The 57445-nt window shown below is 55.2% G+C and carries 53 protein-coding genes and 2 tRNA genes (1 of these 55 cut by a window edge); 32 read left to right on the plus strand and 23 right to left on the minus strand.

Annotated elements, in window-relative coordinates:
• From FEF65_RS08080 to rpoC, 11 genes are all read left to right on the plus strand, one after another.
• Positions 1 to 449, plus strand: a 449-nt coding sequence (locus tag FEF65_RS08080; RefSeq protein WP_338037994.1) for an EF-Tu C-terminal domain-related protein, incomplete at its 5' end; no start/stop codon positions are given.
• 69 nt (positions 450 to 518) lie between these two features.
• Entirely contained in the window at positions 519 to 674 is a 156-nt protein-coding gene (gene rpmG / locus FEF65_RS08085) for a 50S ribosomal protein L33 (protein ID WP_138239307.1), read from the plus strand.
• A gap of 5 nt (positions 675 to 679) precedes the next feature.
• A tRNA-Trp gene (locus tag FEF65_RS08090) sits at positions 680 to 755 on the plus strand.
• 36 nt (positions 756 to 791) lie between these two features.
• Positions 792 to 980 (plus strand): preprotein translocase subunit SecE, encoded by a 189-nt coding sequence (gene secE / locus FEF65_RS08095; protein ID WP_138239308.1) that lies wholly within the window; start codon positions 792 to 794, stop codon positions 978 to 980.
• On the plus strand, positions 980 to 1510 hold the full coding sequence (nusG, locus tag FEF65_RS08100) for a transcription termination/antitermination protein NusG (protein ID WP_138239309.1): 531 nt from the start codon (positions 980 to 982) through the stop codon (positions 1508 to 1510). The genes secE and nusG overlap by 1 nt, the downstream gene beginning before the upstream one ends.
• A gap of 197 nt (positions 1511 to 1707) precedes the next feature.
• Positions 1708 to 2136 carry a 50S ribosomal protein L11 gene (gene rplK / locus FEF65_RS08105; protein WP_138239310.1) on the plus strand — a complete coding sequence of 143 codons (429 nt, stop codon included), beginning with the start codon at positions 1708 to 1710 and terminating at the stop codon, positions 2134 to 2136.
• 10 nt (positions 2137 to 2146) lie between these two features.
• Entirely contained in the window at positions 2147 to 2833 is a 687-nt protein-coding gene (gene rplA / locus FEF65_RS08110; RefSeq protein WP_138239311.1) for a 50S ribosomal protein L1, read from the plus strand.
• A 210-nt stretch (positions 2834 to 3043) separates the two neighbouring features.
• Entirely contained in the window at positions 3044 to 3562 is a 519-nt protein-coding gene (gene rplJ / locus FEF65_RS08115; protein WP_138239312.1) for a 50S ribosomal protein L10, read from the plus strand.
• A gap of 46 nt (positions 3563 to 3608) precedes the next feature.
• Positions 3609 to 3986 (plus strand): 50S ribosomal protein L7/L12, encoded by a 378-nt coding sequence (rplL, locus tag FEF65_RS08120; RefSeq protein ID WP_238701262.1) that lies wholly within the window; start codon positions 3609 to 3611, stop codon positions 3984 to 3986.
• A 116-nt stretch (positions 3987 to 4102) separates the two neighbouring features.
• A complete protein-coding gene (rpoB, locus tag FEF65_RS08125; protein WP_138239313.1) occupies positions 4103 to 8197 on the plus strand; it encodes a DNA-directed RNA polymerase subunit beta in 4095 nt (1364 codons plus the stop codon).
• Positions 8198 to 8202: 5 nt separating this feature from the next.
• Positions 8203 to 12405 carry a DNA-directed RNA polymerase subunit beta' gene (rpoC, locus tag FEF65_RS08130; protein WP_138239314.1) on the plus strand — a complete coding sequence of 1401 codons (4203 nt, stop codon included), beginning with the start codon at positions 8203 to 8205 and terminating at the stop codon, positions 12403 to 12405.
• Between the two features lie 147 nt (positions 12406 to 12552).
• Here the strand turns inward: rpoC and FEF65_RS08135 are convergent, their stop codons facing one another.
• Positions 12553 to 13023 carry a hypothetical protein gene (locus FEF65_RS08135; RefSeq protein WP_161595213.1) on the minus strand — a complete coding sequence of 157 codons (471 nt, stop codon included), beginning with the start codon at positions 13021 to 13023 and terminating at the stop codon, positions 12553 to 12555.
• A gap of 155 nt (positions 13024 to 13178) precedes the next feature.
• Here FEF65_RS08135 and FEF65_RS08140 point away from each other — a divergent pair, with 155 nt between their 5' ends.
• Positions 13179 to 13385: a c-type cytochrome gene (locus FEF65_RS08140; RefSeq protein WP_238701716.1), complete on the plus strand. Its 207-nt coding sequence runs from the start codon at positions 13179 to 13181 to the stop codon at positions 13383 to 13385.
• Complete coding sequence (gene gloA, locus FEF65_RS08145) at positions 13385 to 13768, plus strand: lactoylglutathione lyase (RefSeq protein ID WP_138239317.1); 384 nt, start codon at positions 13385 to 13387, stop codon at positions 13766 to 13768. The genes FEF65_RS08140 and gloA overlap by 1 nt, the downstream gene beginning before the upstream one ends.
• A 276-nt stretch (positions 13769 to 14044) precedes the next feature.
• Here the strand turns inward: gloA and FEF65_RS08150 are convergent, their stop codons facing one another.
• Both FEF65_RS08150 and FEF65_RS08155 read right to left on the minus strand, forming a co-directional pair.
• Positions 14045 to 15862, minus strand: a complete 1818-nt coding sequence (locus tag FEF65_RS08150; protein ID WP_138239318.1) for an AMP-dependent synthetase/ligase — start codon at positions 15860 to 15862, stop codon at positions 14045 to 14047.
• A gap of 30 nt (positions 15863 to 15892) precedes the next feature.
• A complete protein-coding gene (locus tag FEF65_RS08155; RefSeq protein WP_138239319.1) occupies positions 15893 to 17086 on the minus strand; it encodes a type III PLP-dependent enzyme in 1194 nt (397 codons plus the stop codon).
• 271 nt (positions 17087 to 17357) lie between these two features.
• Here FEF65_RS08155 and FEF65_RS08160 point away from each other — a divergent pair, with 271 nt between their 5' ends.
• Positions 17358 to 18236 carry a Dyp-type peroxidase gene (locus FEF65_RS08160; RefSeq protein WP_138239320.1) on the plus strand — a complete coding sequence of 293 codons (879 nt, stop codon included), beginning with the start codon at positions 17358 to 17360 and terminating at the stop codon, positions 18234 to 18236.
• A gap of 266 nt (positions 18237 to 18502) precedes the next feature.
• Complete coding sequence (locus FEF65_RS08165; RefSeq protein ID WP_138239321.1) at positions 18503 to 20914, plus strand: Tex family protein; 2412 nt, start codon at positions 18503 to 18505, stop codon at positions 20912 to 20914.
• A gap of 93 nt (positions 20915 to 21007) precedes the next feature.
• On the opposite strand, the gene FEF65_RS08170 is transcribed toward FEF65_RS08165, so the two are convergent.
• The gene (locus FEF65_RS08170; RefSeq protein ID WP_138239322.1) at positions 21008 to 21877 is read right to left on the minus strand and encodes a DMT family transporter; all 870 of its coding nucleotides are present in this window, start codon (positions 21875 to 21877) and stop codon (positions 21008 to 21010) included.
• A 107-nt stretch (positions 21878 to 21984) separates the two neighbouring features.
• On the opposite strand from FEF65_RS08170, the gene FEF65_RS08175 reads away from it, so the two are divergent.
• The 3 genes from FEF65_RS08175 to FEF65_RS08185 all read left to right on the plus strand — a co-directional run bounded on the left by FEF65_RS08175 (position 21985) and on the right by FEF65_RS08185 (position 25471).
• A complete protein-coding gene (locus FEF65_RS08175; RefSeq protein WP_138239461.1) occupies positions 21985 to 22617 on the plus strand; it encodes a YchE family NAAT transporter in 633 nt (210 codons plus the stop codon).
• 158 nt (positions 22618 to 22775) lie between these two features.
• Positions 22776 to 24362 (plus strand): phosphoenolpyruvate carboxykinase (ATP), encoded by a 1587-nt coding sequence (pckA, locus tag FEF65_RS08180; protein WP_138239323.1) that lies wholly within the window; start codon positions 22776 to 22778, stop codon positions 24360 to 24362.
• Between the two features lie 44 nt (positions 24363 to 24406).
• A complete protein-coding gene (locus FEF65_RS08185) occupies positions 24407 to 25471 on the plus strand; it encodes a hypothetical protein (RefSeq protein WP_238701266.1) in 1065 nt (354 codons plus the stop codon).
• Positions 25472 to 25533: 62 nt separating this feature from the next.
• On the opposite strand, the gene FEF65_RS08190 is transcribed toward FEF65_RS08185, so the two are convergent.
• Both FEF65_RS08190 and FEF65_RS08195 read right to left on the minus strand, forming a co-directional pair.
• Entirely contained in the window at positions 25534 to 26352 is an 819-nt protein-coding gene (locus tag FEF65_RS08190) for a mechanosensitive ion channel family protein (protein ID WP_138239325.1), read from the minus strand.
• A 20-nt stretch (positions 26353 to 26372) separates the two neighbouring features.
• Positions 26373 to 27038: an SDR family oxidoreductase gene (locus tag FEF65_RS08195; protein WP_138239326.1), complete on the minus strand. Its 666-nt coding sequence runs from the start codon at positions 27036 to 27038 to the stop codon at positions 26373 to 26375.
• Positions 27039 to 27088: 50 nt separating this feature from the next.
• Here FEF65_RS08195 and FEF65_RS08200 point away from each other — a divergent pair, with 50 nt between their 5' ends.
• The 6 genes from FEF65_RS08200 to FEF65_RS08225 all read left to right on the plus strand — a co-directional run bounded on the left by FEF65_RS08200 (position 27089) and on the right by FEF65_RS08225 (position 31870).
• The gene (locus FEF65_RS08200) at positions 27089 to 27523 is read left to right on the plus strand and encodes a NusG domain II-containing protein (protein ID WP_138239327.1); all 435 of its coding nucleotides are present in this window, start codon (positions 27089 to 27091) and stop codon (positions 27521 to 27523) included.
• 9 nt (positions 27524 to 27532) lie between these two features.
• Positions 27533 to 28060 (plus strand): Gx transporter family protein, encoded by a 528-nt coding sequence (locus tag FEF65_RS08205; protein ID WP_238701268.1) that lies wholly within the window; start codon positions 27533 to 27535, stop codon positions 28058 to 28060.
• The gene (locus tag FEF65_RS08210) at positions 28044 to 28958 is read left to right on the plus strand and encodes a TonB C-terminal domain-containing protein (protein ID WP_138239329.1); all 915 of its coding nucleotides are present in this window, start codon (positions 28044 to 28046) and stop codon (positions 28956 to 28958) included. The genes FEF65_RS08205 and FEF65_RS08210 overlap by 17 nt, the downstream gene beginning before the upstream one ends.
• Positions 28939 to 29895, plus strand: a complete 957-nt coding sequence (locus FEF65_RS08215) for an A/G-specific adenine glycosylase (RefSeq protein WP_238701269.1) — start codon at positions 28939 to 28941, stop codon at positions 29893 to 29895. Before FEF65_RS08210 ends, FEF65_RS08215 begins: the two co-directional genes overlap by 20 nt.
• A gap of 71 nt (positions 29896 to 29966) precedes the next feature.
• Positions 29967 to 31520: a gamma-glutamyltransferase gene (gene ggt, locus FEF65_RS08220; protein ID WP_138239463.1), complete on the plus strand. Its 1554-nt coding sequence runs from the start codon at positions 29967 to 29969 to the stop codon at positions 31518 to 31520.
• Positions 31521 to 31522: 2 nt separating this feature from the next.
• On the plus strand, positions 31523 to 31870 hold the full coding sequence (locus FEF65_RS08225; RefSeq protein ID WP_138239330.1) for a VanZ family protein: 348 nt from the start codon (positions 31523 to 31525) through the stop codon (positions 31868 to 31870).
• Between the two features lie 10 nt (positions 31871 to 31880).
• On the opposite strand, the gene FEF65_RS08230 is transcribed toward FEF65_RS08225, so the two are convergent.
• A complete protein-coding gene (locus FEF65_RS08230; RefSeq protein WP_138239331.1) occupies positions 31881 to 32816 on the minus strand; it encodes a lysylphosphatidylglycerol synthase transmembrane domain-containing protein in 936 nt (311 codons plus the stop codon).
• A 102-nt stretch (positions 32817 to 32918) separates the two neighbouring features.
• Between FEF65_RS08230 and FEF65_RS08235 the strand changes: the two genes are divergently transcribed.
• Entirely contained in the window at positions 32919 to 34553 is a 1635-nt protein-coding gene (locus FEF65_RS08235) for an ArnT family glycosyltransferase (protein ID WP_138239332.1), read from the plus strand.
• A complete protein-coding gene (locus FEF65_RS08240) occupies positions 34553 to 35284 on the plus strand; it encodes a dolichyl-phosphate beta-glucosyltransferase (RefSeq protein ID WP_138239333.1) in 732 nt (243 codons plus the stop codon). The genes FEF65_RS08235 and FEF65_RS08240 overlap by 1 nt, the downstream gene beginning before the upstream one ends.
• 27 nt (positions 35285 to 35311) lie before the next feature.
• Here the strand turns inward: FEF65_RS08240 and feoB are convergent, their stop codons facing one another.
• On the minus strand, positions 35312 to 37378 hold the full coding sequence (feoB, locus tag FEF65_RS08245) for a ferrous iron transport protein B (RefSeq protein WP_138239464.1): 2067 nt from the start codon (positions 37376 to 37378) through the stop codon (positions 35312 to 35314).
• A 314-nt stretch (positions 37379 to 37692) separates the two neighbouring features.
• On the opposite strand from feoB, the gene FEF65_RS08250 reads away from it, so the two are divergent.
• The gene (locus tag FEF65_RS08250) at positions 37693 to 39087 is read left to right on the plus strand and encodes a hypothetical protein (protein ID WP_138239334.1); all 1395 of its coding nucleotides are present in this window, start codon (positions 37693 to 37695) and stop codon (positions 39085 to 39087) included.
• 390 nt (positions 39088 to 39477) lie between these two features.
• Positions 39478 to 40251 carry a hypothetical protein gene (locus FEF65_RS08255; protein WP_138239335.1) on the plus strand — a complete coding sequence of 258 codons (774 nt, stop codon included), beginning with the start codon at positions 39478 to 39480 and terminating at the stop codon, positions 40249 to 40251.
• A 48-nt stretch (positions 40252 to 40299) separates the two neighbouring features.
• Here the strand turns inward: FEF65_RS08255 and trpC are convergent, their stop codons facing one another.
• The 5 genes from trpC to trpE form a co-directional block, all read right to left on the minus strand.
• Positions 40300 to 41085 carry an indole-3-glycerol phosphate synthase TrpC gene (trpC, locus tag FEF65_RS08260; RefSeq protein WP_138239465.1) on the minus strand — a complete coding sequence of 262 codons (786 nt, stop codon included), beginning with the start codon at positions 41083 to 41085 and terminating at the stop codon, positions 40300 to 40302.
• A gap of 71 nt (positions 41086 to 41156) precedes the next feature.
• Positions 41157 to 41549 carry a GxxExxY protein gene (locus FEF65_RS08265; protein WP_138239336.1) on the minus strand — a complete coding sequence of 131 codons (393 nt, stop codon included), beginning with the start codon at positions 41547 to 41549 and terminating at the stop codon, positions 41157 to 41159.
• Between the two features lie 80 nt (positions 41550 to 41629).
• The gene (trpD, locus tag FEF65_RS08270; RefSeq protein ID WP_138239337.1) at positions 41630 to 42661 is read right to left on the minus strand and encodes an anthranilate phosphoribosyltransferase; all 1032 of its coding nucleotides are present in this window, start codon (positions 42659 to 42661) and stop codon (positions 41630 to 41632) included.
• Complete coding sequence (locus FEF65_RS08275) at positions 42658 to 43224, minus strand: anthranilate synthase component II (protein ID WP_138239338.1); 567 nt, start codon at positions 43222 to 43224, stop codon at positions 42658 to 42660. The genes trpD and FEF65_RS08275 overlap by 4 nt, the downstream gene beginning before the upstream one ends.
• Positions 43221 to 44651 (minus strand): anthranilate synthase component I, encoded by a 1431-nt coding sequence (gene trpE, locus FEF65_RS08280; protein WP_138239339.1) that lies wholly within the window; start codon positions 44649 to 44651, stop codon positions 43221 to 43223. The genes FEF65_RS08275 and trpE overlap by 4 nt, the downstream gene beginning before the upstream one ends.
• 41 nt (positions 44652 to 44692) lie before the next feature.
• Between trpE and FEF65_RS08285 the strand changes: the two genes are divergently transcribed.
• From FEF65_RS08285 to FEF65_RS08300, 4 genes are all read left to right on the plus strand, one after another.
• A tRNA-Ala gene (locus FEF65_RS08285) sits at positions 44693 to 44768 on the plus strand.
• Positions 44769 to 44973: 205 nt separating this feature from the next.
• Positions 44974 to 45636: an ABC transporter permease gene (locus FEF65_RS08290; protein ID WP_238701272.1), complete on the plus strand. Its 663-nt coding sequence runs from the start codon at positions 44974 to 44976 to the stop codon at positions 45634 to 45636.
• A 190-nt stretch (positions 45637 to 45826) separates the two neighbouring features.
• Positions 45827 to 47731, plus strand: a complete 1905-nt coding sequence (locus FEF65_RS08295) for a GspE/PulE family protein (protein ID WP_138239341.1) — start codon at positions 45827 to 45829, stop codon at positions 47729 to 47731.
• Positions 47728 to 48576: an HDOD domain-containing protein gene (locus FEF65_RS08300; RefSeq protein ID WP_138239342.1), complete on the plus strand. Its 849-nt coding sequence runs from the start codon at positions 47728 to 47730 to the stop codon at positions 48574 to 48576. The genes FEF65_RS08295 and FEF65_RS08300 overlap by 4 nt, the downstream gene beginning before the upstream one ends.
• Positions 48577 to 48661: 85 nt before the next feature.
• Here the strand turns inward: FEF65_RS08300 and FEF65_RS08305 are convergent, their stop codons facing one another.
• The 10 genes from FEF65_RS08305 to FEF65_RS08350 form a co-directional block, all read right to left on the minus strand.
• Positions 48662 to 49759 (minus strand): TolB family protein, encoded by a 1098-nt coding sequence (locus tag FEF65_RS08305; RefSeq protein WP_138239343.1) that lies wholly within the window; start codon positions 49757 to 49759, stop codon positions 48662 to 48664.
• 163 nt (positions 49760 to 49922) lie between these two features.
• The gene (locus tag FEF65_RS08310) at positions 49923 to 50375 is read right to left on the minus strand and encodes an SRPBCC family protein (protein WP_138239344.1); all 453 of its coding nucleotides are present in this window, start codon (positions 50373 to 50375) and stop codon (positions 49923 to 49925) included.
• A gap of 187 nt (positions 50376 to 50562) precedes the next feature.
• On the minus strand, positions 50563 to 51387 hold the full coding sequence (dapD, locus tag FEF65_RS08315; RefSeq protein WP_138239345.1) for a 2,3,4,5-tetrahydropyridine-2,6-dicarboxylate N-succinyltransferase: 825 nt from the start codon (positions 51385 to 51387) through the stop codon (positions 50563 to 50565).
• 363 nt (positions 51388 to 51750) lie between these two features.
• Positions 51751 to 52953, minus strand: coding sequence for an alanine racemase (locus tag FEF65_RS08320; RefSeq protein WP_138239346.1), 1203 nt, complete (start codon positions 52951 to 52953; stop codon positions 51751 to 51753).
• A gap of 2 nt (positions 52954 to 52955) precedes the next feature.
• Positions 52956 to 54152: an aminotransferase class I/II-fold pyridoxal phosphate-dependent enzyme gene (locus tag FEF65_RS08325; RefSeq protein ID WP_138239347.1), complete on the minus strand. Its 1197-nt coding sequence runs from the start codon at positions 54150 to 54152 to the stop codon at positions 52956 to 52958.
• Positions 54153 to 54159: 7 nt separating this feature from the next.
• Positions 54160 to 54579 (minus strand): hypothetical protein, encoded by a 420-nt coding sequence (locus tag FEF65_RS08330; RefSeq protein WP_138239348.1) that lies wholly within the window; start codon positions 54577 to 54579, stop codon positions 54160 to 54162.
• Positions 54572 to 55960 carry an argininosuccinate lyase gene (gene argH / locus FEF65_RS08335; protein WP_138239349.1) on the minus strand — a complete coding sequence of 463 codons (1389 nt, stop codon included), beginning with the start codon at positions 55958 to 55960 and terminating at the stop codon, positions 54572 to 54574. Before argH ends, FEF65_RS08330 begins: the two co-directional genes overlap by 8 nt.
• 98 nt (positions 55961 to 56058) lie before the next feature.
• On the minus strand, positions 56059 to 56262 hold the full coding sequence (locus tag FEF65_RS08340; protein ID WP_138239350.1) for a SlyX family protein: 204 nt from the start codon (positions 56260 to 56262) through the stop codon (positions 56059 to 56061).
• 69 nt (positions 56263 to 56331) lie between these two features.
• Entirely contained in the window at positions 56332 to 57033 is a 702-nt protein-coding gene (locus FEF65_RS08345) for a response regulator transcription factor (protein WP_138239351.1), read from the minus strand.
• 118 nt (positions 57034 to 57151) lie between these two features.
• On the minus strand, positions 57152 to 57445 hold the end of the coding sequence (locus tag FEF65_RS08350; RefSeq protein ID WP_138239352.1) for a serine/threonine protein kinase. It continues 693 nt past the right edge of the window; the window shows 294 of its 987 coding nt (coding positions 694-987); the start codon falls outside the window, past its right edge; its stop codon occupies positions 57152 to 57154.

Below are 57445 nucleotides of genomic sequence, written 5' to 3' on the forward strand. Positions count from 1 at the left end.
TTGGTGTTCGTCCGACCACCAAGACCACTTGCACCGGCGTTGAAATGTTCCGCAAGCTGCTGGACAGCGGCCAAGCAGGTGACAACGTAGGCGTTCTGCTGCGTGGTACCAAGCGTGAAGACGTTGAGCGTGGTCAGGTTCTGGCCAAGCCAGGTTCAATCACTCCGCACACCGGCTTCAAGGCTGAGGCATACATCCTGACCAAGGAAGAGGGTGGTCGTCATACCCCGTTCTTCAATGGTTACCGCCCACAGTTCTATTTCCGTACCACCGACGTGACCGGTTCCGTGTCACTGCCTGAAGGTACCGAGATGGTGATGCCTGGCGATAACATCTCTATGGATGTTGAGCTGATCACACCAATCGCAATGGATAAGGAACTGCGTTTCGCCATCCGCGAGGGTGGTCGTACGGTCGGCGCTGGCGTCGTTACCGACATTACCAAGTAAAACGTTAGAAATGCTGGCGGCGGTAGACCTGTGTGCTACCGCCGCTTTGCTGTCACTGGAGAATAGAGAATGCGAGATCTGCTAGCATTGGCGTGTGAAGAGTGCAAACGCAAGAATTACACGACCGATAAAAACAAGCGTACCATGACTGATAAGCTTGTTCTGAATAAGTACTGCAACTCCTGCCGTAAACATACACCGCATAAAGAGACAAAGATTAAATAACGAATAGGCCAGTAGTTCAATTGGTAGAGCACCGGTCTCCAAAACCGGGGGTTGGGGGTTCGAGTCCCTCCTGGCCTGCCAGTCGTAGTGTATGAAAGGGTAAATAGGAGCATAGCAATGAGTCGAGTCGCAGAAATGCGTAAGTTCATGGGTGAAGTCAAGGTTGAAGCCAAAAAAGTTACCTGGCCTGAGCGTCGGGAAACAATGCAGGCAACACTCATGGTTTTTGTGATGGTAATTTTTATTGCGCTATTTCTGTGGTTGGTTGACTCTGCTCTCAGCTGGCTCGTTCAGCAGGTGATTTGATGGCTATGCGTTGGTATGTAGTTCAGGTTTATTCCAACTTTGAAGACAAAGTTGAACAGATGATCCGTGAAAACGCAGAGCGTGCGGGTCTGACCGATATGTTCGGACAGATTCTTGTTCCGCGTGAAGAAGTGGTTGAGCTGAAGGACGGTCAGAAAGTGACCAGTCAGCGTAAATTCTTCCCGGGTTACATTCTTGTAGAAATGGAAATGAACGATGATACCTGGCATGTGGTGAAGGATACCCGTCAGGTAAGTGGTTTCCTTGGTTCCGATAATCGCCCCAAGCCAATGCCGCAGCGTGAAGTCGATGCTCTGATCCGTCAGATTGCTGAAGGTATTGAGCGTCCGAAACCAAAAGTCATGTTTGATATCGGCGATGCTGTTCGCGTCATCGATGGCCCGTTCGCTTCGTTCAATGGTGTTGTCGAAGAAGTGATGGAAGACAAGGCCAAGCTGAAAGTCAGTGTATCCATTTTCGGTCGCCCGACTCCGGTCGAGCTTGAGTACATCCAGGTCGAAAAGGGATAACAAACAAACGTGTGCAGTTGATCAGCCCGCTCAGGTTGGCTGACCAGCTGCATTGTTTTATTTCCGGAATTCATTCTGTGAAATAAACAGCTTACACAGGATGTGGAAGCACTACCGCTAAAGCGGGAGCAAGTCCGGGTTCCGGATATGCGAATAAAGGTGAATGGAAGGATTCCTGCAACCGGTTGGAGAAATCAATGGCAAAAAAACTCGTAAAAATCGTTAAATTGCAGGTGCCTGCGGGCTCTGCAAATCCGGCTCCGCCGGTCGGCCCGGCCCTCGGTCAGGCTGGTGCAAACATCATGGAGTTCTGCAAGGCCTTTAATGCCCGGACCCAGGATATGGAAAAGGGACTTACCCTCCCGGTTCTTATCAATGTCTATGCAGACCGTTCATTTGACTTCGTCATCAAGACCCCGCCTGCATCTGTACTGCTGCTGAAGAGCGCCAAGATCGCCAAGGGCAGTGCCGAGCCAAACAAGAAGAAGGTTGGCAAGGTTACCAGCGCACAGGTTCGTGAAATTGCCGAGATCAAAATGCCTGACCTCAATTGCTACGACGTGGAAGCAGCTATGCGCATCGTTGAAGGCACGGCCCGTTCAATGGGTCTGGAAGTAGAAGGCTAGGAGTCGAGAGATGGCAAAAATTACCAAACGTATGAAAGCATCCCTGCAGCACATTCCTGCCGGGGCCGTTGCAGTTGACCAGGCGATCGAAGCAGTTCTCGCCCAGCCTGCAGCAAAATTTGATGAGTCTGTAGACGTTGCGATCAAGCTCGGTGTTGACCCTCGTCACGCTGACCAGATGGTTCGTGGCTCTATTGCTCTGCCAAACGGCACCGGCAAGACCGTTCGCGTGGCTGTATTCGCAAAGGGCGCCAAGGCTGAAGAGGCTGCTGCTGCCGGTGCGGATATCGTCGGTGCAGAAGACCTTGTCGAGAAAATCCAGGATGGTTTCCTTGATTTCGACCGCGTTGTTGCTACCCCTGACATGATGGCTCAGGTAGGTCGTCTCGGACGTGTGCTGGGTCCTCGTGGCCTGATGCCAAACCCTAAGCTCGGCACCGTAACCATGGATGTCACCAAGGCTGTTACAGCGATTAAAGCCGGTCAGATCGAAGTTCGCGTTGACAAGGCTGGTGTGATTCACGCTCCTGTTGGCCGTCGTTCATTCGATGCAGCCAAGATCCGTGAGAACATCGATGCACTGATCTCTGAACTTAACCGTATGCGTCCTTCTTCTGCGAAGGGCCGTTACATGCAGCGTATGTTTATCGCTTCAACGATGGGCGCTTCTGTCCGCGTTGACGAAACCACACTGTAATATCGCTGAAAAGATTGACCGTCCCGTACGGTCATATGCCGAAAGGCATAAAAGATCGACCGCTGATTCCGAAAGGTTGAGCGGTCGTAATAACGATCCGTCCAAGACTGCTGGAGTTGTGCCGCAAGGCACAACTTAATCGGGGTAACCCGTCCCGCATAGATGGAGTGCAAGCTCACTTGCGCGGATCGAATTAGCAAGGGGGTAAATGTGAATAAAAATGACAAACAGCAAATCGTCGATGAACTTCACACTGCCTGGTCCGAATCAAATGCTGGCGTAGTTGCACACTATCGTGGCCTGACCGTACCTGAGATGAGTGATCTCAGGCGCCGGTTGCGCGATGCTGGTGTGTCTCTGCAGGTCGTCAAGAACACCTTGGCACGCCGCGCAGCAGATGGTACTGACTTTAAGGCAGCTGAAGTTTTGTTTACCGGTCCTGTAGCCATTGCATATGGCACGGAACCAGTCGGTATGGCTAAAGCCGTCACTGAATTCGCCAAGACACACAAGGCGTTTGAAGTGAAGGGCGGCATGCTCGATGGCAAACTCATTGATGTAGACGGCATCACTGCGCTGGCAACCCTGCCATCGCGTGAAGTACTGCTTGCCAAGATGCTTGGCAGCATGCAGTCGCCAGTCTCCGGATTTGTTCGCACACTGGCAGAAGTTCCTGCTTCATTTGTGCGTACATTGGCAGCTATTCGCGACCAGAAAGAAGCTGCTTAACATTTACATTATCTAATTTAATCATAAAGCAAGAGGAGCTAAAAAAATGGCAATTTCTAAAGATGAACTGATCAGTGCAATTGAGTCTATGACCGTACTGGAGCTGTCCGAGCTGGTTAAGGCTCTGGAAGAGCGTTTCGGCGTTTCTGCTGCAGCACCTGTTGCAGTAGCTGCTGGCCCTGTTGCCGCTGCTGCTGATGCAGCTGAAGAGCAGACCGAGTTCAACGTTGTTCTCGTTTCCGCTGGCGACAAGAAGATCCAGGTAATCAAGGCTGTACGTGAGACCACCGGTCTGGGCCTGAAAGAGGCTAAGGCACTGGTTGACGGCGCACCAGGCAACGTCAAGGAAGGCGTTTCCAAGGCTGAGGCAGATGACCTCAAGGCCAAGCTGGAAGAAGCAGGCGCTACCATCGAGCTGAAGTAAGCCCGACTTTGTTTCGCGCTTACGTTTAACGATCTGAGGTTGATCCCCGGTGGCTTATGTCACCGGGGATCGGCCTTTTCGCATTTTGTACAGGAAATTGTTCTTCAGGGGTTATCATGGCCAAACAAGCATCATTGAAACGAATCCGCAAGAATTTTGGTAGCATTGAGTCTCCAATCAGCATGCCAAATATGCTGCAGCTGCAGACTGAGTCCTACCACGAATTTGTAGGTTATGGTGAGGCCGTAAACGATTCCCGGCTTTCAGCCGTATTCCAGACAGTGTTTCCCGTTCGTGATTATGCTGGTAATGCTGAGCTGTCATTTGAAGGCCTGGAGTATAGCCCTCCACGTTACGATCAGGACGAATGTCGTCGCCGTGATCTGACCTTTGCCCTGCCGGTTAAGGTAAAGCTTCGCCTGAAAATTTATGAGGCTGATGGCGAGAAGCGCGCAAAGCGCAAAGTAAAAGAGGTTCGTGACCAGTCCGTCTATATGGGCGAGATTCCATATATGACCGAGTATGGTTCATTCATCATTAACGGCACCGAGCGTGCCATTGTATCCCAGATGCACCGTTCTCCGGGTGTGTTTTTCGACCATGACAAGGGTAAGACCCACTCATCCGGCAAGTTCCTGTTCAAGGCACGCGTCATTCCTTATCGTGGCTCCTGGCTTGATTTCGAATTCGACTCCAAAGACAAGGTCAACTTCCGTATCGACCTGCGTCGCAAGATGCCTGCAGGAATTCTGCTGAAGGCACTTGGCCTTTCCACTCAGGAAATTCTCGATCGTTTCTATCAGCGCCGTACCTACCGTTTCAGTGAAAACGGCATTCAGGTCAAGTTTGAGCCTGCCAAGTTCCTGGGCACCCGTGCGGTCACCACCATCAAACTGGATACCAAAACCATCGTTGTTGAAGGTAAAAAGTTTACCAACCTTGCCATCAAGCGCCTGACCGAAGCCGGTGTGGAGTGGATTGACGTACCGATGGAAAGCCTGATTGGTGAGGTTGCTGCCGAGCCGGTCATGCTCACCGGTGGTGAGATCCTGATTGACCACAATCATGAAATCACCGAAGACTCTATTTCCGAGCTGCAGGCTGCCGGTGTAACCGAGTTTGACTGCCTGCTTATCGATGCATCGATTCGTGGCCCATGGCTGGCAGATACCCTGCGTCTGGACATGGTTCAGTCCCGTGAAGAAGCTCGCGTTGAAATCTATCGTATGATGCGCCCTGGTGAGCCACCAACGGTTGAAACCGCTAAGGCTCTGTTCGAATCGCTGTTCTATGATCCAGCCCGTTACGATCTCTCCCGTGTCGGTCGTATGAAGCTGAACAGCCGACTTGGTATTACCGAGGAAGATGTACCGCTGGATGTCGGCACACTGCGCAATGAAGATATCCTGATGACGCTCGACACCCTGCTGTCACTGCGTGATGGCATCGGTGAAGTGGATGATATCGATCACCTGGGCAACCGTCGTCTTCGTTCTGTCGGTGAGCTGCTTGAAAATCAGATCCGCGTAGGTCTGGTTCGTATGGAGCGCGCGATCCGTGAGCGTCTGAGCTCTGGTGACCTGATCGAAATGATGCCTTCTGATGTGGTCAACGCCAAACCGCTGATCGCAGCAGTGAAGGAGTTCTTCGGCTCTTCCCAGTTGTCCCAGTTCATGGATCAGACCAATCCGCTGTCTGAAGTGACTCACAAGCGTCGTCTTTCAGCGCTCGGCCCGGGCGGTCTGTCACGTGAGCGTGCAGGCTTCGAAGTTCGAGACGTTCATCCGACCCATTACGGCCGTCTCTGCCCGATCGAGACCCCGGAAGGTCCGAACATTGGTCTGATTAACTCCCTGGCGACCTATGCCAAGGTAAACGACTTCGGCTTCATTGAATCTCCATACCGCAAGGTTATCGATGGCCGCGTTACGGATGATGTTGACTATCTTTCTGCCATTGATGAGAGCACTCCGGTGATTGCACAGGCGAATGCTGTGCTGGACGATCATGGCAAGTTTGTGGCTGAGCTGGTTCAGTGCCGTCAGGGCGGTGAGTTCATCATGGCCGAGCCGAATGATATCGACTACATGGACGTTTCACCGTCTCAGGTGGTCTCTGTGTGTGCCGGTCTGATTCCGTTCCTTGAGCACGATGACGCTAACCGCGCACTGATGGGCTCAAACATGCAGCGTCAGGCTGTACCTCTGCTCCGTTCCGAGAAGCCACTGGTTGGTACCGGTATGGAAGCACCACTGGCACGCGACTCCGGCGTATCTCAGGTTGCCCGTCGTGGTGGTGTGGTTGAGCGTGTTGACGGTGGTCGTATCGTTGTTCACGTCAATGAGGATGAGCAGGTAGAAGGCGAGCCGGGCGTGGATATCTATCGTCTGTTCAAGTATCGCCGCTCCAATCAGAACACCTGCTTTAACCAGCGTCCACTGGTGAAAATGGGTGAAAAAGTGGTCAAGGGCGACATCATTGCTGATGGTCCAAGCACTGACATGGGCGAGCTGGCACTTGGCCGTAACGCACTGGTCGCACTGATGCCATGGCGTGGCTACAACTTCGAGGACGCGATTGTAATCTCCGAGAAGCTTGTACGTGACGACGTTTATACCTCGATTCATATCGAAGAGTTCGAGTGCGTTTCCCGCGATACCAAGCTTGGTGCGGAAGAAATCACCCGTGATATTCCGAATGTGGGCGAAGATGCACTGCGTCACCTTGATGATTGCGGTATCGCCTATGTCGGCGCGGAAGTGAAGCAGGGCGATATTCTCGTCGGCAAGATCACTCCGAAGGGCGAGTCCCAGCTTTCTCCTGAAGAGAAGCTGCTGCGTGCGATCTTCGGTGAGAAGGCCTCCGATGTACGTGATACCTCTCTGCGCGTGAAGCCGGGCGAAGAAGGTGTGGTTGTGGATGTCCAGATCTTCACCCGTCGTGGTGATGAGAAGGATGAGCGTGCCAAGGCCATTGAGGAGACCTCAATTGAGCAGCTCTATTCCGATAAGGAAGAAGAGCGCCGCATTCTTGAGGCCAACGCTGCCAGCCGTCTGCGTGCCATGGTTGCCGGTCAGACTGCAGCCACCTTCAAGGGCATCAAGCGCGGTGAAGTGATCACTGCCGATCATGTCAAGTCACTGACCCTGCGTGATCTGACCGGTGTATCTGTTGAAGACGATACCGTGAATGAAAAGATCGCCGAGATTATCGAGTCCATGGACAAGGAGCGCTCACGTCTTGAGTCCCGCTTTGAACATAAGGTAGCCAAGGTCCGTGAAGGATCCGAGCTGAAGCCGGGTGTTATCAAGGTTGTGAAGGTGTTCGTGGCGGTGAAGCGCAAGCTGCAGCCTGGTGACAAGATGGCTGGTCGTCATGGTAACAAGGGTGTGATTTCGGTGATCGTACCGGAAGAAGATATGCCATATACCGAAGATGGTACTCCGGTGGATATCTGCCTGAACCCGCTGGGTGTACCTTCACGTATGAATATCGGCCAGATTTTCGAGATTCATATGGGCTGGGCCGGCAGTGAGCTGGGCAAACGTATCGATGAGAAGATGCGTGCTCAGGCTGCGAATGACGAGATTCGTTCATTCCTGCTCGATATTTACCAGGAAGACAAGACTGCCTGCCGTCAGATCGGTGAGATGGATGATGCCGAGATGCTTGAGCTTGCAACCAACCTCAAGGGTGGTGTGCCGATCGCAACACCTGTGTTCGATGGTGCACATGAAGATCATATTCATCGTATGCTCAAGCTGGCAGGCCTTCCTGTAAGTGGTCAGACCACGCTTTATGATGGCCGTACCGGTGAGCCTTTTGACCGTCCGGTAACTATTGGTCACATGTACATTCTGAAACTGCATCATCTGGTGGACGAAAAGATTCACGCCCGTTCAACCGGTCCTTACTCGCTGGTAACGCAGCAGCCGCTGGGTGGTAAAGCCCAGTTCGGTGGTCAGCGCTTCGGTGAAATGGAAGTGTGGGCACTGGAGGCGTATGGCGCGGCTCATACCCTGCAGGAAATGCTCACTGTGAAGTCTGACGATGTACAGGGCCGTACCAAGATGTATGAGTCGATTGTACGTGGTGATATGTCATTTGACGCAGGTATCCCTGAATCATTCAACGTAATGACCAAGGAATTGAATGCGCTGGGTATTGATCTCGCAATGGTCAAGCACTCAACTGAGAACGAAGGAGAATAAAGGTCATGCAAGAACTTCTCAAAATGTTCCAGAAACCGTCAAGCGTCGAGGATTTCGATGGCCTGAAGGTGGGACTCGCCAGTCCGGAAAAAATTCGTTCGTGGTCCTACGGCGAAGTTAAGAAGCCGGAGACCATTAACTATCGTACCTTCAAACCGGAACGTGATGGTCTTTTCTGCGCGAAAATTTTTGGTCCGATCAAGGACTATGAGTGTCTCTGCGGCAAGTATAAGCGGCTGAAGCATCGCGGCGTTGTTTGCGAAAAATGCTCCGTTGAAGTGATCCAGTCCAAGGTTCGTCGTGAGCGTATGGGCCACATCGATCTGGCGTCACCTGTTGCGCATATCTGGTTCCTGAAGAGCCTGCCGTCCCGTATCGGTCTGCTGCTCGACAAAACCCTTAAAGAGCTTGAGCGCGTTCTCTACTTTGAGTCCTATATTGTTCTGGATCCGGGCCTGACCAGTCTTGAGCAGTTCCAGATTCTGACCGAAGATGAATATATCGAGGCATTCGAAGAGTACGGCGAAGAGTTCCGTGCCGGCATGGGCGCTGAAGCCCTGCGCGAAATGCTCAAGAATATCGATCTTGAAGAAGAGCGTCAGAGTCTGCGTTCACAGATTGCTGCAACCAAGGCTGTGACCAAGCTGACCAAGCTGACCAAGCGTTTGTCGACTGTTGAAGCCATGCTGGGTTCCGGTAACCGTCCTGAGTGGATGATCATGGAAGTCATTCCTGTTCTTCCGCCTGAAATCCGTCCACTGGTACCGCTGGATGGTGGTCGTTTTGCCACGTCCGACCTGAATGATCTTTATCGCCGTGTGATTAACCGTAATAACCGTCTGAAGCGTCTGCTGGAGCTGAATGCGCCTGAAATCATTACCCGTAATGAAAAGCGTATGCTGCAGGAGTCTGTTGATGCGTTGTTCGACAACGATCGTCGCTCCAAGCCAATCACCGGTAACAACCGTCGTCCGCTGAAGTCTCTGTCCGATGTGATCAAGGGTAAGCAGGGTCGTTTCCGTCAGAACCTGCTCGGTAAGCGTGTGGATTACTCCGGTCGTTCCGTGATCGTGGTCGGTCCTGAACTCAAATTGCATCAGTGCGGCCTGCCAAAGAAGATGGCTCTCGAACTGTTCAAGCCGTTTATTTACAACAAGCTTGAGCAGCGTGGTTTGGCCAACACCATCAAGGCAGCCAAGAAGCTGGTAGAGCAGGGTATTCCTGAGGTATGGGATATTCTTGCTGAAGTGATTCATCAGCACCCGGTGATGCTCAACCGTGCACCTACGCTGCATCGTCTGGGCATTCAGGCCTTTGAACCGATCCTCGTTGAAGGCAAGGCCATTCAGCTGCACCCGCTCGTATGTACCGCATTTAACGCTGACTTCGACGGCGATCAGATGGCTGTTCACGTACCGCTGTCCATTGAGGCACAGACCGAAGCGCGCGCACTGATGATGTCGACCAACAACATCCTTTCGCCTGCAACCGGCAAGCCTGTGATTGTACCGACCCAGGATATGGTTCTGGGTATTTACTACCTGACCCGTGAGCGTCCGTTTGCCCGCGGTGAAGACATGGTCTTCTCGTCGCCGGATGAAGTGATTCGTGCGCTGGATGCCGGTGCGGTTGAGCTGCATACCCGTATCAGCTGCCGTATTCGCAGTGTGCGTGAGCATACCACGGTTGGTCGTGCAATTCTGTCAACCATCCTGCCGGCTGAGATGCCATTCTCTTGCGTGAATCGTGAATTGACCAAGAAGGATGTGGCCGGTCTGATCGAAACCTGTTACCGCACTGCCGGAAACAAGGCGACTGTACTGCTTGCCGACCGTTTGAAGGTTCTCGGTTACAGCTATGCAACCCGCTCAGGCGCCTCTTTTGCACTGTGCGATGTGGTGATTCCTGATTCCAAGGCAGAGCTGGTAGGCGCTGCCGAGGCTGAAGTTTCCAAGGTTCAGAAGCAGTATGCCGATGGCTTGATCACTGCTGGCGAGCGCTACAACAAGGTGGTCGACTTGTGGACACACACAACCGAAAAGGTTGCACGTGCCATGATGGACAACCTTGCGACCGAGACACTGGAAAGTGCTGATGGTGAGCGCAAGGAAGTGGCCAAGAGTTTCAACTCTGTCTACATGATGGCTGACTCCGGAGCTCGAGGCTCTGCCCAGCAGATCCGTCAGCTGGCCGGTATGCGTGGTCTGATGGCCAAGCCGGATGGCTCCATTATTGAAACACCCATTACCGCAAACTTCCGTGAAGGTCTGACCATTCTGCAGTACTTCATCTCGACCCATGGTGCACGTAAGGGTCTTGCTGATACCGCTCTGAAGACCGCGAACTCCGGTTATCTGACCCGCCGTCTGGTTGACGTGGCTCAGGACGCTGTTGTTCGTGAGCAGGATTGCGGCACAACCAATGGTGTTCTTTTGTCTGCACTGGTTGAAGGTGGTGAAGTAATTGAGCCGTTGACGGAGCGTGTTCTCGGCCGTGTACTGCTCGAGGCTGCCCTGGATCCGATCTCCGGTGAGGAAATTGCTCCGGCCGGCGCCATGGTGAACGAAGAGCTGACCCAGATGATTGGCGATGCCGGTGTTGAGTCCGTACGTATCCGCTCTGTTCTGACCTGTGAGTCAGAAGATGGCGTGTGTGCAAACTGCTATGGTCGCGATCTTGCCCATGGTACGCCGGTATCCATCGGTGAGGCGGTGGGTGTGATTGCCGCGCAGTCGATTGGTGAGCCTGGTACACAGCTTACCATGCGTACATTCCATGTGGGTGGTACTGCATCCCGTGCTGCTGAACAGGCTCATGTTGAAGCCAAGTTCGGTGGCCATGTTGTGCTTGAAAACGCCATCACCGTTAGCAACGCCGCTGGCGAAGATATTGTGATTAACCGTCATACTGAAGTGCTGATCAAGGATGCCAAGGGCAAGGAACTTGAGCGCCATCGTGTACCATACGGTGCACATCTGCTGATCAAGGATGGCGATGTCGTCAAGAGCAGCCACAAGCTTGTTGAGTGGGATCCATATACCATGCCGCTGATTGCAGAGGCTGATGGCTTGATTCGCTACGTGGACCTTGAAGAAGGAATCACCGTTCGTGAGCAGTCTGATGAAGTGACCGGTCTGTCCAGTCGTGTAGTGACCCAGCAGATGGATAGCCGCAGGGATGCTCTGCGTCCGCAGATTCAGCTGGTTGATCCGAAGGACCCTGAAAGCGATCCGATTGTTCTGGCCCGTACAAATACGCCTGCCCGTTACTTCCTGTCAGCCGGCGCGATTCTGAACGTGGATAACGGCGAATGTGTGAAGGCCGGTGATGTGCTTGCACGTATTCCTCGTGAAGCAGGCAAGACCAAGGATATTACCGGTGGTCTGCCTCGCGTGGTTGAGCTGTTTGAAGCACGTAAGCCGAAGCATCTGGCATTTATTGCCGGTGCTGATGGTGTGGTGTCGTTCGGTAAGGATATTCGTGGCAAGCGCCGTGTTTATATCGATCCGACCGATGGTTCAGAGCAGCTGGAATATCAGATTCCGAAGGGATCACAGATCCTCGTTCAGGAAGGTGACCGCGTACGTCGTGGTGAGCGTCTGATGGAAGGTTCTCCGGCTCCGCAGGATATTTTGAAGGTCCTGGGCGTTGAGGCACTTGCCAACTATCTGACTGATGAAATCCAGGAGGTCTACCGTCTGCAGGGCGTGAAGATCAATGACAAGCACATCGAAGTGATTGCTCGTCAGATGATGCGCAAGGTTCAGATCATCGATCCGGGTTCATCCACGTTCGTTGCCGGTGAGCAGCTGGTTCGCAAGTATGTTCTGCAGGCCAATCGCAAGCTTGAGGCAGCTGGCAAGGCGCCGGCAACCTTCGAGCCGATCCTGCTTGGTATCACCAAGTCGTCCCTGAACACCGATTCGTTCGTATCGGCCGCATCGTTCCAGGAGACAACCCGTGTGATCACCGAGGCGGCTCTGGCCGGTAAGGTGGACTGGCTGATGGGTCTGAAGGAGAACGTGATTCTTGGACGTCTTCTGCCTGCCGGTACTGGCCTTGCAGTTCGCAATGCGCCAAAACCTGCAACAGCAGCGGTTCAGGCTTCTGATCTGATAGAGGCAGCACCTGATGCTGAAATTCTCGAAGAACTCAGTCAGGTTATTGATGACCGTGTCGATGAGGGTGCGGAAGGCGAGGCTGCATAAGCACTTGTTGTGTATCTGAAAAAAGGGCTCCTGCGGGGGCCCTTTTTTTTGTGCCTGCAGCAAGTGTGGTTGTAACCACATCACTGATTGCTGTATTCTTTCTTTTGCTTACACAGGTTATTTAAAACAACAGCCCTGTTGGAGGAACTATGCAAAAGTTATTTCTGCTGTTGATAGCAGCCATGGCGATACTTTCAGCGTGTCAGGACCAGAAGGGTGCTGTGGCACCATCATCCAATGCTGTCGCGACATCTGCGGCGCCCGTACAGTCAACAGATACGGTGGCTGTGAAAAAAGTGGAAGAGAGCAGGGTAGCAGCATCGTTGCAGCAATCATTGCAACAATCGGCAATCCATACCGACACAGCTCTGGCTGAGTTGAGCGCACCAGCACCAGCACCAGCACCAGCACCAGCACCAGCACCAGCACCAGCACCAGCACCAGCACCAGCACCAGCACCAGCACCAGCACCAGCACCAGCACCAGCACCAGCTCCAGCTCCAGCTCCAGCTCCAGCTCCAGCTCCAGCTCCAGCTCCAGCTCCAGCTCCAGCTCCGGCTCCGGCTCCGGCTCCGGCTCCGGCTCCGGCTCCGGCAGCCGAACTGGCTGTACAGGCAAAAGCGAGTGCTGCGGCAGTATCCGCATCAGCGCCGACTGGGGATGCGGTGCGGGGCAAGTCTCTGGCCGCTAAATGTATGGCTTGTCATAATATGACCGCGATCAGGAAAGTAGGGCCGGGCTTGCAGGGTATCGTAGGGCGCAAGGCGGGTCAGATGGCCGATATGAAATATAGCAGCTCATTGTCCTCAGCTGACTGGAGCTGGGATGAGAAAAACCTGGCTTTGTGGCTTTGTGATTCAAAGGCCGCAATTGTAACGTTAACGGGTAATCCATCCGCATCAACCAAGATGCCTGCACAACGTGTTTGTGATGGCTCGGCGCAGGCGGATTTGATCGCCTATTTGAGGACAGTGAAATAATGCGACTTTTACACACGATGATACGGGTGACAGATCTTGAGCGCGCCATCCGCTTTTATACAGATGTGCTCGGAATGAAGCTGTTGCGCCGCAAGGAGTATCCTGAAGGGCGCTTCACGCTTGCATTTGTCGGTTATGGTGACGAATCGCAAACGGCTGTGATTGAGCTAACTTATAACTGGGATACGCATGCTTATGAAGCCGGTAATGCCTTTGGCCATATCGCTATAGGAGTAGATGATATATATGCGGTGTGTGAGCGGATGCGGCTGGCCGGAGGGCTGATTACGCGTGAGCCCGGGCCGATGAAGCATGGTACGACGGTGATTGCCTTTGTGCGCGATCCGGACGGTTATTCGATCGAGCTGATTGAAACGAAATGAGGTGAGGACTGACTGTCAGTAAATCGTTGCAGTCAGTCAGGTGATTCTCTTAGGGAAGCGCTGATTAATTAGGCGCTTCCGAGCGAGCCATGGACGGACGCCACAATCCGGCAGGATAGCCGGATTGGACGGCTCTGCCGCCGCCAGGTGAGCTGCAGGATGCGGCGAGTCAAATCAGACGCGTAAGTGCCTGATTTGTAAGCAAAGACAAAACCACGCTTTTGTCTTTGCGAACTGATTTTTGCCAGGAGGGCAATAAATCAGCATCTCCTTAGGTTATTCAGAGGATTCCTTGTGGTAAAGCGCCTCAATGGCACTCTCATAGTATTCAGATACCTTGCGTCGCCGGATCTTCATGGTGGGGGTCAGCAGTCCGGTTTCAACCGCGAACGGCTCACTGATCAGATGGATTCGACGAATTTGCTCAAACGGATTGAGGGGTTTTAAATGCTGATTGACCCTCATCTGAAGCTGTTTCTTCAGGACGGGAGAGTCACACAGGTGGCGCCAGTCTGTTTCCGGCAGCCCCTGATGATCAGACCACTCCCTGCATGCTGTTTCGTTGGCTACGATCAGCGCAACAAGATACGGGCGCTGGTCGCCATACACGACAACCTGATCAATCATGTCATCTTCCAGCAGTAACTGTTCGATTCTTTGAGGGGCGACGTTTTCTCCCCCTGATGTGACAATGATATCCTTTTTCCTGTCTGTGATGCGCAGGTAGCCATCAGAATCGAGCGTTCCGATGTCACCTGTATGCAGCCATCCATCCTGCAGCACTTCCTTGCTGGCTTTACGGTTTTTCCAGTAACCAGCCATGATATTGGCGCCACGGGCAAGAATTTCGCCATCCGCCGCAATTTTGATCTCAACCCCTTTGGCAGCCAGACCGACGCTACCTGCCCGCCTGTCCTGCATGGGGTTGACCGAGATCAGCGGTGCAGATTCGCTTAAGCCATAGCCCTCAAGCACTGGCAGCCCTATCGACTCGAAAAATTCGGTCAGTTCAACGCCGAGTGGCGCACCACCTGAAATCAGGGCCCTTAATCGTCCGCCGAAACGCTGGCGGATTTTTTCGCCTACCAGCTTGTCGAGCAGCGGTAAGAACAGTTTGGCCAGCATGCTGTTGTTCCGCTTTGCAGCAAGGTGTACATAGCTGTAAAACAGCGTTCGATGCAACAGCGGCTGATTTTTTGCGTGTGCGAGAATCCGGCTGCGTATGACTTCAAGCATGCGGGGGACAGCGATCATCAGGGTTGGTCGCGACTCCTGCATGTTTTTGGCAACGGTCTCGGGTCGCTCTGCAAATGCGACGGAGAGACCGAATGAATAGGCAAGAAAGTGGCTGCCTGTTCGCTCCAGTGCATGTGCCAGCGGTAAAAATGAGAGTAACCGGTCGCCACTACGGCCTGAATGGATATCGATGACAGCCGGTACAGATTCCAGATTGGTGATAATGTTGCCATGGCTCAACATGACGCCTTTCGGGTTGCCAGTTGTTCCGGAGGTGTACACAAGTGTGGCCAGTGTGTTCCGGTCCACTGCGGACATGCGTCTGGACAGGGCGGCATCATCAAGCTCACCACCTTCCAGGGAAACCATGGGGCTGACCATGGGGTGATGATGTTTTTCGATGCTGTATATGTGGCGAATGGCCGGGCTATGCTCGACAGCAGTGAGCAGATCCTGCATGAGTTTGCCACCGGATACGAAGGCAGCAATCGCCCCTGAATCGTTCAGTACGTAGCTGATGTCCTGCGGGCGATAGCTGCAATAGAGGGGAACGGTGATGGCGCCGACCGCAAGGATCGCGTAATCAATCACCGCCCACTCGGGCCGGTTCTCCATGAGTATGGCAATACGGTCACCCGGTTTGATGCCTGAGCGGATCAGCCCGCAAGCCAGGTAACGAACCTGGCTTGCCAGCTGGGCATAGGTGATCGAAAGGTATTGCCCGTCCTTTCTGTGCCACTGTGCCGGTTCTTCCGGAAGCTGTTTCGCTGTTTGAAACAAGGCTTCCGGAAGGCTTGATATTTGATCAATACCGGCGGCGCCAGCAGGTACGCGCTCGATCTCTGTGCTTTTCTTCATGACCGGGGTCTTTGCTGTTTTGATGCCCGACTATGCCTGATCGGTGCCTGCGCCGATGACATATTGTTTTAACGGCGGGAAGCCATTGAACTCGACCGCACTGTAACTGGTCGTGTAGGCACCGGTTGAGAACCAGTAGAGGCGATCTCCGATCTCGATGCTTAATGGCAGCTCATATTTGTGGTCTTCATACATAATGTCAGCACTGTCGCAGGTAGGGCCGGCAATGACACACTCTTCGCGCTCACCGCTTTTTTCAACGAAGATCGGGTATTTGATTGCTTCGCCGAGTGTTTCAATCAGGCCGGAGAACATGCCGACATCGGTATAGACCCAGCGATGCAGAGAGGTGGCAGTTTTACGTGAAATCAGAACGATTTCGCTGACAAGAACGCCGGCGTTGGAGCACAGTGAGCGACCGGGCTCCAGAATGATTTCAGGCATATCGTCACCGAAATCATCTTCAAGATAGTGGGTAATCTCTTTGGCATAGGTGGCAAGGTCATTGGTGCGGTTAAGGTAGTTGGCAGGGAAGCCACCGCCCATATTGATCATTTTCAGGCGGATATCGCACTCGTCCCTGAGCCAGTCAAAGATGGCTTTGACCTTGTCGATGGCGGCATCCCATGCGCCAATATCACGCTGTTGTGAGCCGACATGGAACGATACGCCGTAGGGTACCAGCCCCAGCTCTTTGGCAAGCAACAACAGTTCGACTGCCATATCCGTCTGGCAGCCGAATTTTCGCGACAGGGGCCAGTCAGCAGTGTGGCTGCCCTCAGTCAGCAGACGAATGTAAACTTTTACGCCCGGAGCCTCACGCGCGATGTTGCGCAGATCCGCCTCGGAGTCGCTGACAAACAGGCGCACGCCTTTTTCATAGAAATAGCGGATGTCCTTGCGCTTTTTGATGGTGTTGCCATAGCTGCAACGATCCGGTGAGACGCCGAGGTTCAGGACCTTGTCGAGCTCATAAATAGATGCAACGTCAAAATTGGAGCCGCGATCGCGCAACAGGCTGAGGATTTCATTGCCCGGGTTCGCCTTGATGGCATAGTAAATTTTGGCGTAGGGAAAGTTATCGGTCAGCTCATTGTAGTGATGCAGGATGATGTTGTTGTTGATGACAACAAACGGGGTTTCCTTGCCATCGGCAAAATTCTTGATGGCAGCAAAATCTTCGGAGTTGTAATAATCTTCAATGAGAACGGTATCTGATTGCATGGGATGAGGGAGGCTCCATTATCGATAGTGGCGAGGCAATATGGCCGATAGAGGAGAGTGGAAACAACAATCAGAAAGTTATGGCATTTCCCGCTACCGGTTATAAGTCCCGCATGATGAAATAATGTCGGATTAAGTCCATGAATTCTGTGCCCGGTGTGTGCTCCTGTAGCAGAAATGGTGGCGGCGGCGGACATTGGCCATTGATATCGTGCTTCAATCGCGCTTCAATCAAGGCTGTATGATGAGTGATCTGTAACCGGGAGGCTGTATGATAAATGTTCAACGGGGAATATTGGCAGATGTACCACAGGTCGGACGCCATTTGCTGTTTTCCCTGATGCCGGGTCACGATCTGAGGCCGGCATTGCAGGCAATCAGTGAGCTGGCAGATGGCGAGACTGTAGTGGTGGGGCTGGGGCAGTCGCTTGTTCTGGCCATGGGATATGATCTTGCAGAGCTTCGGGTCTTTCCACCGGTGGCCGGTCAGGGGTTCGAGGTGCCCTCAACGCCTGCAGCACTATGGTGCTGGTTGCGCGGTGATGACCGCGGGGCATTGCTGCATATCGGCAGACGAGTGGAGCATGCTCTGGCTCCTGCCTTGTGTCTGACCGACTCCGTGGATGTATTCATGTTCGATGGCGGCCGTGACCTTAGTGGCTATGAAGATGGCACCGAGAATCCTGTGGGAGAGAAGATGGCAGACGTTGCCATTGTCAGTGGTGCCGGTGCGGGCATGGATGGCTCCAGCTTTGTTGCTGTACAGCAGTGGCTGCATGATTTCTCCCGGCTTGAGAAGATGTCAGCGCTAGAGCGGGATCATGTCATTGGCCGCTATCGTGACAGCAATGAAGAGATTGATGATGCGCCCGCCTCGGCGCATGTAAAACGCACGGCCCAGGAAAGCTTTGATCCGGAAGCATTTATTCTTCGTCGCTCCATGCCCTGGTCCCGTGGCCAGCAGGGCGGACTTGTCTTTGTTGCCTTTGCGCGCTCGTTTGACCCGTTCGAGATGCTTTTGCGGCGTATGGTGGGGGCCGATGACGGGGTGGTTGACGGCCTGTTCGGTTTTACCCGTCCGCTTTCAGGTTGTTACTTCTGGTGCCCGCCCATGCACCGTGGCCGACTGGATCTGCGCGCTCTATCGTAATTATTGTATAATCATAAACTAATATTAATGATCGATTCACGGATTTCTCATGCTGAAGGTCTATTGTTCGCCATGTCCGGGGCGGATCTCCCTCCCCTCCCTCCCGATCCCCCCGGACACTAAATTCACCAGAACAGCTCAAAAGCCCCGGCTAATACCCGGGGCTTTTCTGTTGTCATTTCATTCTTGAAATCTGACTATAAACTGGCGCCGGTTTCCATTCTCATCCCGATGATATTTTTTCCATTTTTGTTTCAGGAGAACACATGCGTATTGAACAGCGTATTGCGCAGGAGCTGAGCGTGCATGAGCGGCAGGTTGCTGCCGCGATAGGTTTGCTCGATGGTGGAGCAACCGTGCCGTTTATTGCCCGCTACCGTAAAGAAGTGACGGGCAGCCTGGATGACACACAGTTGCGCCAGCTTGAGGAGCGCCTGCGCTATCTGCGTGAGCTGGAGGCCCGCCGTGCGACAATACTCAAGTCTGTCTCGGAGCAGGAGAAGCTAACTGCTGCACTGGAAAAGGCGATCAGGGGTGCGGAAACCATGGCCCGGCTGGAGGATCTCTATCTCCCATTCAAGCCGAAGCGTCGAACCAAAGCCCAGATTGCCCGTGAGGCAGGCCTTGAACCACTGGCTCTCGGTCTGCTTTCAGATCCGGCGCAGAACCCGCTGCTTGTGGCCGAACAGTTTGTTCGCAGTGAGGCGGGTATCGACAGTGCCGAGGCGGCTCTTGAGGGAGCCCGGCAGATATTGATTGAGCACTTTAGTGAGGATGCTGATCTGATCGGGCGCTTGCGTGATTACCTCAGCCGTAATGCTGTGGTTGTAAGCAGTGTGGCCAGTGGCAAGGAAGAGGAGGGGGCCAAGTTCGGCGACTACTTCTCATATAGCGAGCCGTGGAAGCGGGTGCCGTCGCATCGGGCGCTGGCTCTGTTCCGTGGTCGGAATGAGGGCATCCTCACAGTGAAAATACAGGAAAACGCTCATGCAGATGAAGGTGTCGGCCATTGTGAGTCAGTGATGGCCAGTCATTTCAGAATCGCCGATCGTGGTCGGGCTTCTGATCGCTGGTTGCTCGATAGTGTTGCCGCAGCATGGAAAACCAGGTTGTTTAAACGTCTGGAGACAGATTTGTTTGCCGAGTTAAAGCAGAAGGCGGAAACGGAAGCGATCAGGGTATTCGCCAATAACCTGCGTGACCTGATGCTGGCGGCACCGGCCGGGCAGCGTGCAACGATGGGGCTGGATCCTGGGCTGCGTACAGGTGTGAAGGTGGCCGTTGTCGATTCAACCGGCAAGGTGGTTGATACTGCAACGATCTACCCGCATGCGCCGGCAAAGCGTTGGGATGAGGCGATTGCTGCGCTGGCTGTGCTGGCCGACAAACACCGTGTTGATCTGGTGTCCATTGGTAATGGTACCGGTTCACGCGAGACCGAAACCCTGGTCAAGGAGTTGCGCGAGCGATTCCCGCAATTACAGCTGACTCAGGTCATGGTGTCCGAGGCCGGTGCATCGGTCTATTCCGCATCTGAAGTCGCTGCCAAAGAGTTTCCCAATCTGGATGTTTCACTGCGCGGTGCTGTCTCGATTGCGCGCCGCTTGCAGGACCCGCTGGCCGAGCTTGTCAAAATCGAGCCTAAATCCATTGGCGTTGGTCAGTATCAGCATGATGTCAGCCAACCCTTGCTTGCGCGTACCCTTGATGGCGTGGTGGAAGATTGCGTGAATCATGTGGGTGTGGATATCAATACCGCATCGGCAGCGTTGCTCAGCCATGTGGCCGGACTGAGTCGTGCTGTAGCGGACAATGTCATCAGCTTCCGGGATGCTCAGGGAGCATTCCGGAATCGTCAGCAGATTCTCAAGGTGCAGGGCATTGGTCCGAAAAGTTTTGAGCAGGCAGCCGGCTTCATGCGCATCCGGAAAGGTGATAATCCGCTGGATGCTTCCGGTGTGCACCCCGAAGCCTACCCGGTGGTTCAACGGGTTGTGGAGGCGACCGGCAAGCAGGTGAACGAGTTGATGGGCAACAGCGAGCTGCTGCAGACCCTGAAGGCCGAGGATTTTGCTGATGAGCGTTTCGGTGTTCTGACGGTACGTGATATTTTGCAGGAGCTGGAGAAGCCGGGACGGGATCCCCGCCCGTTGTTCCGGACGGCAAAATTCAAGTCCGGCGTGAAAGAGCTGCATGATTTGCGTCCGGGCATGATTCTTGAGGGGGTTGTAACCAATGTGGCTAACTTTGGCGCCTTTGTGGACATCGGCGTGCATCAGGATGGCCTGGTGCATATTTCCGCACTGACGACACAGTTTATCGATGATCCCCGCAAGGTTGTTAAAACGGGTGATGTGGTGCAGGTGAAGGTGCTGGAGGTGGACAGCAGGCGCAAACGGATTTCACTGACCATGCGGATGGATGATCAGCCGGGAGCGAAAACCGAAGGCGAGGCTGCGCCAGGCGGGCGGGCGCAGGAGAAGCGCCGTGATGAGAGGCCTGCTGCCGGTGAAAAGCATCAGCGCGAGCGTTCAGGCAAGGATAAACGTCGCGAAGCGCCACAGGAGAAAGCGCCGAAAACGGCAAAAGAACAGGTCAAAAAGAAGCTGGAAGAGCAGAAAAAGCCGCCGCAGGGAGCCTTGGCCGCAGCCTTTGCCAAGGCGATGGCGGATAAGTAAGGCAGGGCCCTTCTGGCGTCTGCCTGCAGCGATGAGCAGGGGATCCGTGCCCGCCATCAATGGAGCGAGCCGTTGTGGAGGTCGGATCGTTCTTTACTTGCCGGGTCTCCGTTTTGATTCAAACAGCAGCAGTCCGGCCAGTATCATGAAGGCTCCCGTTACGATTTTCCCGTTCAGCGGCTCGTCGTTAAGTATGTGACCGAGCATCAGCGCCATGACAGGTGTAATCAGGGTGATCAGGGCGACGCGTGTTGCCTGTACATGCTTGAGTACATGGTAGTAGAGGGCAAAGCCGAGCACGGAGCCGAATATGGCCAGGTATATAATTGCACCGGCTGTTTTGGCCGGAATCTCTGCCGGTAACGATGGTCCGGCGAGCAGCCAGGTCACCAGCAGCAGTGGTGCCGCGATAGCCAGTCCACCGGATGTCAGTACAATGGACGGGATGTCGGCATTGATCCGTTTGATGCCGACGGCACTGGCCGAATGAATCACGACTGACAGAAGGACGGCACAGATCCCGGCTGCAGCATGGCTGTTAATCTCAATGGCAGTGGCGAAAATTGCAGCCAGACCGGCCACGCCAAGCAGCATGCCTGTAAGTTTTCTGGCGGTCAGTGTTTCTCCCTCCAGATGGCGAAGAGCCATCAGGCTGGTAAACAGCGGTGTCATGCCAAAAAGCAGTGACACCCAGCCGGAAGGAATGTACTGCGCGGCCCAGTATACCGGCAACATTGAGCCGTATATGCCCAGCCCTGCGGCCATATAGGCCTGCAATGCAGGGTGGTTACGTTTCAGCCTGTAGCCAAACACTGCCGCGGTCAGCAGTGCCAGAATGGCTCCGATACTCATCCGGCTGGCCAGGCCAAAGATAAAGCCCGCGCCTTCACCGCTCCACAGAATGGCGAGGGGTGTTGTGCTCCATATCATTATGACGCCGATATACGCTAAAGGCACGGACATGCCACTCTCCCGGGGGACTGCTGATTTCTTCAGTAGTCGACTGTTCTGCCGATCAGCGTTGCTGACAACCCTTGCTCATTGAGTCATGAATGTTGAGTATCATGAATATGCTTGATTACGCAGAGTACATTAAGATATTCGTCAGTTTACTGGCTGTCGTCAATCCGATCGGCGCCATACCTCTGTTTATCAGCATGACGGCGGATGAAAGCAGTGCCCAGCGCCGCCAGACCATTCACATGGTTGCTGTCGGAGTCGCGGCTATATTGTTGGCGACCCTGTTTTTTGGTGATCTGCTGCTACAGTTTTTCGGCATTACCATCGATTCGTTCCGGGTAGGGAGCGGTATTCTTATTTTATTGATGGCGATAGCCATGTTGCATGCCAAAAACAGTCCGATCAGACAAACAGAGGAGGAGGCCGGCGAATCGATCGCCAAGGAGTCGGTTGCAATTGTGCCACTGGCGATGCCATTGCTGGCCGGCCCTGGCGCGATCAGTACCGTGATTCTTGCCTCGCACAAGTCCGGCGGTATTGGCCATATGCTCGCCATTGCTGTTGGGATCGTCTTGCTGAGTCTGCTGGTTTGGGGGGCTTTGCGTCTTGCACCATGGATCGGTCGCCATATCAGCTCGACAGGGATTAATATTTTTACCCGTATTATGGGATTGATTCTTGCGGCGATTGCTATTGAGATCATGGCCAATGGAATCAAGGGGTTGTTTCCGGCGCTGGCCTGAACTTTGCTGCTGCGCCAGCGTAATAGTCATATAAAAATCATGGTTGTGGCTTGTTGTTTTAATCTCAATGATTGAGGTTTGCAGCGGGGGACAAGTCCGGCGATCGAGCAGTGGGGCCTGATTGTATCGCAAGGGTTAACGTATACGGGAGAGGATACATGCCATACACAGCACAACGCATTACCGAAGAGCTGGCCATGAGCCACCTGGGGCTGAAAAATCTTGAGAGCGTGCACTGGAACCTGCCGACGCCAAGTTTGTATGAACATGCGATTCGCCGGTGTGAGGGGCATCTTGCCCATATGGGCGCGCTGGTGGTTCGTACAGGTCATTTCACCGGGCGGGCAGTGAAAGACAAGTTCATTGTTGATGAACCGGCTACGCACGACAAGGTCTGGTGGGGTGAATTCAACAAGGCGATGCCGGAAGACCAGTTTGATGCATTGCTTGATCGTGTACGTGGCTATATGGATGGTCAGCAGGTTTATGTAGAGGATTGTCTTGTCGGTGCTGACTCTCATTATGAAAAGCCGGTACGTGTGATTACCCAGGATGCTTGGCACGCGCTGTTTGCCCGTACCATGTTTGTTCGCCCGGTCGATCTCGGTCGCGAGATTACCATTACCGAGCCCGATTTTACCGTGATTCATGTGCCGCATTTCCATGCCATGCCGAGTATCGATCACACCAACTCTGAAGCGTTTGTGATTTTGCACCTTAGCCGGCGTATTGCATTGATTGGCGGGACCTCCTATGCGGGCGAGATCAAGAAATCGATTTTCACCATCATGAATTACCTGCTGCCTGAGCAGGATGTGTTGCCGATGCATGCGGCTGTGAACGTCGGCGATGATCCGGCCGATGTCGCCGTCTTTTTCGGCCTCTCCGGTACCGGTAAAACCACCCTTTCATCGGATCCGTCGCGCAAGCTGATCGGTGATGACGAGCATGGCTGGAGCCGGAATGCCGTCTTCAATTTTGAGGGTGGCTGCTATGCCAAGGTCGACCACCTGTCGGAAGAAAAGGAGCCGCTCATTCATTCGGCGACCCATCGTTTCGGCACGATTCTGGAGAATGTGCGTCTGGATATGACCACACGCCGGGTCGATTTCGATGACGTGAGCCTGACACCGAACAGCCGCGCCTCCTATCCGATTCAGGCCATTCCCAATGCCATTTATCCCGGTGTCGGCAAAGCGCCAAAGAATATTGTCATGCTGACCGCCGATGCTTTCGGTGTTTTGCCTGCCTTGTCGAGGCTCACCCCTGAACAGGCGATGTATTACTTCCTGCTTGGCTACACCGCCAAGATTCCCGGCACAGAGATTGGTGTGGCTGAACCGGTCGCCACCTTCAGCCCATGTTTTGGTGCACCGTTTATGGCTCGTCACCCGGTGATTTATGCCCGTATGCTTGGTGAAAAGATTCGCGCAGGTCATGTGAAATGCTGGTTGCTGAATACCGGCTGGAGCGGAGGCCCTTACGGCGTGGGTGAGCGCATGGATATCGGTTTGACGCGTACGTTGCTTTCGGCAGCATTGGCCGGTCATCTTGATGATATCAAGTACCAGCGCCATCCGATTTTCGGGTTGTTTATGCCGGATACACTTGATCCGATTACGACCTGGAGCGATGCGATGGAGTACAGGGTTACAGCAGAGAAGCTTGCGACCAGCTTCAAGGAGGCGTTTGCACCGTTTCAGGGTGCGGTCTCCAAAGAGGTTCTGGCCTCAGGTCCCCGTTAATGCAGATTCATTTTTCTCCCGATCAGCCAGAGGATGGAGACAGCATGCTGCCATTGCAGCGCCGTGGTTTTCAGCTTGGCTATGTAGCGGCATCCGGGCGGGCGTCCATGCCTGCCGCTGCCGCGGTGATAACGGCCTGGCGACAGGATCAGGCCATGCTGCTGCCTGCCATGGTTGATGTTGCACCATTTTCAGGCCAGATCGCCCAGGCCCATCGGTTGATGGAGCAGGTACTCGAGAACGAGGAGGCCGCCTCCTTTTTTGATGAGGAACCCTACTGCAGTCGTTTGCAGCAGTTGCCATTACTTGGCGCCTCGCTGGAGGAGCATGATCGCCAGGGCATTGAGAAGATCTATTTTGATGCTGAAGTGGACGGAGAGCTTGTAGCCGAAGGGTTGTGGTGCAAGGCGTCATGGCTCTCTTTTCATGATGAGGATGCATCGCTGCGTTTCCGTTTCTCGTTTGGTATGGAAGGTTTTGAAGATGTTGCCGCAGATCCGGTAAGTCAGCATTGGGCCGGTGAGCTGTGCGATGCACTGTTTCCGGAGTCTGCAGCCGTGACGGCGGATGAACATATCCTGCAGTTGCTGCATGGCGTGCTTGATGGTGAACCGGCATTTGTAGAGCGCATTGTCTATTTTAATGCTCCCAACGGGGGCGCCCAGATGCATCATGACGTTGAGCGCGGCCATGATGGTGTGATCTATGCACAGTTAAGTGGCTCGACGTTCTGGCTTGCTTTGGCCAAGCCATTGCTCATGGATGAGCTGGTGGCATTTGTGGCCGATCCCCGGCATGCAGAGGATCTGCGGGCTGTATTACCGGAGGAGGCCGATCGTCAGGAGCTTGCCCGGCTTTTGCAGGATCGGGCGGCTCTGTCTGCATATCTGGATGAGCCGGATCATGAGCTGGTTGAAGCAGTGATGGATCGCTGTGCCGCTTTTGTCGGTTATCTCGTCGAGCGTGGTTATGGCTATATGCTGGAGCCGGGTGATGCGCTGCTTCTGCCACAGCGCGATCTGGATACCTGTGTCTGGCATTCGGTTTATTGCCTGGGCGATGAGCCGGGTGAGGCTCTGTCGTTCGCACTGCGCCGCAAAGTGAACTGATTCTTCCCTCTGTCGGCACAACCGTGCCGGCAGAGGGAATGATGCGGATTGTTTGTCGGCAGTTATTCTGATTTAGTGATGTGCAGATCCATTTGCGGGAACGGAATGGAGATGCCAGCCTCATCAAAGGCCAGTTTCACCTTCTCATTCAAATCAAATCGTACCGCCCAGTAGTCGCCTGTGTTTACCCACGGACGGACGTTAAAGTTGACGCTCGAGTCGGCCAGCTCACCTACGGCAACCAGCGGTGCCGGTTCTTTCAGGATACGCGCATCCGCATCCATCAGCGCCAGTAGAATCTCTTTGGCTTTCTTGATGTCGGCGTCGTAACCGATGCCGAATACCATATCGATCCGGCGTGTCGGGCGGGCCGAGTTGTTGGTGATGGTGCCGCTGTAGATTGAGCCGTTGGGCACAATCATGATGCGATTGTCGCCGGTGCGAATGGTGGTGCTGAAGATGCCGATCTCCTCAACCCCTCCGGATACTCCGCCTGCTTCAATGGTATCACCGACCTTGAACGGTCGAAACACAACCAGCAGTACTCCGGAGGCGAAATTTTTCAGCGAGTCCTGTAGCGCCAGGCCCACGGCCAGTCCGGCAGCACCGATCAGGGCTACAAATGAGGTGGTATTGACGCCAAGCTGATCGAGTGCGGAGATCACAATGACCAGCAGCAGCAGTGCATTGAGAATCGAGCGCAGGAATGTGACCAGCATGAGATCCATGCCTGCCTTGCTCATCATGGTGACGACAAGCTTGAGGAGCACATCGGCAATTTTTCGGCCGACCACAAAAATTGCGAGCGCCAGGGCAATATTGATGCTCCATGGCAGGATGTAGGTATCAATCAGTTCCTGAATATGCAATGACTCGGGCATTTGACTCTCCTTTTAGGGCGTTAGTATGGAACTACCTGCCCATCAAAGGCAACGAACAGGCCCGGTGCGTATTCGCGTGCATGTGCGATGACATGACTCATGCCGGCCACCGAGGTGGTGATATCGATCAGTCCAGTCTGATGGGTCATATCAGTTTTAACCCATCCCGGGTGCAGGGTGATGACGTGCACACCGGCCGGTGCGAGATCAACCGCCATGGATTTGGATACGATCACAAGGGCTGCCTTGGCGGCCCGGTAGGCATAGGTGCCTCCACTGCTGTTATCTGCCGATGAGCCCATTTTTGAGCTGATATTGGCAATGACGGAGCCCTTTGGCATACGCTGATGCAGTCGTTTGACGACACGAAGCGGCCCAATGCAGTCGATGTTAAATACATCCAGCATGGCCGCTGAAGTGACGCCGGCAAGCGATTGCCCTCCCTTGCTGTCGCCATAAATACCGGCATTGTTGATCAACAGATCGATATGGTCGGGAAGTGCTCCCTCAGGTGGCTGGTCGCCGCCGATATCCCAGCGTAGCAGGTGCAAAGCTTCACAGGCAAGGTCGTCAAGACCGCCGCGATTGCTTCTGTAGCAGGCCCATACCTGATGTCCGGCCTGCAGATAGTGGCGGACAAATCCCAGTCCCAGACCACGGTTGGCCCCGGTAATCAATACGTGCATGAATATGGCTCCATTGGATCATAGTGGGCGGCTGCTGTTACCATTGCCGCATGGCAACCCTAACCCGTCAAAAGCCTGTGGGGCAAAGTCTCTCCGTTACCCTTAAGGGCACGCGGGCGGATCGCGTGTTGCTGGCACTGGCACTGCTGCTGATTGCGACTGCATGGTGGGTGATTCAGGCCGTCATGCTTTCAGGACCGGCTGTCGCCATGATCTATCACGGCTCCACCTTGCTGGCCAGCTATCCGCTGCCAGGGCCCGGTGAACCTGCTATTCATGTGACGGCCGGCGGTGAGCTGGGGGATAGTGAGGTGATTATTGACCAGCAGGGGGCTCGCATCAGTGCCTCTCCCTGTGTGACACAACTCTGTGTGTTGAGCGGTGCGCACCGGCATGCCGGTGATATCATCGCCTGCGTGCCCAACCACATCCTTGTGACCATTCAGGGGAGTGAAGACAGCAGCTATGATGCGATTGTTGAATAGCCTGTGTTGATGCGTCAAAAGAGACCATCGCTGCAGTCGCTGGAGTATAAGGCGCGCTGGCTGGCACTGCTGCTGCTCGCGGTCGGGTTGCATCTGTTTGAAGCGTCACTGCCGAGTCTCGGGCCATGGTTCAAACTGGGACTGGCCAATCTGGTGACGTTGCTGGTGCTTGTCTGGATGGGGCCGAGGGCGGCGGTTGCTCTGGCCGTCGGGCGGGTCCTGATCGGTGCCTTTTTTATCGGTACGCTGTTCACGCCGACGTTTCTGATCAGTATGGCCGGAGCGCTCAGTGCGGCGGTTGTCATGGTACTGGCATGGCGATGGTTGCCGGGTATCAGCCTGATCGGTATCAGCCTGCTGGCCGCGCTAACTCATATGGTGGCCCAGTTTGTTGTCGTTGAGGGGCTGTTTATTCAGCAGCCGGCTCTTTATTACGCCTTACCACCGTTGTTACTGCTATCGACGATCAGCGGCTGGCTAAATGGGGCACTGGCGTTGTATATTGTCGCCCGGCTGAACTATGAAATACAGGATTAAACCACAACAGCGCCGCCTTGGTGTTTCTCTGACCGCATCCATTGCCGTGCACGTGCTGCTGGCGGTGTTTATCGGTATGACCCAAAGTGAAAAGCCGCTGCCGAAAAAAGATGCGCCGCAGATTATGGATGTGGTGCTGCTGGATGATGAAAAAACTCCGGCGAAAAAGGCTCCTGAAAAGGCTAAAACAATCTCCAACCGGGATGCTGTAGGCGGCAGCAAGCAAGCTGAAGATACAGTGACACGCCATGCCCGTGCTCCGCTTAGCGGGGAGCAGCGACAGCAGCCTCCGGCTCCGCCACCACCGCCTAAAACGCCACCGCCACCGGTTAAGCAGCAGAGCTCCCGCATGCTGGCAAGGCGTGGAGATACGCCCGATACCCAATCCCCGCGCGAGGAGAAGCCTCGTAAGGATGAGCCGAAACAGGTGGTGGAGCAGCAGGTCAGGGAGGTGCCGCCGCTTTCCAGCCTGATGCCTTCTGCAATGGCATTGTCACAACTTTCCCGCGATTTTCAGCGTGAGCGGCTGATGAAGCAGAAGCTGAGCCGGGAGGCGGATATTCCGATTAATACCCGTCAGGCCAAATACGCCCCTTATGCCCAGTCGCTTGTCAGGGCGCTGGAGGAGCAGTGGCGTCCGGGTCAGGCCAGTTATGACAGGTATACCGATGATGCCAGACGTTCGCTGATCAAGTTGACGATTGAGCGCAATGGGGATCTGGGCGGAGTGGAAATTCTGCATCCGAGTCCAATCGCACAGATTAACGAGAGCGCTGTTGAGGCCATTCATGCGGCGGCTCCGTTCAAGGTGTTACCCACTTCGTGGGGGCTGGACCGGGTCAGTTTCTACCTGACCTTCGAGGTGGTTGAGGATCGGCTTGTCTTCCATCCGATGTGAGGCGCTGGTGGCGTGGTATGCACAACATGCCCGCGATTTGCCATGGAGGCATACCGCCGATCCGTATCATATCTGGGTTTCGGAAATCATGTTGCAGCAGACACAGGTCAAAACCGTGTTGCCGCGCTATCTGCAGTGGTTTGAGGTGTTTCCCGATGTTGCAGCACTTGCTGCGGCACCGCTTGATCAGGTACTGAAGGCCTGGGAGGGACTGGGTTACTACCGGCGGGCCCGTTTTTTGCATCAGGCGGCCACGGATGTGGTGGAGCGATTTGGCAGTCGTTTTCCGCAGGAATTTGCTGCCATGATGTCACTGCCAGGTATCGGGCGCTCCACCGCCGGGGCGATCGCCTCGTTCTGTTACGGTATGCGCACACCGGTGCTGGATGGCAATGTGAAGCGGGTACTCCGCCGCTGGCATGGCCAGCCGGAAGCAACGGACCGCTTGTTGTGGGAGCAGGCACAGCAGGCAATCGATCTTGCCGGTGATCCGGCCATATGGAATCAGGCGATGATGGAGCTGGGTGCGACCGTTTGCACCCCGACATCGCCAGACTGTCAGAGCTGTCCGGTTGCCCGTTATTGTTTGTCGGCAGACCAGCCGATGGACGCGGTGATCGTGAAAAAGAGAGCTGTGCGGGATCTGCACTGGCGGATTGATCTTTATATATGTCCGGATCGGGGGATCTGGATGACGCAGCGGGGTGAGCAGGAGATATGGGCTGGGTTGTGGACGCCACCGATTCGCGAACTTGCCAGTGAGCCGGCGGTAGCACCCTGTCTGGTACATCTGTTAACCCATCGTCGCCTGCATTTGTATGGAGAGCGCCAGACCGGCAATCCGATCACTGCCGGCCAGTGGGTGAGCGATATTTCACAGCTGGCTTTGCCAACCGGTATTCTGCGATTGCTGGCCAGGTATGGGGTTCAGCCGTGATCCGTTTCTTTTTTGTCCTGCTGCTCTGTCTGCCTCAGCTTTCTTATGCAACAGCAACAGCTCCCTCAGCCATGGTGGTGGCGGCCCAACCGCTGGCTGCACAGGCCGGAATCGAAATGCTTGCAAAGGGTGGCAATGCTTTTGATGCGGCAGCTGCGACAGCTCTGGCTCTGGGGGTTGTCGAACCCGGCTCCTCCGGTCTGGGGGGCGGAGGCTTTTTTCTGCTCTATATCGCCAAAGAGAAACGGTTTGTCATGATTGATGCCCGTGAGGCATCGCCCCGCCTGGCCGGGCATGGTGAGGTTTTTGCCGCCAGATCCAGTATCGACGGGCCACAGGCGGCAGCGGTTCCCGGTCTTGCTGCCGGCGTGGCGCGGCTGGTGACAACATATGGCAGGCTTAAGCGGAGCGAGATCACAGCGCCGGCGATTCGGCTGGCCGAGGATGGCTTTACCGTGTCGCCCCGTCTGGCATCGATGATTCAGTGGCGTCACGAAGCATTCAATGAGGCCGCCCGGGCACTGTTTTTTAAAAATGAAGGGGAGCTGATCCGGCAGCCGGCTCTGGCTGCCACACTCAGGCGTTTTGCCGCTCATGGCACGGCCGATTTTTATCGCGGTGAAACGGCATTAAGGCTGGCGCGTGATATGCAGCGTGACGGTGGCCTGATCCGGCTGGCCGATCTGGCCCGTTATCGGGCGCTTGAGCGCCAGCCGGTCACCTTTGACTATCACGGTTTTCAGGTGGTTTCTGCAGCACTGCCATCGTCGGGCGGGATGACGCTGGCCCACATCTTCGGCCAGTTGCGCGATGATCAGTTGCAGTCGCTGCCCATGGCGGATCGGGACCACCTGCTGATTGAGGCGATGAAGCGCGCATACAGGGATCGCAACCGTTATCTCGGAGATGCTGATTTTGTCACCATACCACGTGATTATCTCAAGCCGCAGCGCCTTGCCGAGCTGCGCAGCGGTATTACCATGGATCATGCAACGCCATCGCTGGATATTCAGGGTACCGGTGAGATGCTCAGTGAGGGGCAGGATACCACCCATTTTTCCGTTATTGATGGCGATGGCAATATGGTGTCGGCGACATTGTCGGTGAATTACGGCTTCGGATCCGCTTATGTGTCGCCATCTACCGGTATTCTGCTCAACGATGAAATGGATGATTTCGCCACCCGCCCCGGCAAGGGCAATGCCTACGGTCTGGTGCAGGGGCTGGCCAACAGTGTTGAGCCAGGTAAACGCATGCTCTCTTCGATGACACCGACGTTTGTGATCGGACCGGAGCGAACCCTGATTGTCGGTACGCCCGGTGGCAGCCGTATTATTTCCATGGTGTTGCTGGCAACACTCGGATTTATGCTGGATGCATCCCCGGCTGACAGCTGGGTCAATGCGCCGCGTTTTCACCACCAGTTTTTACCTGATGTGGTGCAGTTTGAGGCGGGGGCATTCTCGGATGTAGTTGCTGCCGAGCTGAAAAAACGGGGCCATGCTTTGCAACAGGTGGCGCATCCGTATGGTAATATGGAGGCGATACTTGTCGATCATAGTCGCCAGGCGTTGACCGGGATCCCGGATCGGCGCGGTGAGGGCGCAGCCCTGACAATGGAGTGATGATGCTTGAGTTGATTCGCCAGCGCTGGCTTTTGATTTGTTCACTGTTGCTGGCAGTGATTACCACACTGTCGTTGTGGCCGATGGAGAAGCTGCCTGATGTGCCCGGCAGCGATAAAATTCATCATTATATCGCTTATGGCGCCCTGATGTTGCCGCTGGCGCTACGCCGGCCGCAAGGATGGCCGTGGCTGGCTCTGCTCTTTTTTGCCTGGAGTGGTGCGATTGAGCTGATTCAGCCCTATGTGAATCGCTATGGTGAGTGGGCAGATCTGGCCGCCAATGGAGCGGGTCTGCTGAGTGGTTTGTTGCTGGCATGGCTGCTTAACCGTTTGCTGCAGCGCCGCTGACCGGCAGTCCTTATGGCTGCTGCATCGATGCCTCGATCTGCTGGCGGCCGCCCATGCGCCATAACACATACAGACCCGGCAGCGATGAAAGAGCCAGCACGATCACCCAAAGTGCAGCCATGGCTGCAGCTGCAGCCTGATCGCCACCGAAATAGGCAGCAAAGCCGACATAGCCGGCTTCACGTACGCCGAATCCATTCAGTGAGATTGGCAGCATGGCCATGACAGCAACCAGTCCCACCATGACGGCATACTCCGGCCATGCCATATGCAGGCCGACAGCCATGCCCAGCAGGACATGCGCCTGAATGATGATCAGCTGAAACACAAACGACACCGGCATGCTTTTCCACCACATCTGCCGGAACAGCGGATCTCGCAGAGGCAGTGATTTCAGCCTTTCCAGTTTTGCCGGCAGCCAGGCGGTGAAGCGTGGCAACAATGGCATGGTGATCCACATGGCACTGACCAGAGCCAGCCAGCTCCACCAGCCGGATGCAGGCACGGTGACCATGGCCATGCAGATGGTCAGTACCAGCACAAGGGCATACAGCCCGTTGACCCGGTCAAGAATAACGCTTGCAGCAGCAGTCACCCCGATGCCGGCACGCCCCTCTCCCCTGGCAAGAAGAATGCCGCGTACGACATCACCACCAATAGTGGAGGGCAGAAAGAGGCTGGCGAACATACCCAGAAAATAGAGGCGAATTTTGCGGCGGCGTGAAACCTCTATGCCGAGTCCGTGCGAAATCCACGCCCAGCGCAGGCCGCACAGGGCATAGCCGACGGCAACCAGTACGATCGCCAGCAGCAACCATAGCGGGTTAATCTCAATGATTCGGGCCCAGACATCATGCATGTCGACGGTGCGCACAATAAAAATCAGCAGGCTTGCCGTGAGTGCCATCTTGAGCAGCAACAGCAGATGGGATTTTTTTACAGTCATGCGTAAACGTAGCACAGGCCGACAGTGCAGAGAATTAATTTCATGCTGTGACGGATGCAGGCTGTGAATTGCCAAAGCTGGGCAGTCTTCTAGATTGCGGAGATGCATTCATCATCATCCAACCCGATCCCTGTCTGGCTGCTCTGGATGTGGGCGCTGCTGACTCTCGCAACGCTGGGGCTTGCACCTCTGTTTGATTATGATGAAACCATTTATGCCCAGACCGCTGTTGATATGATGCATCACGGTGAGTGGATTGTTCCCACCGCCAACGGATTACAGTTTTTCGAAAAGCCGCCGTTTACCTATTACCTGATGGACCTCTGTTTCTCTGTTTTCGGCGAGAATGCCTTTGCCGCCAGGTTGCCTTCCTCGCTGTTTACGCTGGCAACAGCCCTGTTGCTGCTGCATTTCGGGACCCGATTGCACAGCCGCCATTTCGGCCTGGCAGCTGCCGCGATATTTCTCAGCATGCTGGAGGTGGGGTTTCTGGCTCATGCCGCCATCCTTGATGCGGTACTGAACTTTTTTATTGCCGCGTGTCTGTTGAATTATGCCTTGTGGCTGCATGGCGGTGAGCGTCGGCACGCCCTCTGGACGGCTGCGATGATGGGGGCAGCCGTCAGTATCAAGGGACCGGTTGGTGCGGTTGTGCCGGTCATGGTGATCGTGGCTGAGCGTTTGCTGGTTGGCCATTTGCGGCAATTGCTGGCTGATATCCCATGGCTTACCGCACTTCCCCTGTTTTTTCTCACCGCGACGCCCTGGTACCTGATGATTCTCATCGAGCATGGACCGGGCTTTTTGTACGAGTTTATCTGGGTGCAGAATATTGGCAGGGCGATGCATCCGATGCAGGGGCATGGTGGTGGCTTGCACTACTATATCGTGGTGTTTGTCGTTTCAGTGCTGCCCTGGCTAGCTGTTCTGCCCCGGGCCACCGTGCAGGCATGGCAGCAGCGTCGGGATGATGATGTTCTGACCATGCTGAGCCGGCTGGCGATGGTTTTGATCATACTGGTGATTGTTCTTTTTACCTTTGCGCAGACCAAGCTGCCACACTATATCTCCTGCATTTATCCGGGGGTTGCCCTGCTGCTGGCGTCGGCCTGGATACGGGCTGTACCCGATGATATGGCGGCGCGGCGTATAACGCGTATGACCCTGTCGCTGCTTGTGCCTGTTGCATTGCTGCTGATCTCTGTGCCGCTGATCTACCCGTGGCTGCAGACATTGCCGCATCACCCTCGCGCCGTTGCTATTTTGGCTCAGGATATCAGCCCCTCCCTGCTGATCTCCTGTATGGGGGGATTGTTGCTGCTGGCTCTTGTCTGGTTGCTCCGTCAGGCAAGTGGTGCCCGTCTGCTGTTTGCGCTGGTGGTGACCGGTATGGCGCTGCAGTTTACCCTGCTGGTCGGGGCTGGCGGGTTCGCCGGCCGATTGATGCAGGCGCCGACGATGGCGATTGTCGACAAGGTTACGGCGATGCCGGAGGCGATGCCATTTTACAGCTATAACCTCAATGCGCCGTCCATATCATTCTATGCCGGTCGTAATTACAGGATGGAGCTGGGGGCAGAAGGGGCTGGTAACCTGAGCAGGCTGACGCCACCGTTTGCCCTGATGTTACGCAGTGAATCGCGGCCTGAGCTGCCATGGCTAAGCAGTCTGCAACCGGCCGTGGATCAGGGCGGTTACTTGCTCTATTTGGTGACATCTGGGAGAAACGGGGAGTGATGAAGCTTTCCGTAATCATTCCTGCCTACAATGAGCAGGAGCGTCTGCCGGCAACCCTTAGGGATGCCTATGCCTGGCTGCAGGCAAATTTTGATGACAGTTTTGAAATCGTGGTGGTGGATGATGGCAGCGTCGATGCCACCTCCGCAAAGGTGCGTGAGCTTGCCGCCGACATGCCGGAGCTGAGGCTTTTGCAGCAGCCGCATAATCGCGGTAAGGGAGCAGCGGTTCGCCGTGGCATGCTGGAGTCTGTCGGCACGGTTCGTCTGTTTATGGATGCTGATCATGCCACCCATATCAGTGAGGTGGTCAAGGTGATGCCCGCCATCGATGGCGGAGCTGATGTGGTGGTGGCCTCACGCCAGCATCCTGACTCCGATATTGCCCAGCATCAGTCGTGGTTGCGTGAGCATATGGGGCAGGGGTTCAACCTGTTGATGCGTGGCATGGTCGGGCTCGATATGCCCGATACGCAGTGCGGCTTCAAGGCATTTACCGCAGTGGCGGCCGATGCTGTGTTCAGCCGCCAGAAGCTTGATGGCTTCAGTTTCGATGTCGAGGCACTGTTTCTGGCGCAGGCGCTGGGGTTAAACATGGTCGAGATACCGGTTCGCTGGGTCAATGAGCCGAACTCCAGAGTGAGAATACTGGTGGATCCGATGAAAATGTTTGCCGACCTGATTCGCATCCGGCGTTTGCACCGCGCTGATCCTGCTATTCGACGGCGCTGACACTTGCCGGCAAACAGCTGCTCTCTGTCAGAACAGAGGGCTGGAAAGCGTTAACAGCATCCGCACGCAGGTTGCGGCAATCAGTGCCACCCCAATCGACAGAATAATTGAAAACAGCGCTTCCTTTCTGCCGATCACCTTCAGCATGACAGCAAAGGTGGAGACACATGGAATATAGAACAGCAGAAAGACCAGAAATGTGGTGATCTGAATGTGATCCAGCAGCGGAGTGATCTCGAATGTGCCGAGCGCCTGATAAATCATGGCCAGCGACAGCTCCTTTCGCAGCACGCCGAACAGAATCGGTACGCCCATGGCAACCGGCAGCCCCAGCATCCAGCCGGTCACTGGCGTCAGCAGCGTATTGATCCACTGGTCCATGCCGGCAAACTGCATCAGCGCCAGTATGATGCTGCCGGCAACCAGCAGTGGCGTGACAATGGTCAGTATGTCGCTCGTGCGTTGCCATGTGCCGGCGAGGAGAGGGTGCCAGCGTGGCCAGGCATAGGCGGGAATCTCCTGAATAATGCCGGGACTCAGCTCCGGATAGCGATGCGATAACAGTCGGCCCAGCAGGGCGATGATCAGCAGGTTGAGCAGAAACAGGGCAAAGACACCGGCGGCTCCCAGGTATTTGGCCCCGAGCGCCAGCACCACGGCTGAACGGGCTGAGCACGGGACAAAGGTGATCAGCAGTGATGCGATGACGCGATCACGCCCATGGCACAGGCTGCGGGTTGCGGCAATGGCGGGGACGTTACAGCCAAGTCCGAGCAGGAAGGGGACGGCCACCTTGCCATGCAGTCCGACAGCATGGAAAAAACGGTCCACGACAAAAGCGATGCGCTGCATGATGCCGGTCTCTTCCAGCAGGACGAGCATCAGTACGAGTGGCAGCATGTAGGGAATGACAATGCCGATCAGTCCGATCAGTCCGTCGGCAACAGCCCTGCCGATGATACCTGTGGCCGTTTCCGGCTGCCATGCGCTGATCCAGGTGGCTAACCGTGCCGCCGACAGGGCATCCAGGGTTGCACTGACCTCAAATACCAGAAACAGAATTGCCGCGAATACAGCCAGTGAGCCGAACAGCCCCCAGCGGGGGTGCAGAAAGAACATATCCAGTCGTTCTTCTGTGGTGGTGGCCGGGCGATGCATAATCGTTGCAACGGATTCAAACATGCTGATGGCGCGCTGGTGGCGATCTGCCTCGACCTCGGTCGCCAGCGGTCTGGAAAGTTCGCTGGCTGCAGTTTTGTGTAGCGCCTCGATGGCCGGCAGTAAGTCAGGGCAGTGGCTGGCGACCTCCCGGCCAAGATAGGGATCCTGCTCCAGCAGTTGCATCAGCAGGAAATCCGCCGGCAGGTTAAATGCTGTGCGGGTATGTTCGGCACATGCATCGGAGCCATAGAGAATGTGGCGCATCTGTTGCAGCCATGGCTGCAGTGGCAAGCCGATCGGTTGCGGCAGCGGGCAGATTGCCTGGCGCGCGGTGCTCAGAACCTGGTCAAACAGGGTGGCAAGGCCATGGCCTTTCAGTGCGACGGTCGGAATGACCGGAATGCCGAGGCGGGCTGACAGGGCCTCGACATCGATGACGACACCCTTGCGGCGGGCCTCATCCATCATATTCAGCGCAACGACAACAGGTAGGCCCAGTTCCAGCAGCTCCAGCGTCAGTTCAAGGCTGCGGCCAAGCACGCTGGCATCAATCACATGGATCAATATGTCCGGCCGTGGAAACGGGGCGGGTGGATCATGTTGCTCGTGGCGGGAAACAAGTGGCCGCTCATCGCCCCAGAGCAGATACTTCATGGCTTCCAGGTCCGCACCGGTCAGTCCGCGCAATGAGTGCAATGCCGGCAGCTCAACAAGATGCATTTCATCTGCGCCGATCTGAACCGGGCACTCTGCATAGCTTTTGTTGGTGCCGGAGAGTTTCCCCGTGCGATAGTGGGTGCTGGCGACAGCCTGGAAGATGGTGCTCTTGCCGCTGTTGTGCTGGCCGACCAGTGCCACGCGCAGGCGGCTGTCGCCGCGGTAAAGGCGGCGATGAAAGGTGAGGGGGTGAGTCGTATCGAAAACCTGCGGCATCTCAATGAAACTCGATTTTAATATAACAAAAGTCAAATGCATTTACCACAGAGTACGCAGGGTTTCGCAGAGTAAGGCATCATGTTGGTTTCGGTGTCCTTGGGGTATGCGTACTGAAATAGCTTCGAGGGTGGCATGATTCCTCATTACATAATAATTAGCGTGGACTTGTTTGTACTCCGTGTACCGCTGTGTCCTCCATGGTTTAAACAAAGATGCAAAATCAATGTGTGGCAAAAAAACACATAGCTGAGTGTGGCATGTTGACCCAGTGAGGAGGATCACACATTGTTCGCACCATCGTAGTCGCGGATGTGAGTCGCACTGAAGATTGCCTGATCGACAGTGATCAAGATACGCACCCTGACCACGAAGCTAATACTGGCTCCCTGAGCCAAATTTATATTCGAGGATATTACAACATGAAGAAGATGCTTCTTTCTGCTGCTGCTTTCGCTGTTGTTGCTGTTTCTGCTGTTGCAGTTGCACCGACCACTTCTGAGGCTATTCCGGCATTCGCTCGCCAGACCGGCGCTGCTTGCCTGAGCTGCCACTTCCAGACCTTCCCGGCTATCAACGCTTTCGGCCGTGCATTCAAGATGGGCTCTTTCACCGACGTTGGTGAGCAGGCTCTGGTTGAAGACGACAACCTCTCTATCCCTTCAGTACTGAACGCTACCGTTGTAATTCGTGGTAACTACACCAACACCGCTACCACCGGTCTGACCAGCAATGGCGCTTGGGCAGTTCCTTCCGAGACCCCAATCCTGATCGCTGGCCGTATCGGCTCCAACAGCGGTGCATTCGTTGAGTTCGCAAACGGTGGTGCTGGTGCCGCTGCTGGTGTTACCGTCGGTAACTGGCAGTTCATCAACTCCTTCGACATGGGTGGCTTCAAGATCGGTGCTGGCATGCACAACTCCGGTTTCGGCGGCTCTGCAATCATGGAAGTTTCCAACGTATTCGGTCAGCACTCCGGTAAGCTTGCTGGTGGCAACCTGTCTGCAATCAACGCAGCTGGCTTCAACGCAGCAACCATCGGTGCTGGTATGTGGGTTGGCAACGAGATGGGCAACCTGCAGCTCTCTCTGGTTGCTCCACAGGCAGCACAGGGCACCAACGTTGGCCTGAAGTTTGCACGTCTTGTTCGTGGCGTTCTGACCACCGAACTCGGCGGCTTTGACACCCTGATCGGCTTCGGCTCCGTTACCGGTACCGCTGGCCGTCCTGCAACTGTACCAGTTGGCGGCGTAGCCGGTGTTGGTCCAGTTCCTATGGACCTGCTGTTTGTTGACGTACAGGCACAGGGCGAAATCGGCGATATGTCTCTCGGTATCTACGGTGACTTCGCTAACGCCAAGGGCAAGACCTCTACCGACGCAGCTGCTGCAATTCCTAACAACTTCTACGGCGGCGCTGCTGCTGGCGGCAAGTTCGATGCATGGTCTCTGCGTGCTGAGCTGAAGCCACTGCACAACATGGGCTTCGGTATTGGCGTTGCTAACAACAAGCTGACCTCCGGCGTTGCCGGCACCATCGCTACCAAGGTTGCTACCACTCAGGTTGCAGCATTCTATGAGATCTACCAGAACTTCGAGATCAACCTGATCTATAACTCTGCCAAGACCTCTGGCGGCGGTACCGTTGCAGCTCCTGCAGTTGGCACCACCACCAACACCACCACCATCGAGTTCGAAGCTCTGATGTAAGAAGTACCTCATTCCGGTTGGAATGGGTTTAACAGAGGGAGGAGCTTCGGCTCCTCCCTTTTTTATTGTTGATTCGAGCATTTGTTGTGATACGTAATGCGCAGTGTTCTTTGCAGTAAGGGCTTTCACCGCAGAGGACGCGAAGGTACGCAAAGAAAATATATTCAGCATGGGGCAGTCTGAGCGATAAGCTGCTGAATGCGCTACGGGTATCCGGGGCCTCAAATGACGGATGCGGTTCATTTTATTTATGTCGGCATTTACTTTGCGTAACTCTGCCTCCTCTGCGGTGAAATATTTTAAGTGACTGGCTCTTTTCATGCGATTGCCCTGGCTGTCGGCTCGATTCTTATTGACCTGTCAGATTGCAGGGGGTTAAATGCTGCGCCTATGAAACGAATTTCCCTGTTGACCCTCACCTTTTGTGTAGCTCTATCACTCCCGGCATGCTCGGATATCCTGCCAAAGAAAATGGCATGGGGTGTGGATGAAGGCACTCAGGCTGCCTATGCCGATGGTGGCGATGCCGCTGCGCCAAATGCGCGCGCTCCGCTGGATGTGCCGCCTGAGCTGCGTGCCGAGCTTGAGGTGCCTGCCGCAGACAGTGTGGCAACGGTATCTGACGACAAGGTTTTGCCGGAAAATTATCGCAAGGCTGTAGCCGGAAAATATGTGGCGCTGGATGCAAAATTATATGAAGCCAATCCGGGTCAGGTATTCTCCGCCATGATTGATGCGATGACGGCTCTGAACCTGCCGGTGCAAAGTGTGGATTCTCCTTCCGGTACACTGACGACCGACTGGATTCGCAAAGGTGCCGGCAAGAGCAATGCGGTCAGCATGTTTGCCAACCTGTTTGATTTTGGCGGCGGTCCCAAAATTGTGCGCTATCGCTATGTGGTGCGTGTCATGCGGGCCATGGTCGAGGGACATGCACAGTCGCAGCTTGAAATTCGTACGATCGGCCAGGTTTATGATGGTCACAACTGGGTCAATGCCCAGCTGAAACAGAAGGTGGCTGACGATCTGTTCAGCGCCTTTGAAGAGCAACTGGCCAGTGCGCAGGCAAGAGCACCACAGCCGGCCCCTGCGGCCAACACTGTTGCTCCCGCCGCACCGATGGAAGAGCCTGTAATGGGCAGTGAAGTTCTGACAAACCAGTAAGTATTCATCAAAAAAGGGGCGCAAATGCGCCCCTTTTTCTTGAATCTCTCAGCCGATCAGTGCGGCGAGTGCCTGTCCCGGATCAGGCTGGCGCATCATTGATTCACCGATCAGGAATCCGTAGACGCCTGCATCATTCATCAGCCTGATATCTTCTCCCGTAAAGATACCCGATTCGGTAATCACCGTGCGCTCGGCACTAATGGAAGATAACAGTTCAATGGTAGTGTCCAGGCTGGTTTCAAAGGTGTGCAGGTTACGGTTGTTGATCCCCATCAGCTCAGTATCAAGCTGCATGGCTCTCTCAAGCTCGGCACGATTATGTACCTCAGGCAATACGCTTAATCCCTGCTCACGGGCACAGGCTGTCAGCTCTGCAGCAAGTACATCATCCACCATAGCCAGAATCACCAGAATGGCATCTGCTCCCATCGCTCGTGCTTCAATAATCTGATATGGGTCCAGCATGAAGTCCTTGCGCAGAATGGGAAGCTTCACCGCCTGCCGAATGCTGCTGACATAGGCATCGTCACCCTGAAAGTATTTTACATCGGTTAAAACCGACAGGCAGGTGGCGCCGCCCCGTTCATAGCTGCGGGCAATAGCGACCGGATCGAAGTCGGGCCGAATGATACCTTTCGACGGGCTGGCCTTTTTTACTTCGGCAATGACTGCATTCTGTTTGCCGGAGATCTTGCTGCTCAGGGCGCCGGCAAAGTTCAGTGGTGTGCGCGCAGCCGCAAGCGTTTGTAGTGCATCGAGCGACCGCTTCTGCTTGCAGGTGGCCACCCAGCCGCGTTTGTATTCGGCAATTTCATTCAGGATCGAGCTCATATTATTTACCGCCATGGTCGCAAAGGTTCGCAAAGGAGATGCAGAGATCGTCATTGGGATTCGTTATGTTTTCAGAGTTCATTGACCATCCGCTTGATGCCGTCCTTCAGATGGATGGCATTAAAATTAATAAGAAGGCCCAGTCGTTTGTTAGACAGCTTTAGATAAGATAGAAGCTGGGCCTCGTGAACAGGAAGAATACGCTCAGTTGTCTTTAGCTCAACAATGATGGTATCGCCTACTAGCAGGTCACTGCGATATCCGGCATCAATCCTGTGCCCGCGATACATAATCGGAAGCTCCAGTTGCCTTTCGCAAGCAATGCCTCGACTGTGTAATTCGAAATATAGGCAATGTTCATATGCGGATTCGAGCAGTCCAGGCCCAAGCGAGGAGTGTACATACATAGCGGCATCGAGAATGATGCGGCTGAGTTTGTTAATATCGTCAGTTGATTTAACCATGATTGATTAATGCAACGCAGATAGTTGAGCAGAAAAAATCATTCCCTTTGCGAACCATTGCGCTCTTTGCGGTGAAGAATTCATGCCGCAGATTGTTGTGTGAAGTCAATCAGGGCATCCAGTGTCTGCTGTACCTTGCCGCTATCAATGGCACGGGCTGCCATGGCAATCCCTTCTCCTATGCCATTGACCTTGCCTGCGACCCAGAGGGCGGCAGCGGCATTGATCAAAACAATGTCTCTGCCTGCGCCTGGCTGACCGGCAAAGATATGCTTTAAAATGGCTGCATTGGTTGTTGCATCATCGCCTGCAAGGGCTTCAGGTGTGGCGTAGGGCATGCCGAAGGCGGCAGGGTCGATTTCGAACGCGATAGGCGCTTCGCCCTGCTGTACCAGAATCGCATCGGTGATGTCGGTGGTGGTGATCTCATCAAGGCCATCGCGCCCGTGTACGACCAGTGCACGTTTGCAGCCGAGCTCGGCGAGGGCACCGGCAACGAGCTCCAGCTTCTCTTTGGCAAAGACGCCAAGGACCTGATAGTCGGCCTTTGCCGGATTGGTCAGCGGGCCAAGCAGGTTAAACAGGGTGCGAACTCCCAGTTCACGACGTACGGGGCCTGCATGGCGCATGGCCGGATGCAGTTTCTGGGCAAAAAGAAAGCCGATGCCGGTGTGATCAATGCAGTCTGCGACCTGCTCCGGCGTCAGTTCAAGGTTGACGCCGAGCGCCTCAAGGACATCGGCAGCACCCGATTTGGAAGACATGGCGCGATTGCCGTGTTTGGCAACAGGTACGCCACAGGCCGCAACAACCAGTGAAACGGCAGTCGAAATATTGAATGTTTTAGCGCCATCGCCACCGGTGCCGCAGGTGTCAATCAGGCCGGTGGCTTTGGGGGTGATGGTGGTGGCAGCTGCGCGCATCGCTCTTGCTGCACCGGCGATGATTTCCGCTGACTCGCCACGAATGGAGAGCCCCATCAGCACGGCAGCGATTTGTGCTGTTGTCGCCTCCCCCTGCATTATGGCGGAGAACACCGCTTCGGTTTCGGCGCCGCTGATCTCATGGCCGGCCTGCAGCGCCCGGATGGTCTGTAATACCGCCTGGTTCATGCGCTGGTCTCGAGAAAGTTTTTCAACATCTCATGGCCATACTCGGTCAGGATCGATTCCGGGTGGAACTGAACGCCAAAGGTCGGGTGTTCCCGGTGCCTCAGGCCCATCAGTTCCCCTTCACGGGTCCATGCTGTTTTGATCAGGCAATCAGGCAGTGGCTCCGGTACGATCAGGGAGTGATAGCGGGTGGCGGTAAACGGTGAGGGGAGCCCCTTGAACAGACCTGCTCCATCATGCTCAATGGGGCTGGTTTTTCCATGCATCAGGCGGGGGGCGCGGATCACCTCGCCTCCGAATACCGCAGACATCGACTGGTGCCCCAGGCAGACGCCAAGCAGCGGGATTTTACCGGAGAAGCGGCGAATGACCTCCATGGAGATGCCTGCCTCATGCGGCGTGCATGGGCCGGGGGAGATCAGGATATGATCGGGCGCAAGCTCGGCAATCTCATCCGGCGTAATCCGGTCGTTGCGGTGTACGAGCGGGGTTTCACCCAGCTCGCCAAGATACTGAACCAGATTGAATGTAAATGAATCGTAGTTGTCGATCACCAGAATCATGATGCTTTCCTTTGCTGTGCTTCTGCCAGTGCAACGGCGCGGAACATGGCTGTTGCCTTGTTCACGCACTCCTGATGCTCGTTTTCAGGTACGGAGTCGGCAACAATGCCGGCACCTGCCTGAATATGAACCTCGCCGTTATGAATGACGGCCGTGCGGATAGCAATCGCCGTATCCATACGCTGGCCGCCATAGCCTATGTAGCCGACGGTGCCTGCATAGGGGCCGCGTGCGACCGGCTCCAGTTCATGAATGATCTGCATGGCGCGTACTTTAGGTGCACCCGAGACGGTGCCGGCCGGAAATGTTGCCGCCAGCAGATCAATGCTGTCGATATCCTCACGCAGTGTTCCCTCAACCTGTGAGACTATATGCATGACGTGTGAGTAGCGCTCAATGACCATGGAGGAGGTCAGTTTAACCGAGCCGTACTGGCAAACCCTGCCCAGATCATTGCGGCCGAGATCCACCAGCATGACATGTTCCGCCAGCTCTTTGGCATCAGCCAGCAGTTCTGTTTCAAGTGCCATATCCTCTGCGGTTGTCTTGCCGCGTGGCCGGGTGCCGGCAATCGGGCGGACAACGGCCTTGTCCATATCGCGGCGTACCAGGATTTCAGGCGATGAGCCGACGAGAATGGTGTCGCCGATATGCAGGTAAAACAGATAAGGCGATGGATTGATGTGGCGTACTGCGCGGTAGATATCAAAAGGTGCACAGGCCAGCGGTCGCGAAAAACGCTGGGAGAGCACGACCTGAAAGATATCCCCGGCAAGAATATAGTCGCGAGCCCTGGCGACAGCCGCCTCAAAATCGGCTTGTGATGTCAGCGCTTTGGGCGGAGCTATCACCGATGTATCGGCATCAAGCCGCAGAATTGCCGCCACTTCCCCTTCAAGGCTTGACTCCATGCCATCCAGCACTGCCTCTGCAGCTTTTGCCTGATCAGCAGGCATGCGTACGCAGCAGGTGAGTGTGCCACGCAGATTGTCGAATACCATGAAGCGATCGACCAGCAGGCAGGCGGATTCGGGGGCGCCGACTGGATCGGGAAGATCGGTGGGGATATCCTCAAAGCGGGAGACCAGCTGATAGCCGAAATAGCCGACTGCACCACCGGCAAATGGCAGGTCATCTACGGCGAGAAACTGCTGCTGAATCACCTGCTGGCGTAACCATGCAAGGATATCTCCATCATAGATCTCCTCCCGTCCGTCACGGTGGCGGAGCAGGGTTTGCTGGCCGTCAGCGGTTGCGCGACAGGCAGGGCTGATGCCCAGAATGCTGTATCGGCCCCATTGCTCGCCACCCTCGGCGGATTCAAAAAGGAAGCAGTCGCCTCGTTCAACCAGCCGTGAAAATAACCCCGGCGGAGTCAGGCAATCGGCAGAGAGTGGGCGCCTGAAGAGGTGCATTTTTATATTCATGTTGACAAAGCCTCGGATGCATGGCGGAATTCGCGTCCTACGGGGCCATAGCTCAGCTGGGAGAGCGCTTGCATGGCATGCAAGAGGTCGGCGGTTCGATCCCGCCTGGCTCCACCAAACAGAGAACCGGACGCATCGCGTCCGGTTTTTTTATGCCCTGATGTGAGTGAAATATGCATGCTGCGAAGGGTATCTATTCTTCTGTGGCCGTGCTATCCCCAATATCCTGATTGCTCGATGAAGCAAAGCGTGTGCATGCGGGGGGCTGACTTCATCGCCGGGCGTGCTGTGATTGAAAGGAGTGCGTATGCCGGATGCGGGCATGACCGATATGTTGATCAGGTTATTGGCCGCCTGGTTGTTACTTGCCGGTGCGGCCCTGTGGGCCTCGCGCGAGCGACTGGGGTTATCCGGGCGCATGCTGATCGCATCTGCACGCGGCTTGTTGCAGCTGCTGGCGCTGGCATTTGTCCTGCACTGGATTTTTGATATTCGTTCACATCTTGCACAGGCGCTGCTTGTTGCCGTTTTCTGTGTGCTGGCCGCCCATAACAGTGCCGGCCATTATGACGGTCGCAGGTCGACGTGGCTGGCTGCCGCTGTGGGGCTGATTTGCGGTTGTGTGGTGACATTGCCATGGCTGGCATTCAGCGGCGCTATTGCCGATGATACCCGTACGCTGGTTCCGCTTGGCAGTATGATTGCAGCCAATGGTATGAACGCGGTTTCTATCATGTTTGAACGCTTGAAGGGCGGTGGTGTTGTCGGTGACGGCATGAAGCTGGCGATGATTCCCACCATTGATACGTTGCGGGTGGTGGGGCTTGTGCATATGCCGGGGATATTTGTCGGAATGGTGCTGGCCGGAGCTCCTGCCTTTGAGGCTGCCGTTGCCCAGCTGGTTGTGCTCTACATGATTATCGCCTCAAGCTTTACCGCCTGTCTGGTCAGTGTGCGGGTGATGGGGTATGTACAGGAGCGCTGATTCAGTCAGTGCTTCTGTGCAGGAGATGTATCGGGTTGGCTATGTCACGCTGTTGATTATTTGACGACCATGCTGACACGTTCTTTTAAAGTCGCCATTTTAATGCTCCTGAATCGCTGTTATTTCCCTGATTTTGCTGATTTGTGGTTGGCACCAATCCTGCTGAACCCTGTTATCTGCAGGAGGGATTATGGCGGACGAGCTGCGTGGTGGCAGGCCAAGTGACGAGATAGATGGGCTGAAAAAACAGCCCGGTGGTACCTTTGCAGCCATTCTGGTGGATGAGGGCGTCCTTACCGTCAGTCAGGTGAAGAAGGCCGTGCGGGTACAGACAAAGCTCGGTGCCAGCAAGCTGCTTTCGACGATTTTTGTCGAGCTGGGCATGATGACGGAGGATGAGCACCGTCGCCTTGCCTGCAAGCATGGGCGCAGCTTTCGGCTTGGCGATCTCTTTTGTGAGCTCGGCTATATTACGCTGGCTCAGCTGCAGAAGGCGGAAGAGGTTTTGCGCCAGTCGCCCGGCAAGCGTATCGGCCAGATTTTTCGTGAGCTGGGCATGGTGGATGATCGCCAGCTGGCTCAGGCTCTTTCAGAGCAGCTGCGCCTGCCACTGATTCATATCGATCTGGATATGGCAGACCGTGAGTTGTTGCATCAGTTTGCCATTAAATTTATGCGTATGCATTTGACGGTACCGTATGAAGCAAGTGGTAATCGTGTATCGATTGCCACCTCGAATCCGATCAATAATCCCGCCATTGAGGAGATTGAAAATCGCCTGCGTAAAAAGGCGGTTGTTGTCATCGCGGCCGAGAGCGCGCTGCTGTCGATGCTTAACAAACTCGAGACGGCGGATGGCAAGGGCGGCGAGCAGCATGATCAGGTCGCCGATGTGGTCGACAGTATTCTGTTGTCGGCGATTCGCGAACATGCCAGTGATATTCATATTGAGCCGATGGTCAGCCATACCCGCATCCGTATGCGCCTGGATGGTGTGCTGATTCACAAGATGGATCTGCCGCCTGATCTGGCTCACCGGGTGGTTGCACGCCTGAAAGTACTGGCCTCCATGGATATTTCCGACAGCCGGCGCCATCAGGATGGCCGCTTCAGCCGGGAGGTGGGCAATGTCAGTGCCGACTACCGTGTCTCGACCTATGTGACGGTGTATGGCGAAAACATGGTGATGCGTGTGCTGCGCAGTACCGGCGGACTGAAAAATATTGAACAGATCAGTATGAGTCGTGGTGTGCTGGAGCGATTCAAGCATGAGGCGCTGGATGTGCCGACCGGAGTGATCCTGATTACCGGGCCGACCGGCTCGGGAAAAACCTCCACACTTTATGCCTCTGTTGATTATCTCAATCGTCCGACGACCAAGATTATCACCGTGGAGGATCCTGTTGAGTATATCGTGCCGGGCATCATGCAGTGTTCGGTGGATACCACGGCCGGTCGCTCCTTTGAGCAGTCGTTAAAGGCGGTGCTGCGCCAGGATCCTGATATTATCGTGATGGGCGAGGTGCGCGATCGTTTATCGGCGCAAGTTGCTGTTCAGGCGGCTCTGACCGGCCACAAGGTGCTCACGACATTCCATACCGAGGACTCGATCGGTGGCCTGTTGCGATTGATTGATATGGGAATCGAGACCTTTCTGATCTCTTCAACCGTGGTCAGTATTCTGGCACAGCGCCTGATTCGTACGATCTGTCCGGATTGCCGGCAGGCCTATATGCCTAACAAGCGTATTGCCAACATGGTCGGGATTGATGATGCCACCCTGCGGGCGCATACCTTTTACCGGGGCACCGGTTGCGGTACCTGTTACGGGACCGGCTATCACGGCCGTACCGCATTGCATGAGTTGCTGGTGTTGAATGAACAGGTGCGTGAGGCGATTCTTGAGCGACGTACTTCGCATGAGGTGAGGCAGATCAGCTGTGACAGTACGCAGCTTCTGTCGCTGATGGAAGATGGTCTCTATAAGGTATTGCAGGGATTTACAACGATTGAGGAGGTCTACCGCATCGTGCCGCGATCAACCTCACACCGCAGTGTCGAAGAAATTTACCGATTGATGGGGCATGAAAAATGAGCGTGGACAGTTTTGAGCTGGCAAAAGAAATTCGACGTCGCTTCGAGGCCGGCGATGCGCGCCTGCCCGTGCTGCCCGAGGCGGTGATCAAGGTTCGTCAGATTGTGAATGATCAGGAAAAGGGGGCGGCTGATATTGCCCGGGTGCTTGCCAGTGATACCACCTTCTCGACCACGGTATTGCGTATTGCCAACAGTGCCCGTTTCCGGGGGACAGGGCAGGAGGTGCGCAACCTTTCGATGGCGATTCAGCGATTGGGCGGGCGCCGGACCCTGCAGTTAATGACGGCGATCTCGAGTCAGGTTCATCTGGCCGTAAAAGTACCGGAATTACAGGTTTTGTTACGTGAAAGCACCCAGCATGCACTGCTGGTGGCTGCTGCAGCCCAGCACCTTGCCCGGCTCACCGGCAGTATCGATCCGGAAGAGGGATTTATGGGCGGCATGCTGTTTGATGTCGGGGTGGCGGCCATTATTTGTGCGGTACCGGACGAAATTGCCCGCTGTAACAATGAGCAGCGTCATGAGCTGCTGGGCCAGTTACACCGCGAAATGGGCGGGCGCTTGCTGACCTACTGGGAAATGCCCGATGCCTTTATTGCTCTGGCTTCTCATCATGGTGTCGAGGCGGATGACCGGCCGCGTGAAAACCTTATTGATGTCATCGATGCCGTGCAGTTTTTGCTGGCGGGCATGGGGTATGCACCGCCGTTTGATACATTGCCTGATATGGATGTGCTGCATTATCCGCCGATGAAGCGGCTCGGCTTGAACGAGACCCATCTGGCTGCGGTGGAAGTGGAGCTGGAGGACAGCTTCCAGGAGCTGGCGGGTATATTCAGCTGACAGTGTTCGGCCGCTTTTGCCTCTTGCTGTCGTGATACAGAAGCAGATGGCGCTACGGCGGAGAAATGATCCGTAGCGCCATGATTCATTTGTCGCTGCTTGTTCCTGTTGTATCGGGCTGTTGCCAGTTGATGCTCCAGATATGAAAGCCTGCAGATGCTGATTTCAGTTGATGTTGTGCCAGTGTTGCCTTGTCAATTTTCCGGTCGGAATGAAAGTAGATGCGTCCATCGTTTCCCATCCAGGCGCCTCCATCCCGTGCCGGGTCCCTGGTCACCTGAGTCAGATTGCGCCCGTTGATATCAATGCTCCAGATATCCCATGCTCCTTTGTCGGCATGGCGTAGGTCAGGTGCTGTCCGGTCGGAGGTAAAGAGCAGCCACTGTCCGTCGGGGCTCCATGATGGCTGCACGTCGGTGCTTCTGCTGTCGGTCAGCTGAATCAGCTCTGTGCCGTCGGGATGTACGCGGAACAGGTGCATGCTGCGGCCCACCGGCATGGCAAAGGCGATCCAGTTGCCATCCGGAGAGAGGCTCGGATTCATACCCTGGCTGAGTACCTGCTCACTGCCATCGCTGTTAAAGCGGACGATTTCACTGCTGGCGTCATCGAAGGACCAGTTGTTGAAATAGTCGCGCTCTTTTGTCTGGCGGTGACTGTTCTTTTTGTCGGCCGGCTTCAGACGCACGGCGATGATGGTGCGGCCATCTTTCAGCAGCAGCGGCTGCGATATCAGGCCGGTAAGCGCCTGAATGCGGCGTTGCATACCTTCGCCATCGGCACTCTTTTCCCAAAGCCCCAGCTCGCCGGTTTTTTCTGACAGGAAACAGACCGTATGAGGATCCATCCATGTGGTTGAATCGATGGCACCCGGATCATCACTGACCACATTGGCAGGGTCACCATTTTCGCTATAGCGGCGGGATATCCATGGACCGCCCCGATGGTGGTTGCCGGTCAGGGTGAGAAGAAAACGCCCGTCGGCCGAAGGGTGCGGATACATTTCTGTTTCATTCGGCTCCAGTGTCAGCAGTGTGGCCGAATCAGCCGGCTGATCCTGTGGCCCGCCGGAGGTGGCCGGTCGGTGCTCCTGCATCCAGTCAAGAATGCTGGCGGCGCTGGCCGGAGTGGTGAACAGGGCTGATAACGCCAGCCCGATAGCGGCAGGTATACTGTATCTCATAAGTGGCTCCTGAAAAGAGGGGGGGCGTGTCAGACCGGCAGGGAGCTGGCACTGTCGCATGATACATGGTGTTTTTCAGGAGTATGTGAGCTGCATCACGCAAGATGTGCAGCCATCAAACAGAGGGGGGAGGGGTGAGCTCCCCCGCTCTGTGCGGGTTACGTTACTGCTCTGCCGATTCGAGAAGTTCTTTCAGGTTGTTGAAGTCCATTTCCAGCTCACGCTTGGCAATGTGGGCGACAACAGGGCTGGCTACCTTGAAGAAGCGACCGACTTCCACCTTCAGTACCCGTTTCACCAGGGTGCCGCCATTGTCTGTTGCCTCAAAAGCCATGCTGGCTTCCATCGGGAATGGCCCGGTGGTCGATTTTGCCGCCCAGTAGCTGCCGTCATCATTCCTTTCGGTGACCACCCAGTCCTGCTCGATGACGCGGCCAAGGAATTTTTCCTTCACATGATAGACCGTTCCTGCGGCAGGTGTGCCGGGTGTCTTTTTTTCTGACTCAAGCACCGACGATTGCCACATGGGATCATTGCTGTTGTCATCGACATAGCGGATGACGTCAGCGAGTGGTCGATTGATTTCAATACTCACTTCCAGCTTGCTTAAAGGCATACTCCCTCCTCTCTCCTCAGGTTGAGGATTTCGGCTTATCATACAGTGCCATCAGAGGCGGTTCCAGTGACGCCATCCATGCAAACAGCCCGGGTGACACAGGTCACCCGGGCTGTTTTTCTCTTGTACCGGAGGTGTTGCGATGCCTTCCCCTTGCCCTCAATGATCTGGACAGAGGGGCTTACGGTCAGAAATCGCGCAGCAGCTCGGTGATGCCTGTTTTGGAGCGGGTCTGTTCATCCACTTTCTTGACGATGACCGCGCAATAGAGGTTCGGGCCACCCGATTTGCCCGGCATGGAGCCGGATACAACAACAGAGTAGGGCGGTACTTCGCCATACATGACGGCGCCGGTTTCACGATCGATAATGCGGGTGGATTTGCCGATGTAGACGCCCATCGAGATCACCGACCCTTCGCGCACAATCACACCCTCAACGATTTCGGAGCGGGCACCGATGAAGCAGTTATCTTCGATGATGGTCGGAGTCGCCTGCAGTGGTTCAAGTACGCCGCCAATGCCAACGCCACCGGAGAGGTGTACGTTCTTGCCGATCTGGGCGCAGGAGCCGACCGTGGCCCAGGTGTCGACCATGGTGCCTTCATCCACATAGGCGCCAATATTGACGTAGGAAGGCATCAGAACCACTTTCGGAGCGATAAACGCGCCCTTACGTACCGTCGCAGGAGGAACAACGCGCATGCCCCCTTTGCGGAACATATCCTCTCCCCAACCGGCAAACTTTTGTGGAACCTTGTCGAAATAGTTGGTGCCGCCGCCGCTGATGACCTGATTGTCGTGCATCTTGAAATAAAGCAGAACGGCTTTCTTCAGCCACTCCTGGGTAACCCAGTTGCCGTTGGCATCTTTTTCGGCCACGCGAACGCCGCCGTCATCCAGCAGCTGAATGGCCTGCTCAATGGCCTCACGTGTGGCGGCATCTGCCGTTTTTAGTGTCCAGGAATCACGTGTATCCCAAGCCTGTTCAATCGCGTTCTGCAAATAGCTCATAGCCGCTCCCGTATGTTTGTTTTGCCAGCGTCTGGCGCTGATTGAATCCAGCGCTTCCTTAGCGGCCATGGATGGCTCGCTAAATCAGACACGTAAGTGTTTGATTTGTAAGTAAAGGTAAAATGACTCGGGCATCATGCTCTCGCCCTGCGGGCGGCCGTTGGCCGTCCAATCGGCTTCCTGCCTCTTTGTCACGCCTTTGCCTTTACGGACTGATTTTTGCCAGGAGGGCAATAAATCAGCATCTCCTTAAGGGTTGCCTGCTGACGTTTGATCACCATGCCCCCTTTGTGAAGTCATCAATGCTGCATAATGTGTCCGGCCTTGCAAGCCTGCCAGGTCCGGGCTCCCTGTGAACCTGATTTAGTCGAGGACGATTTCCCGAGGCCGTTCGTGGCTGAGGAATTCGAGGTTGGACATACTCAGGCCATAGGCGCCAGCCAGACCAAAGACCGCGATATCACCGACATCAGCCCTGTCGATATAGATATCATTGGCCAGTTTGTCGGCACCGGTACAGAGGGGGCCGCCAAAATAGACCTGCTCCTTCCTTACATCCTCCTGTGCAGGGAACAGCTTTTCCCTGTTCATCGGCACAATGGCCATCGGATGATTGATCGCCAGTGCAGCCGGTCGGCGGAAGTGATTGATGCCACCGGCACAGATGACCTGCTTTTTGCCGCGACTCTCCTTGATATCGAGAATCTCGCTGCAGAACCAGCCGGAGTCGGCTGCGAGATAGCGTCCCAGTTCAAGGAAAAATGTCCGTCCGGCGAAGCCGAACCGCTCGATGAGCGCTGACAGGCCATCGGCATAGGCCTGCGGGTTGAAGTCATGGCCTGATTCAAGGTAATCGATGCCGAAACCGCCACCGAAATCGATGATGTCACAGCATACATCGGGGTGCTCTTTTTCAATCTGCTGTGCCATGCCGAATACAAGTTCGCAGTTTTTCAGCAGGTCATTTACATTCAGCACGCCGGATGCGGCATAGACATGCAGCCCCCGGAAGTTCAGGTGCTTCAGGGCGAGAATCTGTGGCAATGCATCGGCCAGCTTCTCTTCATCAATGCCGAATTTCTTCGAGCCGCCGGAAAAGGTGGTCTGGGCATCATGAATGTCAAAGTCGGCATTGATGCGCAGCAATATATCCTGGCGTTTGCCGAGGGATTCGCAGATGGCATTCAGGCGCCAGGCCTCGGTCAGGGACTCGATATGAATGGTGCGAATGCCGCGCGAGGCGCCCCAGTGCAGTTCTTCGGGGGATTTGCCCGGCCCGGTATAGATCAGGCGGCTGGCATCAAAACCTGCGGCAACGGCCTTTTCCGCTTCACCAAGGCTGGCGATCTCAATACCTTTTGCTCCTGCCTCAAAGGCGGCCTGCAGAAAAGCCTGATGCGGATTGGCCTTCATGGCGTAATAAACCTCTACGCCAGCGGGCATGATGCTGTTGAGGTGGGTAATCCTCGCACGCATTGGCGCCGTGTCGTAGACATAGCAGTTTAATGTGGAACCGCTGCCGGCAAGCTGGCGCAGTGTTTGTTCGAGACGGGTCGATATGATCATGGTTATATACTCACTGCACGGAGCCTGCGACCAAGCTCCGCTGCCTTATCCGGTCCATCGACAAGGGCGACACGGACATATCCTGCCCCCGGATTGCTGCCGGTATGGTCATCGGCGGAAAGATAGGAGCCCGGCAGCAAGGTAATCGCCTGCTGTTCATAGGCTGCGATGGCAAAAGCCTCATCGTTTTCCACCGGTAACCAGATGAAGAATGAGCCGGCCGGTGGCTGCCCTTTGCCATAGTTATCAAAAAATGCCTGCAGGCTTTGCCGGTAAATGGCCAGGTGCTGCTCGACATGTGTTTCATCCGACCAGGCAGCTGCAGCGACATGCTGGAGTGGCAGGGGAGTGGCAGGCCCCGTATAGCTGCGCAGCTTGGCAAAACGGTTGATCAGGGCGGCATCGCCGGCAATCAGGCCGGAGCGCATGCCCGGCAGGGCCGAACGCTTGGATAGTGAATTCATCACCAGGCAACGGGCATAATCATTGCGCCCGAGCGCTGCAGCAACCTGCAGCAGGCCAACCGGTTTTTCATGCCAGTAGATTTCCGAATAGCACTCATCTGAAACGATATAAAAGTCATGCTCATCGGCAAGGGCAAGCAGGCGGGTGAAGTAGTTGTGATCAGCGACCCAGCCGGTTGGATTGGAGGGGGAGCAGACATAGACAAGCGCAGTGTTGGCCCATACATCGGCCGGAATTGCATCCAGATCCGGTTCGAAACCATTGGCCGCCGTACACGGCATAAAGTAGGGGTGTGCACCGGCGGTAATGGCTGCGCCTAGGTAGATCTGGTACATCGGGTTGGGCATCATCGCCCATGGCTTGATATCCGCTTCGGGGTTAATCAGTGCATGGGCGATGGCAAACAGTGCTTCACGAGTGCCATTGGCACTGAGTACCTGTGTGGCGGCATCGATCTGCGGCAATCCGTAGCGGCGCATCAGCCATGCCGCAATGGCTTCGCGGAGGACATCATTACCACTGGTGGATGGGTAACGGGAGAGGCCGCCGAGGTTGGCTGCCACTGTCTCTGCCACAAATGCAGGCAGTGGCAGGCGAGGCTCACCGGCGCCTGCATCGATGTGGGCCAGTCCCTGCTTGGGAGCGTGGCCGGCGAGCAGGCTTTTCAACCGTGCAAACGGGTAGGCCCCAAGCTGCTCCAGCCGGGTCTGTTGTGTCTGGTTGCCGTGACTCATGCCTGCCTCACTTGTACAGATCCACACCTTTGGCGTGGATGGCATGGCTCCATGGGCCGAGGTTGCCATCCGCATCATAGGCGCGGATGCGGAACAGGTATTCGGTTTTGTCATTTTTAAGTTTGATCAGCTTTTTTGTCTCACCGGTCTGACCCGGCATAGCAGCGCGGTCATACAGGCGGCGCCACATGCCCGGGCATTGGCAGTACGGGTCCAGTTCGGTCCTGTCTACCTGAAAGCCGACGCCATGCTCGTTGCCACTGAGTACAAACTGCAACTCAAGCACATTACCCACGACCTGATCGCGCAGGTCGCTGATTTGAGGTTTTTCTGTGCCGGCAATTTGCGGTGCTTCCTTGCGACCGCAAGCGGAAAGCAGAAGCACACTGATCAGCAGCATGGTTCCGAACAGCTGGATTTTACGCATTGAGCTGCTCCAGTCGATTCTGCCATGCGCTAACCTGCGCCCGGACCTGTGCGGGAGCAGTGCCACCAATATGGTTTCGTGCCGAGACGCAGCTTTCAACTGACAGCGCTCCTACCATGGCAGCAGTGAGGCGCGGGTCGATGGCGGCGCATGCCCCGGCATCCATCATGTGCAGCTCAATCGCTTCCCTGATGCAGTAGGCAACCGATTTGCCGACAATTTCATGCGCTTCCCGGAATGGTACACCGGCGCGCACAAGGGCATCGGCAAGATCAGTGGCCGTGGCAAAGCCGGATGCTGCTGCCTTGTGCATGATTTCGGTGTTGACACGCATGCCCGGTAACATATCACCGAATACGCGCAGGCTGCCCTGCAGATTATCCAGTGCATCGAACACAGCACCCTTGTCTTCCTGCATATCCTTGTTGTAGGCCAGTGGCAGCCCTTTGACCGTGATCAGCATGGCAACCAGCCCGCCGATAATACGGCCGGCTTTGCCTCTCACCAGCTCAGGCATGTCCGGGTTTTTCTTCTGTGGCATAATGGATGAACCGGTGCAAAATGCATCGGGCAGGTCGATGAAGCGGAACTGGGCACTCATCCACAGGATCAGCTCCTCCGACAGGCGGGAGAGGTGAACGGCACAGATGGAGGCAGCAGCAAGCAGTTCCATGATGAAATCGCGATCGGAGACTGCATCAAGAGAGTTGGCGGTCGGGCCATCGAAACCGAGTTCGGCTGCTGTCATCTCGCGGTCAATGGCAAAGGTGGTGCCAGCCAGTGCGGCAGAGCCCAGCGGACAGCGATTCATACGGGTGCGGGCATCGAGGAAGCGGCCGGCATCCCGCTCGAACATTTCGACATAGGCGAGCAGGTGATGGCCGAGGGTGACCGGTTGCGCTGTCTGCAGATGGGTAAATCCCGGCATGATGGTATCGGCGTGGCGGTCGGCGAGCTCAACCAGTACGCGCTGAACCTTGCGCAGGTGGGCGACAATCGTGTCTGTACGGCCGCGCAGATAGAGGCGGGTATCGGTGGCGACCTGGTCATTGCGTGAGCGGGCTGTATGCAGGCGCTTGCCGGCATCGCCGATACGGGCAGTCAGACGTGATTCAATATTCATATGCACATCTTCAAGGGCAATGGTGAACTCGAATTCGCCGCGCTCGATCTCGCCGCTGATTTCATCCAGTCCGCTCAGGATGGCATCAAGATCCTCCTGGCTGAGGATACCCTGCTGGCAGAGCATGCGTGCATGGGCGCGGGAGCCGGCGATATCTTCGGCATACATGCGCGCATCCACATCGATCGATGCATTGAAGGCTTCAACAAATTCATTGGTAGGGGACTCAAATCGGCCGCCCCAGGGTTTTTCAGACATGGCAGACACCTGTGTTTCTTTAATGTGGGCAACCCTACCGCCGGAAGCGGAGTACGGAAACAGCAGTCGTGCTTCCGGCTGTGCGAATGCAGGAGCTTTTAGTAATGCGGTGGCGGAACTTCTTCTTCAGGTCGCGCCAGACCCGATGACCCGTGCTGCTTCAGGTGTGCGCGCAGTTGCTCGACAACCGCCTCAAGGCGGTCGATCTGTTTCTGTTGCCGGATGACCACCTCATTGAGTTCACTGATCGTATGATCCTGATAGGTGAGACGGGACTCCAGTTCTATAATGCGATTTTCCATGGCCGCATCATTGATCTGATACACCGACTTGGAAAGTAATATTATTCAGGCCGGCAGGAGACGGATCAATCAAGATGATTGAACGTCCTGGCTCCCTGTGGGCTGGTTGTCGGCGTCTGTGCCAGCAGGTGGGATAATTCCCCTTTTGATGGCTTCATGAATGGCTGCTGCGCGGGTTTTAACGCCGAGCTTTTTATAGGTGCGCTGGCTGAAGGTTTTTACTGTGGGCAGCGAGCAGTGCATTTTTAGCGCAATCTGGTTAAAGCTGAATCCTCGAAACAGGAGATCCAGCATCTCCATCTCCCGTTTCGACAGTGTTGTATCGGGATTTGCCAGGCTGCTTCTGGCTGATTCCTTGCCGCTGTCGGCAAAGGCCTTGCTGACAGCATCGAGAATCTCCTGCTGCGTGGCCGGCTTGCAAAGATAATCGACCGCACTCAGGCGCAGTGCTGCGATCGCCGTATGGGTGCTCGGATGACTGGTCATGACGATGGCTTTGCATTCAGGGTGGTTTTCGGTGACATGCTGGATGATATCCAGTCCGGAATAGTTCCTTTCCAGAAAGAGAAGGTCGGCGATAATCAGATCGAAGTTTTGCCGGTCAAGGAGCTCCCTGACGGTCTCGAAATCGGATGCAAGTGAAACCATATAGCCATTTCCGGAGAGAATGGCATCAAGATAGGTTCTGATGATGTCATCATCATCAACAACGAGTATTTGCGCTTGCCTGCACTCTGGCAGGTCAGCATGTGTCGAACGCACCTTCATCATGACTCCCTGTGCAGCCTCAACCTGCAGGAAGTGGAAAGGTTAATCATTTTGGCGTGCCATGCACCTCCAAAATGAGCGCAAGCGTCTGTCGGCGGGCAGATAAGGCGCATGGATGGTGTTATGCAAACCACTGCAGGGGCGGCTGGTGGATGGCATCTGCCTGCTCCCGCAATGTCTGGATGTGCTCCTGCCAGAAATGATAAGTATTGAACCATGGAAATGCGGCCTTGAATGCAGGGTCATTGCGTCGGCGGGTGAGCCAGGCGGCATGGTGCATGATGCGGAGAGTGCGCAATGGTTCGATCAGCGTCAGTTCATGCGGGTCAAAGTCGTGAAACTGGGTATAGGCGCTCAGTACCGTATGCAGCAGGGATGTTTGTTGCACCTTGTCGCCGGAGAGGAACATCCACAG

The organism is Mariprofundus erugo (assembly GCF_005818865.1).
In the GTDB taxonomy this organism is placed as follows: domain Bacteria; phylum Pseudomonadota; class Zetaproteobacteria; order Mariprofundales; family Mariprofundaceae; genus Mariprofundus; species Mariprofundus erugo.

What these genes read in the sequence shown, in the direction of transcription:
- FEF65_RS08340 (WP_138239350.1), bottom strand. Translation starts at nt 56,262, where the DNA reads ATGGAAAATCGCATTATAGAACTGGAGTCCCGTCTCACCTATCAGGAT.
- FEF65_RS08305 (WP_138239343.1), bottom strand. Translation starts at nt 49,759, where the DNA reads ATGAGATACAGTATACCTGCCGCTATCGGGCTGGCGTTATCAGCCCTG.
- FEF65_RS08275 (WP_138239338.1), bottom strand. Translation starts at nt 43,224, where the DNA reads ATGATTCTGGTGATCGACAACTACGATTCATTTACATTCAATCTGGTT.
- FEF65_RS08155 (WP_138239319.1), bottom strand. Translation starts at nt 17,086, where the DNA reads ATGCAATCAGATACCGTTCTCATTGAAGATTATTACAACTCCGAAGAT.
- rpmG (WP_138239307.1), top strand. Translation starts at nt 519, where the DNA reads ATGCGAGATCTGCTAGCATTGGCGTGTGAAGAGTGCAAACGCAAGAAT.
- FEF65_RS08330 (WP_138239348.1), bottom strand. Translation starts at nt 54,579, where the DNA reads ATGCGTAAAATCCAGCTGTTCGGAACCATGCTGCTGATCAGTGTGCTT.
- FEF65_RS08255 (WP_138239335.1), top strand. Translation starts at nt 39,478, where the DNA reads ATGAAACGAATTTCCCTGTTGACCCTCACCTTTTGTGTAGCTCTATCA.
- FEF65_RS08265 (WP_138239336.1), bottom strand. Translation starts at nt 41,549, where the DNA reads ATGGTTAAATCAACTGACGATATTAACAAACTCAGCCGCATCATTCTC.
- FEF65_RS08225 (WP_138239330.1), top strand. Translation starts at nt 31,523, where the DNA reads ATGCTTGAGTTGATTCGCCAGCGCTGGCTTTTGATTTGTTCACTGTTG.
- FEF65_RS08160 (WP_138239320.1), top strand. Translation starts at nt 17,358, where the DNA reads ATGATAAATGTTCAACGGGGAATATTGGCAGATGTACCACAGGTCGGA.
- FEF65_RS08345 (WP_138239351.1), bottom strand. Translation starts at nt 57,033, where the DNA reads ATGATGAAGGTGCGTTCGACACATGCTGACCTGCCAGAGTGCAGGCAA.
- FEF65_RS08140 (WP_238701716.1), top strand. Translation starts at nt 13,179, where the DNA reads ATGGCCGATATGAAATATAGCAGCTCATTGTCCTCAGCTGACTGGAGC.
- feoB (WP_138239464.1), bottom strand. Translation starts at nt 37,378, where the DNA reads ATGCCGCAGGTTTTCGATACGACTCACCCCCTCACCTTTCATCGCCGC.
- FEF65_RS08300 (WP_138239342.1), top strand. Translation starts at nt 47,728, where the DNA reads ATGAGCGTGGACAGTTTTGAGCTGGCAAAAGAAATTCGACGTCGCTTC.
- ggt (WP_138239463.1), top strand. Translation starts at nt 29,967, where the DNA reads ATGGTGGTGGCGGCCCAACCGCTGGCTGCACAGGCCGGAATCGAAATG.
- FEF65_RS08190 (WP_138239325.1), bottom strand. Translation starts at nt 26,352, where the DNA reads ATGCCCGAGTCATTGCATATTCAGGAACTGATTGATACCTACATCCTG.
- FEF65_RS08185 (WP_238701266.1), top strand. Translation starts at nt 24,407, where the DNA reads ATGCTGCCATTGCAGCGCCGTGGTTTTCAGCTTGGCTATGTAGCGGCA.
- FEF65_RS08195 (WP_138239326.1), bottom strand. Translation starts at nt 27,038, where the DNA reads ATGCACGTATTGATTACCGGGGCCAACCGTGGTCTGGGACTGGGATTT.
- FEF65_RS08150 (WP_138239318.1), bottom strand. Translation starts at nt 15,862, where the DNA reads ATGAAGAAAAGCACAGAGATCGAGCGCGTACCTGCTGGCGCCGCCGGT.
- rplK (WP_138239310.1), top strand. Translation starts at nt 1,708, where the DNA reads ATGGCAAAAAAACTCGTAAAAATCGTTAAATTGCAGGTGCCTGCGGGC.
- FEF65_RS08320 (WP_138239346.1), bottom strand. Translation starts at nt 52,953, where the DNA reads ATGATCATATCGACCCGTCTCGAACAAACACTGCGCCAGCTTGCCGGC.
- rpoC (WP_138239314.1), top strand. Translation starts at nt 8,203, where the DNA reads ATGCAAGAACTTCTCAAAATGTTCCAGAAACCGTCAAGCGTCGAGGAT.
- FEF65_RS08295 (WP_138239341.1), top strand. Translation starts at nt 45,827, where the DNA reads ATGGCGGACGAGCTGCGTGGTGGCAGGCCAAGTGACGAGATAGATGGG.
- FEF65_RS08170 (WP_138239322.1), bottom strand. Translation starts at nt 21,877, where the DNA reads ATGTCCGTGCCTTTAGCGTATATCGGCGTCATAATGATATGGAGCACA.
- FEF65_RS08290 (WP_238701272.1), top strand. Translation starts at nt 44,974, where the DNA reads ATGACCGATATGTTGATCAGGTTATTGGCCGCCTGGTTGTTACTTGCC.
- argH (WP_138239349.1), bottom strand. Translation starts at nt 55,960, where the DNA reads ATGTCTGAAAAACCCTGGGGCGGCCGATTTGAGTCCCCTACCAATGAA.
- rplA (WP_138239311.1), top strand. Translation starts at nt 2,147, where the DNA reads ATGGCAAAAATTACCAAACGTATGAAAGCATCCCTGCAGCACATTCCT.
- FEF65_RS08235 (WP_138239332.1), top strand. Translation starts at nt 32,919, where the DNA reads ATGCATTCATCATCATCCAACCCGATCCCTGTCTGGCTGCTCTGGATG.
- FEF65_RS08205 (WP_238701268.1), top strand. Translation starts at nt 27,533, where the DNA reads ATGCGTCAAAAGAGACCATCGCTGCAGTCGCTGGAGTATAAGGCGCGC.
- rpoB (WP_138239313.1), top strand. Translation starts at nt 4,103, where the DNA reads ATGGCCAAACAAGCATCATTGAAACGAATCCGCAAGAATTTTGGTAGC.
- FEF65_RS08240 (WP_138239333.1), top strand. Translation starts at nt 34,553, where the DNA reads ATGAAGCTTTCCGTAATCATTCCTGCCTACAATGAGCAGGAGCGTCTG.
- nusG (WP_138239309.1), top strand. Translation starts at nt 980, where the DNA reads ATGGCTATGCGTTGGTATGTAGTTCAGGTTTATTCCAACTTTGAAGAC.
- FEF65_RS08230 (WP_138239331.1), bottom strand. Translation starts at nt 32,816, where the DNA reads ATGACTGTAAAAAAATCCCATCTGCTGTTGCTGCTCAAGATGGCACTC.
- FEF65_RS08210 (WP_138239329.1), top strand. Translation starts at nt 28,044, where the DNA reads ATGAAATACAGGATTAAACCACAACAGCGCCGCCTTGGTGTTTCTCTG.
- trpE (WP_138239339.1), bottom strand. Translation starts at nt 44,651, where the DNA reads ATGAATATAAAAATGCACCTCTTCAGGCGCCCACTCTCTGCCGATTGC.
- FEF65_RS08200 (WP_138239327.1), top strand. Translation starts at nt 27,089, where the DNA reads ATGGCAACCCTAACCCGTCAAAAGCCTGTGGGGCAAAGTCTCTCCGTT.
- trpD (WP_138239337.1), bottom strand. Translation starts at nt 42,661, where the DNA reads ATGAACCAGGCGGTATTACAGACCATCCGGGCGCTGCAGGCCGGCCAT.
- rplL (WP_238701262.1), top strand. Translation starts at nt 3,609, where the DNA reads ATGGCAATTTCTAAAGATGAACTGATCAGTGCAATTGAGTCTATGACC.
- FEF65_RS08310 (WP_138239344.1), bottom strand. Translation starts at nt 50,375, where the DNA reads ATGCCTTTAAGCAAGCTGGAAGTGAGTATTGAAATCAATCGACCACTC.
- secE (WP_138239308.1), top strand. Translation starts at nt 792, where the DNA reads ATGAGTCGAGTCGCAGAAATGCGTAAGTTCATGGGTGAAGTCAAGGTT.
- gloA (WP_138239317.1), top strand. Translation starts at nt 13,385, where the DNA reads ATGCGACTTTTACACACGATGATACGGGTGACAGATCTTGAGCGCGCC.
- pckA (WP_138239323.1), top strand. Translation starts at nt 22,776, where the DNA reads ATGCCATACACAGCACAACGCATTACCGAAGAGCTGGCCATGAGCCAC.
- trpC (WP_138239465.1), bottom strand. Translation starts at nt 41,085, where the DNA reads ATGAGCTCGATCCTGAATGAAATTGCCGAATACAAACGCGGCTGGGTG.
- dapD (WP_138239345.1), bottom strand. Translation starts at nt 51,387, where the DNA reads ATGAGCTATTTGCAGAACGCGATTGAACAGGCTTGGGATACACGTGAT.
- FEF65_RS08165 (WP_138239321.1), top strand. Translation starts at nt 18,503, where the DNA reads ATGCGTATTGAACAGCGTATTGCGCAGGAGCTGAGCGTGCATGAGCGG.
- FEF65_RS08175 (WP_138239461.1), top strand. Translation starts at nt 21,985, where the DNA reads ATGCTTGATTACGCAGAGTACATTAAGATATTCGTCAGTTTACTGGCT.
- FEF65_RS08325 (WP_138239347.1), bottom strand. Translation starts at nt 54,152, where the DNA reads ATGAGTCACGGCAACCAGACACAACAGACCCGGCTGGAGCAGCTTGGG.